The organism is Phocaeicola plebeius DSM 17135 (genome assembly GCF_000187895.1).
GTDB lineage: Bacteria > Bacteroidota > Bacteroidia > Bacteroidales > Bacteroidaceae > Phocaeicola > Phocaeicola plebeius.
This window is the reverse complement of sequence record NZ_DS990122.1, coordinates 288,358-336,215: the sequence shown is the minus strand read 5'-3', so window position 1 is coordinate 336,215 and position 47,858 is coordinate 288,358. Positions and strand designations below refer to the sequence as shown.

The 47,858-nt window shown below is 42.6% G+C and carries 41 protein-coding genes, 2 tRNA genes and 1 pseudogene (1 of these 44 running past the window's edge); 10 read left to right on the top strand and 34 right to left on the bottom strand.

Going from position 1 to position 47,858, the window contains the following annotated elements:
* Nucleotides 1-1,304 precede the first annotated feature (1,304 nt).
* Nucleotides 1,305-2,585, bottom strand: a complete 1,281-nt coding sequence (eno, locus tag BACPLE_RS05455; protein WP_007559646.1) for a phosphopyruvate hydratase — start codon at nt 2,583-2,585, stop codon at nt 1,305-1,307.
* 164 nt (nt 2,586-2,749) lie between these two features.
* The gene (gene rbr, locus BACPLE_RS05450) at nt 2,750-3,328 is read right to left on the bottom strand and encodes a rubrerythrin (RefSeq protein ID WP_007559642.1); all 579 of its coding nucleotides are present in this window, start codon (nt 3,326-3,328) and stop codon (nt 2,750-2,752) included.
* A gap of 347 nt (nt 3,329-3,675) precedes the next feature.
* Here rbr and BACPLE_RS05445 point away from each other — a divergent pair, with 347 nt between their 5' ends.
* Nucleotides 3,676-5,370 carry a SulP family inorganic anion transporter gene (locus BACPLE_RS05445; protein WP_007559640.1) on the top strand — a complete coding sequence of 565 codons (1,695 nt, stop codon included), beginning with the start codon at nt 3,676-3,678 and terminating at the stop codon, nt 5,368-5,370.
* Nucleotides 5,371-5,593: 223 nt separating this feature from the next.
* On the opposite strand, the gene BACPLE_RS05440 is transcribed toward BACPLE_RS05445, so the two are convergent.
* Complete coding sequence (locus BACPLE_RS05440) at nt 5,594-7,636, bottom strand: helix-hairpin-helix domain-containing protein (protein ID WP_040312436.1); 2,043 nt, start codon at nt 7,634-7,636, stop codon at nt 5,594-5,596.
* Nucleotides 7,637-7,716: 80 nt separating this feature from the next.
* Here BACPLE_RS05440 and BACPLE_RS05435 point away from each other — a divergent pair, with 80 nt between their 5' ends.
* Nucleotides 7,717-8,322, top strand: coding sequence for a DUF4294 domain-containing protein (locus tag BACPLE_RS05435; protein ID WP_007559636.1), 606 nt, complete (start codon nt 7,717-7,719; stop codon nt 8,320-8,322).
* 53 nt (nt 8,323-8,375) lie between these two features.
* Here the strand turns inward: BACPLE_RS05435 and BACPLE_RS05430 are convergent, their stop codons facing one another.
* The gene (locus tag BACPLE_RS05430; protein WP_040312435.1) at nt 8,376-8,921 is read right to left on the bottom strand and encodes an RNA methyltransferase; all 546 of its coding nucleotides are present in this window, start codon (nt 8,919-8,921) and stop codon (nt 8,376-8,378) included.
* A 451-nt stretch (nt 8,922-9,372) separates the two neighbouring features.
* Here BACPLE_RS05430 and nadA point away from each other — a divergent pair, with 451 nt between their 5' ends.
* Entirely contained in the window at nt 9,373-10,365 is a 993-nt protein-coding gene (nadA, locus tag BACPLE_RS05425) for a quinolinate synthase NadA (RefSeq protein WP_007559633.1), read from the top strand.
* Nucleotides 10,366-10,981: 616 nt separating this feature from the next.
* Nucleotides 10,982-11,055, top strand: a tRNA-Asp gene (locus tag BACPLE_RS05420).
* A 113-nt stretch (nt 11,056-11,168) separates the two neighbouring features.
* Here the strand turns inward: BACPLE_RS05420 and BACPLE_RS05415 are convergent.
* Nucleotides 11,169-11,471 carry a hypothetical protein gene (locus tag BACPLE_RS05415; protein ID WP_007559631.1) on the bottom strand — a complete coding sequence of 101 codons (303 nt, stop codon included), beginning with the start codon at nt 11,469-11,471 and terminating at the stop codon, nt 11,169-11,171.
* 367 nt (nt 11,472-11,838) lie between these two features.
* On the opposite strand from BACPLE_RS05415, the gene BACPLE_RS05410 reads away from it, so the two are divergent.
* A complete protein-coding gene (locus tag BACPLE_RS05410) occupies nt 11,839-13,236 on the top strand; it encodes a leucine-rich repeat domain-containing protein (protein ID WP_007559629.1) in 1,398 nt (465 codons plus the stop codon).
* 69 nt (nt 13,237-13,305) lie between these two features.
* Here the strand turns inward: BACPLE_RS05410 and BACPLE_RS05405 are convergent, their stop codons facing one another.
* Both BACPLE_RS05405 and mutS read right to left on the bottom strand, forming a co-directional pair.
* Nucleotides 13,306-14,085 (bottom strand): radical SAM protein, encoded by a 780-nt coding sequence (locus tag BACPLE_RS05405; protein WP_007559624.1) that lies wholly within the window; start codon nt 14,083-14,085, stop codon nt 13,306-13,308.
* Nucleotides 14,086-14,097: 12 nt separating this feature from the next.
* A complete protein-coding gene (mutS, locus tag BACPLE_RS05400) occupies nt 14,098-16,686 on the bottom strand; it encodes a DNA mismatch repair protein MutS (protein WP_040312475.1) in 2,589 nt (862 codons plus the stop codon).
* A gap of 209 nt (nt 16,687-16,895) precedes the next feature.
* On the opposite strand from mutS, the gene BACPLE_RS05395 reads away from it, so the two are divergent.
* Nucleotides 16,896-17,402 carry a flavin reductase family protein gene (locus BACPLE_RS05395; RefSeq protein WP_040312474.1) on the top strand — a complete coding sequence of 169 codons (507 nt, stop codon included), beginning with the start codon at nt 16,896-16,898 and terminating at the stop codon, nt 17,400-17,402.
* 87 nt (nt 17,403-17,489) lie between these two features.
* Here BACPLE_RS05395 and BACPLE_RS05390 read toward each other — a convergent pair whose 3' ends face one another.
* The 8 genes from BACPLE_RS05390 to BACPLE_RS05355 form a co-directional block, all read right to left on the bottom strand.
* A complete protein-coding gene (locus tag BACPLE_RS05390) occupies nt 17,490-18,476 on the bottom strand; it encodes a Ppx/GppA phosphatase family protein (protein WP_007559617.1) in 987 nt (328 codons plus the stop codon).
* A 15-nt stretch (nt 18,477-18,491) separates the two neighbouring features.
* Nucleotides 18,492-20,561 (bottom strand): RNA degradosome polyphosphate kinase, encoded by a 2,070-nt coding sequence (locus BACPLE_RS05385; protein ID WP_007559615.1) that lies wholly within the window; start codon nt 20,559-20,561, stop codon nt 18,492-18,494.
* Between the two features lie 71 nt (nt 20,562-20,632).
* Nucleotides 20,633-21,751: a glycosyltransferase family protein gene (locus BACPLE_RS05380; protein WP_007559614.1), complete on the bottom strand. Its 1,119-nt coding sequence runs from the start codon at nt 21,749-21,751 to the stop codon at nt 20,633-20,635.
* Nucleotides 21,748-22,557 (bottom strand): UDP-2,3-diacylglucosamine diphosphatase, encoded by an 810-nt coding sequence (locus BACPLE_RS05375; RefSeq protein WP_007559612.1) that lies wholly within the window; start codon nt 22,555-22,557, stop codon nt 21,748-21,750. The genes BACPLE_RS05380 and BACPLE_RS05375 overlap by 4 nt, the downstream gene beginning before the upstream one ends.
* Before the next feature lie 197 nt (nt 22,558-22,754).
* On the bottom strand, nt 22,755-22,946 hold the full coding sequence (locus tag BACPLE_RS05370; RefSeq protein ID WP_007559609.1) for a type II toxin-antitoxin system HicB family antitoxin: 192 nt from the start codon (nt 22,944-22,946) through the stop codon (nt 22,755-22,757).
* A gap of 96 nt (nt 22,947-23,042) precedes the next feature.
* A complete protein-coding gene (locus BACPLE_RS05365; protein WP_007559607.1) occupies nt 23,043-23,663 on the bottom strand; it encodes a LysO family transporter in 621 nt (206 codons plus the stop codon).
* Nucleotides 23,653-23,937, bottom strand: a complete 285-nt coding sequence (locus BACPLE_RS05360; protein WP_007559604.1) for a LysO family transporter — start codon at nt 23,935-23,937, stop codon at nt 23,653-23,655. Before BACPLE_RS05360 ends, BACPLE_RS05365 begins: the two co-directional genes overlap by 11 nt.
* A gap of 503 nt (nt 23,938-24,440) precedes the next feature.
* Nucleotides 24,441-24,511, bottom strand: a tRNA-Gln gene (locus BACPLE_RS05355).
* Between the two features lie 130 nt (nt 24,512-24,641).
* Here BACPLE_RS05355 and BACPLE_RS05350 point away from each other — a divergent pair.
* Nucleotides 24,642-27,896, top strand: a complete 3,255-nt coding sequence (locus BACPLE_RS05350; protein WP_007559602.1) for a S41 family peptidase — start codon at nt 24,642-24,644, stop codon at nt 27,894-27,896.
* A gap of 320 nt (nt 27,897-28,216) precedes the next feature.
* Here BACPLE_RS05350 and tyrS read toward each other — a convergent pair whose 3' ends face one another.
* From tyrS to BACPLE_RS05280, 15 genes are all read right to left on the bottom strand, one after another.
* The gene (gene tyrS, locus BACPLE_RS05345) at nt 28,217-29,509 is read right to left on the bottom strand and encodes a tyrosine--tRNA ligase (RefSeq protein WP_007559600.1); all 1,293 of its coding nucleotides are present in this window, start codon (nt 29,507-29,509) and stop codon (nt 28,217-28,219) included.
* A gap of 79 nt (nt 29,510-29,588) precedes the next feature.
* Nucleotides 29,589-30,245, bottom strand: a complete 657-nt coding sequence (locus BACPLE_RS05340; protein ID WP_007559598.1) for a TatD family hydrolase — start codon at nt 30,243-30,245, stop codon at nt 29,589-29,591.
* Nucleotides 30,246-30,260: 15 nt separating this feature from the next.
* Nucleotides 30,261-30,482 (bottom strand): membrane protein insertion efficiency factor YidD, encoded by a 222-nt coding sequence (gene yidD / locus BACPLE_RS18800; RefSeq protein WP_007559596.1) that lies wholly within the window; start codon nt 30,480-30,482, stop codon nt 30,261-30,263.
* Nucleotides 30,479-30,874, bottom strand: coding sequence for a ribonuclease P protein component (gene rnpA / locus BACPLE_RS05335; RefSeq protein WP_007559594.1), 396 nt, complete (start codon nt 30,872-30,874; stop codon nt 30,479-30,481). Before rnpA ends, yidD begins: the two co-directional genes overlap by 4 nt.
* Nucleotides 30,875-30,947: 73 nt before the next feature.
* Entirely contained in the window at nt 30,948-31,694 is a 747-nt protein-coding gene (locus BACPLE_RS05330) for a uroporphyrinogen-III synthase (protein WP_007559592.1), read from the bottom strand.
* A 5-nt stretch (nt 31,695-31,699) separates the two neighbouring features.
* Nucleotides 31,700-32,509, bottom strand: a complete 810-nt coding sequence (locus BACPLE_RS05325) for a DUF4271 domain-containing protein (protein ID WP_007559591.1) — start codon at nt 32,507-32,509, stop codon at nt 31,700-31,702.
* Complete coding sequence (locus BACPLE_RS05320; RefSeq protein ID WP_040312433.1) at nt 32,506-33,093, bottom strand: LOG family protein; 588 nt, start codon at nt 33,091-33,093, stop codon at nt 32,506-32,508. The genes BACPLE_RS05325 and BACPLE_RS05320 overlap by 4 nt, the downstream gene beginning before the upstream one ends.
* 125 nt (nt 33,094-33,218) lie before the next feature.
* Nucleotides 33,219-34,514 (bottom strand): methionine adenosyltransferase, encoded by a 1,296-nt coding sequence (metK, locus tag BACPLE_RS05315; protein ID WP_007559587.1) that lies wholly within the window; start codon nt 34,512-34,514, stop codon nt 33,219-33,221.
* A gap of 228 nt (nt 34,515-34,742) precedes the next feature.
* Nucleotides 34,743-35,201: a 2-amino-4-hydroxy-6-hydroxymethyldihydropteridine diphosphokinase gene (gene folK / locus BACPLE_RS05310; protein ID WP_007559585.1), complete on the bottom strand. Its 459-nt coding sequence runs from the start codon at nt 35,199-35,201 to the stop codon at nt 34,743-34,745.
* 11 nt (nt 35,202-35,212) lie between these two features.
* A complete protein-coding gene (gene queA, locus BACPLE_RS05305) occupies nt 35,213-36,268 on the bottom strand; it encodes a tRNA preQ1(34) S-adenosylmethionine ribosyltransferase-isomerase QueA (RefSeq protein ID WP_007559583.1) in 1,056 nt (351 codons plus the stop codon).
* A 17-nt stretch (nt 36,269-36,285) separates the two neighbouring features.
* Nucleotides 36,286-36,990: a tRNA pseudouridine(55) synthase TruB gene (gene truB, locus BACPLE_RS05300; RefSeq protein ID WP_007559581.1), complete on the bottom strand. Its 705-nt coding sequence runs from the start codon at nt 36,988-36,990 to the stop codon at nt 36,286-36,288.
* Nucleotides 36,991-37,020: 30 nt separating this feature from the next.
* Complete coding sequence (locus BACPLE_RS05295; RefSeq protein WP_007559579.1) at nt 37,021-37,824, bottom strand: undecaprenyl-diphosphate phosphatase; 804 nt, start codon at nt 37,822-37,824, stop codon at nt 37,021-37,023.
* Between the two features lie 5 nt (nt 37,825-37,829).
* Nucleotides 37,830-38,078 carry a DUF3098 domain-containing protein gene (locus BACPLE_RS05290; RefSeq protein WP_007559577.1) on the bottom strand — a complete coding sequence of 83 codons (249 nt, stop codon included), beginning with the start codon at nt 38,076-38,078 and terminating at the stop codon, nt 37,830-37,832.
* 28 nt (nt 38,079-38,106) lie between these two features.
* Nucleotides 38,107-38,976, bottom strand: coding sequence for a cell division protein FtsX (locus BACPLE_RS05285; RefSeq protein ID WP_007559575.1), 870 nt, complete (start codon nt 38,974-38,976; stop codon nt 38,107-38,109).
* Between the two features lie 6 nt (nt 38,977-38,982).
* Nucleotides 38,983-39,879, bottom strand: a complete 897-nt coding sequence (locus tag BACPLE_RS05280; protein WP_040312431.1) for a class I SAM-dependent methyltransferase — start codon at nt 39,877-39,879, stop codon at nt 38,983-38,985.
* A 138-nt stretch (nt 39,880-40,017) separates the two neighbouring features.
* Here BACPLE_RS05280 and BACPLE_RS05275 point away from each other — a divergent pair, with 138 nt between their 5' ends.
* A complete protein-coding gene (locus tag BACPLE_RS05275) occupies nt 40,018-40,218 on the top strand; it encodes a PspC domain-containing protein (RefSeq protein WP_007559572.1) in 201 nt (66 codons plus the stop codon).
* 207 nt (nt 40,219-40,425) lie between these two features.
* On the opposite strand, the gene miaB is transcribed toward BACPLE_RS05275, so the two are convergent.
* A complete protein-coding gene (gene miaB / locus BACPLE_RS05270) occupies nt 40,426-41,799 on the bottom strand; it encodes a tRNA (N6-isopentenyl adenosine(37)-C2)-methylthiotransferase MiaB (protein ID WP_007559570.1) in 1,374 nt (457 codons plus the stop codon).
* A gap of 122 nt (nt 41,800-41,921) precedes the next feature.
* Here miaB and BACPLE_RS05265 point away from each other — a divergent pair, with 122 nt between their 5' ends.
* Together BACPLE_RS05265 and BACPLE_RS05260 are read left to right on the top strand one after the other, a co-directional pair.
* Nucleotides 41,922-42,269 (top strand): hypothetical protein, encoded by a 348-nt coding sequence (locus BACPLE_RS05265; RefSeq protein ID WP_007559568.1) that lies wholly within the window; start codon nt 41,922-41,924, stop codon nt 42,267-42,269.
* A 43-nt stretch (nt 42,270-42,312) separates the two neighbouring features.
* On the top strand, nt 42,313-43,809 hold the full coding sequence (locus tag BACPLE_RS05260) for an acetyl-CoA hydrolase/transferase family protein (protein ID WP_007559566.1): 1,497 nt from the start codon (nt 42,313-42,315) through the stop codon (nt 43,807-43,809).
* A 75-nt stretch (nt 43,810-43,884) separates the two neighbouring features.
* Here the strand turns inward: BACPLE_RS05260 and BACPLE_RS19675 are convergent, their stop codons facing one another.
* The 3 genes and pseudogenes from BACPLE_RS19675 to BACPLE_RS05250 form a co-directional block, all read right to left on the bottom strand.
* The gene (locus BACPLE_RS19675) at nt 43,885-44,565 is read right to left on the bottom strand and encodes a rhamnogalacturonan acetylesterase (protein ID WP_235777907.1); all 681 of its coding nucleotides are present in this window, start codon (nt 44,563-44,565) and stop codon (nt 43,885-43,887) included.
* Nucleotides 44,566-44,646: 81 nt separating this feature from the next.
* A pseudogene (locus BACPLE_RS19670) lies at nt 44,647-46,035 on the bottom strand (glycoside hydrolase family 88/105 protein); the annotation flags it as partial.
* Between the two features lie 30 nt (nt 46,036-46,065).
* Nucleotides 46,066-47,858 carry the 3' portion of a rhamnogalacturonan lyase gene (locus tag BACPLE_RS05250; RefSeq protein ID WP_007559562.1) on the bottom strand. Its footprint extends 145 nt past the window's final position, so only the last 1,793 of its 1,938 coding nucleotides appear in the window; its start codon lies off the right edge, out of view — the gene reads right to left on this strand; the stop codon is at nt 46,066-46,068.

Genomic DNA, 47,858 nt, shown 5'->3' with positions numbered 1-47,858 from the left:
CGTTCGCCGGCAATTGGAAGCAGCTTCATCCCGCTGCCCATCGGACTAGCATGTATGCATCTGTAGCTAGCGCCCCGCGTGAGCGAGGATCAAACTCTTCAAATAAAATATTTTTCCCTCCCTTTCGGTATGTTTTTCTTTCTGTTCAGAAACCCGATTTTTTTCTTTTCCTTGTCAGGGGGGGATTGTGACGGTTGTCTTCCGTTCATCCATATATACATTATATAAAGGACTACTTCTTGTACTACATCCTAGTCTGTTTATCTAAAGTCTTTCAAAGAACTATCTTTTCTCAAGCTCCCGTTTCAGCGGGAAAGCGTTTGCAAAGGTAAGGCGTTTTTTCGTAACCTCCAAATTTTTTCGAAAGTTTTTTTGAAAAAATTTTTCAGAAGGTTTCAAGAAGGCGTGCGGCTTACCCTTTCTCGCTCCCTTGCTCATCTGCAAGGTAAGATACTCGGTGCAGCATCGGCACTCTCTTCCGTAGCCTCAGCTTTACTCAGTCTGTCATCTTCAGCGGCTCTCCCTCTCGAAAGCGGTTGCAAAGGTACAGACTTTTTCCTTTTCTGCAACTCTTATGGCACACTTTTTTGAAATATTTTTTCAGGGGTTTATCTAACTCACTGATTTACTTTATGCTATAAAGCATATTTTTTATCATCATGCGAAAACGGATGTGAAATGACCTACATTATATAACTCGTGCGTACGCGTACGTGTGCGCGAATGGATGCAGGGAAAGTTTCACGAAAGACTGAAAAAAATAGCTGCAAAGCCTGAAACTGCGCACAAAGTCCGGCAGACGGAACGGAATTTTTACACGGACAAAAAGGAACTTTTTACGTTTCCGCTACGAAAAACCTACGGCTCCGCAACGCAAAACGTACGGTTCGCACGGCGGAAACATACGTTTCGCCGAAGGAAAACATAAAAATAATGGAAACGTTACGAGATTTTCTACCCGAGGTTTGCAAAAAAATTGGCTCCAAATGAAAAAGAAAAAGACGGCTGATACGGATTCTCCGGCAGGAGCAGGAAAACAGCCCTTCACATAAGGGCATAAAAAAAGGAGTTCCGCTGAACTCCAACCTTTGTTAACCTTAAATCTAATACTATGAAAAACACAGTACAAAAGTATTTATTTTATCTGAAATAGCAAAACCCAAGACTAAAAAACAATGTTTTACAACATACATTAACTACCAAGACGAAATATTCAATGTGGTTAACAAATTACATATTAAATACAAAAAATGCAGAAACGATTCCGTTTCTGCATTTCACATTCACCTAATATTACACCAGATTCACTTTATACGCTTATATCCATATACGGCTAATTCACCCAATTCCTCTTCGATACGAAGCAACTGATTATATTTCGCCATACGATCGGAACGGCTTAATGACCCAGTCTTTATCTGGCCACTATTGGTAGCTACTGCAATATCCGCAATGGTGGCATCTTCTGTTTCGCCGGAACGATGAGAAGTAACCGTAGTATACCCATGGCGATGGGCCATTTCAATAGCATCGAGTGTCTCACTCAAAGAACCAATCTGATTTACTTTGATAAGAATGGAATTGGCACATCCCAGTTCTATACCTTTCGATAAGAATTCCACATTGGTCACAAACAAGTCATCTCCTACAAGCTGACAACGATCTCCAATCCGCTCCGTCAGTTTCTTCCATCCCTGCCAGTCGTTTTCACTCATACCGTCTTCGATAGAGTCAATCGGATACTTATTAATCAGTTCTTCCAGATAAGCCACCTGTTCATCTGAAGTACGTTTCTGACCACTGGCTCCTTCAAAAATCGTATAATCGTACACTCCATCCTTATAAAACTCAGAAGAAGCACAGTCCATTCCAATCATCACATCCTTTCCTGGTACATATCCTGCCAGTTGAATAGCTGATAAAATAGATTCCAGCGCATCTTCCGTTCCGTTCAATGCCGGAGCAAAACCACCTTCATCTCCTACAGCCGTACTTAATCCACGGTTGTGCAACACTTTCTTCAAAGCATGGAAAACTTCCGCTCCCATACGCAAACCTTTACGGAAAGAAGGAGCACCTACCGGACGAATCATGAATTCCTGGAAAGCAATGGGCGCATCACTATGTGAACCTCCATTGATAATATTCATCATCGGCACCGGCATCACAAAAGTATTTACTCCTCCAATGTAACGATATAAAGGAATGTTCAGATAAGCTGCTGCCGCTTTTGCCACTGCCAAAGAAACTCCCAAAATGGCATTAGCTCCGAGATTGGATTTAGTAGGCGTACCATCAAGTTCGCACATTTTCTTGTCAATTCCACGCTGATTCAGCACAGACCATCCCTCCAGGGCAGGAGCAATTACATTATTTACATTATATACAGCTTTCAACACACCTTTACCTCCGTAACGTTTGGCGTCCTTATCACGAAGCTCGAGTGCTTCATGTTCACCTGTAGAAGCTCCTGAGGGTACAGACGCACGCCCCATGATTCCAGACTCCAGTCTCACTTCTACTTCTACAGTAGGATTGCCTCTCGAATCGAGTATTTCACGACCTGTAATTGATTTAATTTTCATATTCCTATCATTTTAAAATTCTGATATACAAAAATGAGAAGTTCCTGCAAGGCATACAATACCTTGAAATAGGTATTTTGTAAACCTGACTCTCTGAAACAAAAAAGGACTGTAACTGAAAAACAGCCACAGCCCTCTTCTGTCATTTATGCAATCAAAATGGATTAGTAATTATTTTTCTTTACTTCGAAATAAGCTTGTGGATGCAAGCAAGCCGGACATGTTTCAGGTGCTTCTGTACCTACATAAATATATCCACAGTTACGGCACTGCCATACCACTTCTACATCTTTCTTGAATACTTTATCATCTTCTATATTCTTCACGAAAGCCAGGTATCTTTCTTCATGTCCTTTTTCAGCAACAGCAATTTCACGATACATCTTAGCGATAGCCGGGAAACCTTCTTCATCTGCAATGTCAGCAAATTTCGGATAATCCAAGCTCCATTCTTCATTTTCACCTGCTGCTGCAGCTTTCAGGTTTTCCAATGTAGTACCGATTACGCCGGCAGGATAGCTGGCAGTAATTTCTACCATTCCACCTTCCAACCACTTGAACATTCTCTTGGCATGTTCCTTTTCCTGATCTGCAGTTTCCATAAAAATAGCAGAAATCTGCTCGAAGCCTTCCTTCTTTGCTACACTGGCAAAATAAGTGTAACGCATTCTTGCCTGTGATTCACCAGCAAAAGAGATTGCCAAATTTTTCTCAGTTCTTGTTCCTTTAATGCTTTTTCCCATATCTATTAGTTATTAAGTTGATGAATAAATTACGTTTTTAAGTTCACATTGCAAAGGTAGCAATTTTATTCAAATTTGAAATCATTACAATTTTATTTTCTATTTTATTAACGCTTTAATAAAACCTGGATTTATTCATAAAACAAATTTGAAGGAGAAAAAGTTCTTGAAAACAAGTCGTAAAATATCCCTTATCCTATCTCATATACACTGAATAAGAAACAAATAATAATTCAAGTTTCTATTTCAGAAAATATTTTAAAATATAATTAATAGAAAAATCGTCTGAATTCGAGAAAATATATACTTTTGTGCTTCTTTTTAAATTAGTAACATTTTTAAGATAGATGAAAGGATTAGAATTTAGACCAAAACTTTTCACAATGATGAAAACTTACACCAAGGCCGATTTTATGACCGACCTGATGGCAGGTATTATTGTGGGAATTGTAGCTTTGCCTCTGGCCATTGCCTTTGGTATAGCCTCTGGAGTAAGTCCGGAAAAAGGTATCATTACCGCCATTGTAGCCGGCTTTATCATTTCTTTTTTAGGTGGAAGTAAAGTACAGATAGGCGGACCGACCGGAGCGTTTATCGTAATTATCTACGGTATTATTCAGGAATATGGTATCGACGGACTGATGGTTGCTACCATGATGGCCGGTGTACTCCTTATATTATTAGGCATATTCAAACTGGGAACCGTTATCAAATTTATTCCTTATCCTATTATTATTGGTTTTACCAGCGGTATTGCCGTTACCATCTTTACTACCCAGATTGCCGATATTTTCGGACTTGATTTTAAAGGTGAAAAAGTACCGGGCGATTTTATCGGAAAATGGATTCTTTATTTCCATCACTTCGATACGGTAAACTGGTGGAATGTCATTGTTAGTGTAGTCAGTGTATTCATCATTGCCATCACTCCCAAGTTCTCTAAAAAAGTTCCAGGCTCTCTGGTAGCCATCATTCTGGTAACTGTAGGAGTTTACTGCCTGAAATTGTATGGAGGAATTACTTGTATCGATACCATAGGCGATCGTTTCAGCATCAAAGCACAGCTTCCGGAAGCAGCCGTTCCGGCACTTGACTGGGAAGCCATCAAAAATCTGTTTCCTGTAGCCATTACCATTGCTGTATTGGGAGCCATTGAATCTTTACTCTCTGCTGCAGTAGCCGACGGTGTTATCGGTGACCGCCATGACTCAAATACGGAACTTATCGCACAAGGTATTGCCAACTTCGTATCACCTATATTCGGAGGTATTCCTGCTACCGGAGCTATCGCCCGTACCATGACAAATATTAACAACGGTGGAAAATCGCCCGTAGCCGGTATTGTACATGCAGTGGTATTATTGCTTATCTTACTTTTCCTGATGCCGTTGGCACAATATATTCCGATGGCTTGTCTGGCTGGTGTATTAGTTATCGTTTCCTATAACATGAGTGGATGGAGAGTGTTCAAAGGATTGTTGAAAAACCCCAAATCGGATGTGGCAGTCCTGCTTATCACTTTCTTCCTGACCGTTATCTTCGACTTGACCGTAGCCATTGAAGTAGGATTAGTAATTGCCTGCGTATTGTTCATGAAACGTGTAATGGAAACCACCAAGATTTCTGTAATTACCGACGAAATCGATCCGAACAACGAATCTGATTTGGAAGTACACGAAGAACACCTAATAATTCCACAAGGTGTAGAAGTATATGAAATCAACGGTCCGTATTTCTTCGGTATTGCTACCAAATTTGAAGAAATCATGTCTCGTTTGGGCGACCGTCCGAAAATCCGTATCATCCGTATGCGAAAAGTTCCTTTTATTGACTCTACAGGTATACACAACCTTACCACCCTGTGTGAGATGTCACAAAAGGAAAACATCCACATCATTTTGTCGGGAGTCAACGAAAAAGTACATAAGGTACTGGAAAAATCAGGATTCTACGAATTGCTGGGAGAAGAAAATATCTGTAGCAATATCAACGAAGCCCTGGAAGTAGCCACTCGAGAGATCGCAGAAATAAACGCAAAATAAAAGGTTAAAAGAATAGCTCCTATTCTGTTAAAATCCAAATAGGGTTTAACAAAATAGGAGTTTTCTTTAAATCATGTTATAAAACAGTATATTTTAGGTCGATTACTTGGATTATTCCCAGAATTCCGTACCTTTGTATTGTGTTTTTCATAGTATTAGATTTAAGGTTAACAAAGGTTGGAGTTCAGCGGAACTCCTTTTTTTATGTTCTTACTTCAGAAAATCACCACTTCAACCGAATTTGAAACTGTAAATCATACTTATTGTTTCCCTGTATTTCTTCTGCTCCCGAACTGATGGCTGACCGATCTCTATAGTGCGTCCATCCCCATTTAACTTGAAAAGTCAAACGCTTTTTCCAGTTATAATCCATAGTCCAAGCCCATCGCTCTCCTCTTCCATACAAAGACATCATAGAAAACGCATACAACAGCCCTTGCTCGTACATATACACTCGCAATGTATAATCCTGCGTATGAAACCAAATACCGCTTAGAGAAGTCCGCAACGAAAGACGAGGAATATCCACCTTCATACTACTACCCAGTACCCAGCCGTTAGAAGCCTCCCGTTTCAACACTTCCGAACGCACATATTCCACAACTGTTTTCCACCGCAAAAAACTCAATGGTGAATAAGTCAGCTGATAATGTAATCTTTGCCGGATATTTGGTAATACCAGCTTACTTTCTTCCGTATCCTGATAGTTCTTAGCCTTGTTTTTATAACTATACTTTATCAACATATCCAGTGAATTTAACGGTGAATAAGATGCTTGAAACACGCCTTCCATTCCTATGGTCCTTTTCTTATCTACCAAGTAACGATACCATGGAAAATAAAAGAAGTCACCGTAACATAACAACTTAATTCTGCTTAACAAGCTTGTTTCCAAACCAATAAAAAGTCCCGTTTCATTTTGTATCCTGGAATTCTCTCCAAATCCGTTTGCGTATAAACTCTGGTATTTTTTGTCATAGTATCTGTTGATAACTATCAAAGAAGTATTCACAACCGGTGAATAAGTCAGCTGATTCAAGGTGGCAATCTTTCCCTGCTTATCTACCGCCGTTTCACCAGAGAATACAAATTTCCCTTTATACCATTTATAATTCACTCCTACGTTATAGAAATATCTTCCACGAGGATAATAACGATTGTACAACCGTTCCACCGGATTTAACACCTTGTTGAAAACATTATAAACAGCCGTAAATCCACCTTCAAAATATTTACCATCATAAGTTAAATTACTACCAACTAAGGTGTTAAATACGGCATTCTTCTTTTCCATATCTTTCTTCAAACGATGATAGCCATCAGTTTTCAACGTAGTTATACACTTATTATCCACCGTAGCATCCTGATTACGGAAAGAAACAAAACCTGTTAATAACCAGCGATTCTTCCATTTCCAGGAAGCACCTGCTCCCTGCAGATAATTCGCTTCATTCATGGAAGTATATTTGCTCAACCCTTTCCCTGCACGATTTAATGTGGAAAAGGAAGTGTATTTTCCCATACTAAACCCCATGTTCATCACCAGTCCATATCCAAAACTGGCTTTGTAGTTTCCTAATACCAGCGTATGCAACTTGCCGAAATCATTTAACTGAACAGAGGCATTGTAAAAATCGAATCCTTTCCGGTTATAAAGATTGAAGAACGGTTCTCCCGCATCCTTTTCTACGACCAAACTTACATAAACTTTCTGCTGAAACTGAAATTTGTATCTCAGGTTCAAATAATACGGATCTCCATAATACCGTTTCGAAGCAAATTTTTCCTCTTCCCCCAAGGGAATATCCGCATACCCCGCCTTTTCATTTAAAGGAATATCTGTCCGCATCCAAACCTCCTGCTTATTGTATTTCCACAAGTTTTTCCAAGAAAATGCCTGTTTTTCCACCGAATTACCCACATATACAAAATCCTTCAAGAAAGTTTGAGTCTGCTTATCCATTCCTTCCACTCCCCATAATTCATTCAAACTGACCAACGGTCCGTATTTATACACATAGTAAAGAATATTTTCCACCATTTTATCAGATAAAAAAGGCAACTGTTCCAACTCTTCCTTCGTTACCGTATTAATATTAAACGGATGTTCAGCCAATTCACTCAAGTTTTCATATAGTTCTTCCCAGGAAGACAAATTTGCCTCTTCTCCAATCTGTTCCTCCCATTCCATCCAGGCAGACTGGGCACATACATTTAAACAGGTAAAAAACGCTGATACACAAAGAGAAACATACTTTTTCCACATGTTATTCACCAAGTTATACACATACTATAAATACGTTAATTATATCACGTAATCTGAATATTATTTCTATTTTTGCGGGCATGAAGACATGTTTTTACATACTCATCTTCTTTGGGCTAAGCTTCCTTTCAGAAATTCATGCCCAACAAGTATCTCCTGTTACATCCGGTAAAGGATACAGAGTTCCCGTATGCGTTTATGAAGGAGACACTATACCTTGTATAACGCTGAGAAACATTTACGTTTACCCAAAGCTCAAGTTTAAAAACAAAAGACAGGAAAGATATTACTATAAACTGGTGAGGGATGTAAAAAAGACGCTTCCTTTGGCCAAAGAAATCAAGCGGGCAGTCATCGAGACATACGAATACATGGAAACGCTCCCCAACCAGAAAGCCAAGGAGCAACACATGAAGATGGTAGAAAAAGGATTGAAGGAACAATACACCGCCCGCATGAAGAAACTGACTTTTTCACAAGGAAAGCTGCTTATCAAACTGGTGAACCGTGAATGCAACCAATCATCTTATCAGCTGGTGAAAGCTTTCATGGGACCTTTTAAAGCGGGATTTTATCAGGCATTTGCAGCCCTATTCGGGGCTAGCCTAAAAAAAGAATACCATCCTGAAGATGACGACAAGATGGTAGAAAGAGTAGTTACACTTGTTGAGAATGGACAACTATAACTATGTAAATCAATAAATTAACAACATATTAATAAGATATTCACAGGTAGTGTTCAACGCAGTTTAAACAGTTTATGTGCAAATTCCCATATCATAATGCCTGCCGTTACAGACACATTCAGGGAATGCTTTGTACCGAACTGAGGTATCTCAATACAACCGTCGCACATGTCTACCACTTCCTGCTGCACACCTTTCACTTCATTTCCCAATACAATGGCATATTTCCGGCCTTTCTCCAGTACCAGTTCATCCAGTAATGTACTTCCGGCACACTGTTCGATGGCCAGCACTGTATATCCGTCATTATGAAGTTCATTTACAGCATCTTGCGTATGCTTAAAATACTTCCAGTCCACTGTATATTCCGCTCCCAAGGCCGTTTTGTGCATTTCCGGATGAGGAGGCGTAGCCGTAATGCCACAAAGATAAATGCAGTTCACCAGAAACGCATCAGAGGTACGAAACACCGCACCTATATTGTGTAAGCTGCGAACTTCATCCAGTACCACTACCAACGGTAACTTATCTACTTCCTTAAACTCCTCCACCGTCAGGCGGTTCATCTCCGTAATCTTCAGTTTTCTTAATTCAGACATTTTTCGTATATTTGGTATGCGTTTGCCTGCAAAGATAAAAACTATATTCATAACCTTGTTGAAAACGGTGGAAAAGGTGTAAAAAACGCGCGCATAGAAAATGAAAATTATTTCTTGCATTATTCCACAAATAGATTATAGCACGCTCAAAACCAACAATCCAAAAAAGTTAGAGATAATTTTCACTGACAGTTTAAACACATTCTTCCCGAATTTTCAGGAATGAATACACGAAAAGTTTTTAACTTTGCAACGTATCAACAAATTGTTAATAGAATAGATAAAATCAAAATTATCAATATGTAAGCATGTTTATCAGTTATTCATATCCTCCACCCGAATGCTGATAACGGAAAAACAAAAAAAAGGGTGTTATTTTTACTAACATTATTAACGGGATATTATCAGTATCATTGTTTCTTTTAAAAAGAAGAAAAAATATAATCTAATAATGAAGAAAGAAGAATGGTTGAAAAAGGGTTATGTGGATGAACCCGTAGAAAAAGCGCTTGATCTGAAAACGGAGATCAAAAGACTGTGTCGTGAAAAAGATGCCGTAATCCTAGGCCACTATTACCAGGCAGACGAAATACAGGAAATAGCAGACTTCATTGGAGACAGTCTGGCACTGGCTCAGTGGGCTGCCAAAACGGATGCAAAGATTATTGTGATGTGTGGGGTACACTTTATGGGTGAAACCGCCAAGATACTTTGTCCGGACAAAAAAGTGTTGATTCCCGACTTGAATGCCGGATGCTCTTTGGCCGACAGCTGTCCGGCTGATAAGTTTGCTGCTTTCGTAAAAGACCATCCCGGTTACAAGGTAATCTCGTATGTCAATACAAGCGCTGCCGTCAAGGCGGTGACTGACGTGGTAGTGACATCGACCAATGCCCGCCAGATTGTGGAAAGTTTCCCGGAAGATGAAAAACTGATTTTCGGTCCTGATAAGAACTTGGGAAATTACATCAACTCTATCACCGGACGTCAGATGCTGTTATGGGACGGTGCTTGCCATGTACATGAGAAATTCTCTGTGGAAAAGATTATCGAATTGAAAAAGCAGTATCCCGATGCACAGGTATTGGTTCATCCGGAATGCAAGGGGGCTGTGGCCAAATTAGCAGACAAAATCGGTTCTACAGCCGGATTGCTGAAATACGCTATGGCCAGCGACAAGAAAGACTTTATCGTAGCCACAGAAAGCGGTATTCTGTATGAGATGCGGAAAAAATGTCCGGAAAAGAACTTTATTCCTGCGCCTCCTGAAGACAGCACCTGCGCTTGCAACGAGTGCAACTTCATGCGCCTGAATACACTTGAAAAGTTGTACAATACCCTGAAATACGAATGGCCGGAAGTCAATGTGGACGAAGCCATCGCTCAGGAAGCCATTAAGCCTATTCAGAAAATGTTGGAAATATCTGCCAAGCTGGGACTTTAAAAAGTCTCAGCTTGCTTGTTAATGGCTTTTAAAGCAAGAATACAGCTTCTTAATGTATGTTATAAAACACATGTAAACGCACACAAAACTTGCATAATTCCAGAAAGTCCGTACCTTTGCATCGTGTTTTTCATAGTATTAGATTTAAGGTTAACAAAGGTTGGAGTTCAGCGGAACTCCTTTTTTTATGTCCATACGTTTCTTCTTTTCCTCAATATCGTGTGATAAATGTGCTGATGCAAATGCGATAAATCAAAAATGAATCATCGTTTTTTATGTTTTCCGGAGCTGAACCTTACGTTTCCGGTAAGAAAAATGTATGTTTCTGCTTCCGAAAACATAGGTTTCTCATAAGTGAAACTTAAAGAAAGCAGGTTTATTTTTTCATTTTCGTAAGTACGTTCTGCAAATATTTTTGGGAAAACAGTCTGATGTAGCTTTATGACTCTTCTTTTAAGCGAAAAAAAATGATTTTAATCTATATTGAAAATCAGCATGTTATGATTTTTATTGAAAAAAGTTAGAAAAAAAACATCCAAAAAGTTTGTAGGTTTGAAAAAAACGCCTACCTTTGCAACCGCAATCGAGAGAGAAAGCAACGAAAGAAAAACTTAATGGTGCGTTAGTTCAGTTGGTTAGAATACATGCCTGTCACGCATGGGGTCACGGGTTCGAGTCCCGTACGCACCGCGAAAAAAAATCCTGGTTCATTTTGAATCAGGATTTTTTATTTCATATAAGTGGAAAAATAAAAAAACGGGAACATGCCGTACTTGGCACATTCCCGTCAATCGTGTGAGTGCTTATTCCAATACTTCACCCTTTTCAGTGTATAACACGGCGGCTGTGTTGTCTTCTGCGTCCGTCAGAACTACTTTGTAGGTTTTTGTTCCTTCCACTTCTTCTACGTATGCTTCTTTGATGGTAAATTCAGCATAGTCTTTTGCAACTGCATCCAGAACAGCTTGTGGAAGATCTTTTACTTCGATGGGTTTGAACTCATTTACAATGGTTACACTGTCTACACTTGCGTGGAAGTTTTCTGCAAACGCAACTGAAGTTCCTAATCCCATTACCAATGCTACTGCTACAAATAACTTTTTCATATTGCTTCAATTTTAATAGTTAGTTAAGTAAGTTTCTACGCTAACAGTAAATCAAATAGAATGCCAAAATGCAGTGTAAAGCTTAATGGTTTGATAATCAGACGAAAATAAAAAATAGCTGAGATTCCGTAATCTGCTAAATGGGTAATTTATCCTCATCGTAATGTGGAGATTTTGTACAATTCTACAAAGTTAAAACAAATGTAAATAGTTGATAAATAAATGTTTATGATTTCTATATAAAAAGAGGTATATATAAAATCAATCAGATTATTTTAGTTAAATAAGAAATTGCCTGAAAACCTTTTTCTCTTTTCTTTGTTATAAATATACAGAAAAAAATCACTATCTTTTTAATTAATAATCTATGAACATAATCAAATTTGTGTCCGTAGCTTTGTGGAGCATGTGTATGCTTTTTCTAAGCTGCAAGAAGGAGAATCCATCTTTGAATGAAACTCCTGCAACTGTAGAAATTTTCGTATGCAATTCAAAAGGGGAGCCTTTGGAAAATAAAACAGTTGGTTTATACGATGAGAATCGTTATAAAGATTTTCAGAAAGATCATACCGTAAAGCCATTGGCCGAGGTCATTACCAATCAAAAAGGAATAGCTCATTTTGTGTTGGAAAGTCGTCCATGGTTTGTGAAAGGAACATCTGCTGAGCTGATGTTTGTGGTGCAGGAATTGCAGGATGCCTCAAATTATAAATGGTGGAGTAGAGGAGGAACAGTTACGCTTGGGAAAGTGCATTCCTTTAAAATAGAAGTCGTTCATCAAGATGGTGCAGAGGGAGATGAAACAACGGAAGAAAAACCCGGTGAAGATGCCGGTGAGAATGTAGAATCTCCTTTTGTGATAGAAAATGGAATATTAACCGGTATAAAAGATCCTTCTTTAACTCAGGTTGTACTTCCGGCAGAAGTGAAAAGTATAGCTTCTGGGGCTTTCAGAGACTCTCATATCGAATCTTTAGTGCTTAATGAGGGATTGGAGGTTATAGAGCTTCAAGCTTTCTCAGGAAGCCAGAAATTGGCTTCTGTCGCGTTTCCCGCTTCTTTAAAGGAGATAGGTGGACATGCGTTTGAAGATTGTGTGGCTTTGACAGAAGTTGACCTGTCTAAAACGGCTCTGCAGGAAATCAGTTCCGATGCTTTTCGTGAAACAGGATTGAAAAAGGTTGCTTTTCCTGCTTCATTGAAAAAAATAGGTTCGCAGGCTTTTTTAGGTACACATTTGGAAGAGGTTGTATTTTCAGCAGAATTGCAGGAGATAGATGACGAAGCTTTCAGAGGAGTAGTGGAATTAACGTCTGTAACTCTTTCGAATAATATACAGCGAATAGGTTATCAGGCCTTCAGTGACTGTGAACAATTAACTAAAGTTGCCTATGTGGGGGAAATGAAAACGGCTGATTGTATGGTAGAAATAGGAGCGTTTCAGAATTGTACGTCTTTGACTTCTTTTGCATTTCCTCGGAGTCTTTCTGAAGTTCAAGGATGGACTTTTGTAGGTTGCAGAAAGTTGAAAGAAATAATCCTTCCTAAATCGGTGAAGAAAGTGGGAGACCAGGCGTTAAGAACAAATTCTACTGTAGAAACAATTACTTTTGAGGGAGAGGAAGCACCGGAACTTGTAGGTAATCCATTCCCATTTAAGGAGAATATTCTGAAAATAATGGTTCCTTCAGGTAAATCGGAGGTCTATAAAGCGAAATGGGGCTCTTATGAGAGCTATCATTCCAAGATAGAAGAAAAGTCCTGAATAAGTCATATTAAAAAAGCAACAGCGTGTACGAATTTCCTGGTGAAGTTCGTACACGCTGTTGTTTTTTTAATACGAAGCACTGGCTTTGATACCTGCTTCTTCTACGAGTCTTGCTATGCGGTCTAATTCTTCCTTAGTCGCTTTTTTAAGCTTTTGGTCGGGAGTTTCCCTATCGATGGTATAAATCATTACCTGGCGGGGATTTATTTGCTTGACCACTTCCAGCCAGGGAAGTACGTATTTATCGGAGGTGTTATCCACATCTTTTCCGTCTTCCGTGGTACCTTTCATGAAAATAGTCTGAATAATCAGGTTCCCTTTAAATGCTTTCAGGCCTTCAATGATATTTTCCACCTCATAGTGTCCGGTAGGACGGTCCACTGTCCGGATATAATCCATGTCCACAGTATCCAGTTTCAGAATGTTGTTGTCTACTTTGTTAAGTGCGGCAAACACTTTCGGGTTGTGGATAAGGGTAGCATTGCTCAGTACGCTGACCTTAGCATTGGGGAAATATTTGTCGCGCAGGGCCAGTGTATCTTCAATAATCTCTGGAAAATAAGGATTGGCAGTCGGCTCTCCGTTGCCGGCAAAAGTCAGTACATCTGGAAAAGGACCGTTTTCTTTCATCTCGGCCAGACGCTTTTCGAGTGCTTCACGTACGGCTTCACGTGTCTGTACCTTTTGTTTGGGACGGAAATCCTTGTTGTATCCACATTCGCAATAGATGCAGTCGAATGTACAGAATTTACCGTCTCCCGGAAGCAGGTTGATTCCGAGGGATACGCCGAGTCGGCGGCTATGGACGGGGCCGAATATAGGGGCCGGATAAATAATGGTTGACATAAGCGTTACAAATTATCTTCCTCTTACAATTTTTTTGATGTCATTCAGTTTGTTCAGGGCTTCCAGCGGTGTCAGGTTGTTTACATCCAGGTTCAGAATCTCATCCCTGATCTGGCAGAGTACGGGGTCATCCAACTGGAAGAAACTGAGCTGTATTCCGTCGGATGCAGTCTGTTTGCTGGGCTGTCCTTTGGCTGAAATACCTTCCTGTCGGTTTTCCGCTTCCAACTGATGTAATATTTCGTCGGCACGTTTGACAATGGATTTCGGCATACCGGCCATCTTGGCTACGTGGATACCAAAGGAGTGTGCACTTCCGCCTCTTTCCAGCTTGCGAAGGAAAATGACTTTGTTGTCCACTTCTTTGACCGATACGTTGTAATTCTTTATGCGTTTGAACTGAGCTTCCATGTCGTTCAGTTCATGGTAGTGCGTTGCAAAAAGGGTACGTGCGCGGGCTTTCTTGTGTTCATGAATATGCTCCACGATAGCCCATGCAATGGAAATACCGTCGTAGGTGGAAGTTCCTCTTCCCAATTCATCAAAAAGCACCAGGCTTCTCGGAGAAATGTTGTTGAGGATATTGGCTGCCTCGTTCATTTCGACCATGAACGTAGATTCTCCTACAGAAATGTTGTCGCTGGCACCTACACGGGTAAAAATTTTATCTACAAGGCCGATGTGCGCACTTTCGGCAGGGACAAAGCATCCGATCTGCGCCATCAGGGTGATGAGGGCAGTCTGTCGGAGCAAAGCCGACTTACCGGCCATGTTCGGTCCGGTGATAATGATGATTTGCTGCTCTTCCGTGTCGAGATACACATCGTTGGCAATGTACTTTTCTCCCGGTGGTAATTGTTTCTCAATAACCGGATGACGGCCCTGACGAATGTCAAGCACATCATCGTCCACCACATTCGGACGGATGTATTTATTGGCACGAGCCACGTTGGCAAATGACAGCAGGCAGTCCAGGCGTGCTATCTGTGTGGCATTGATCTGGATGGCAGGAATAAATTCGGCCAGTTCACAAACCAGTTCGTTATATAACTTGGTTTCTAAAATCAGAATCTTGTCTTCTGCTCCTAAAATCTTTTCCTCGTATTCTTTCAGTTCCTGAGTAATGTAACGTTCTGCATTGACCAGTGTCTGCTTGCGAATCCATTCTGCAGGGACTTTATCCTTGTGTGTGTTACGTACCTCGATGTAATATCCGAATACGTTGTTATAGGCAATCTTCAGACTGGGAATGCCTGTCAGTTCGCTTTCTCTCTGTTGTATCTGCAACAGATAATCTTTTCCGGAATACGCAATTTTACGAAGCTCATCCAGTTCGGCATTTACTCCGTCGGCAATCACGCCTCCTTTGTTGACCAGCAGGGGAGGGTCGTTCTGAATTTCTTTAGCTATTTTATCGCGGATAGATGCGCACAGGTTGAGTTGCTCACCGATACGGCGCAAGCTCTCGTTATCTGCATTCAGGCAGGCATTTTTGATGGGCTCGATAGCTTGTAAGGCCGTTTTCAGTTGTACGACTTCTCGAGGAGAAATACGTCCTACGGCAGCTTTGGAACAAATACGCTCCAAATCGCCAATCAGATGAAGTTTCTCTTCGACGAATTCCTTGAATTCCGGCTCCCGGAAAAAGAATTCCACCACATCCAGACGTTCGTTGATAGGTTTGATTTCTTTCAACGGGAATACAATCCAGCGTTTCAGCATTCTGGCTCCCATCGGGCTGATGGTGTGGTCGATAATATCCAGCAGGCAGGTACCGCCTTCATTCATGCTGCCCACAAGTTCCAGACTGCGTACCGTAAATTTATCCAGGCGTACGAAACGGTCTTCTTCAATGCGTGACAAAGAAGTGATGTGTCCAATCTGGTAGTGCTGGGTCATGTCAAGATACTGCAGGATGGCTCCGGAAGCAATGATGCCGTTATGAAGATTTTCCACTCCGAAACCTTTGAGGTTTTTGGTTTCGAAATGCTTCAGTAACTTTTCCTTTGCAGACGTTTCATTGAATACCCAGTCTTCCAGTTCGAACGTAAAGAATTTGCTGCCGAAGTTTCCTTCGAACATGGGTTTCTTTCCGCGTTCAAAAAGCACTTCTTTGGGCGCAAAATTATTCAATAGTTTGTCGATATAGTCAGTAGGTCCTTCGGCGGTAAGAAATTCACCGGTAGAAATATCCAGGAAAGATATACCACAAGCTGTTTTTCCGAAATACACGGCAGCCAGGAAGTTGTTTTCCTTGTAAGAAAGTACGTTGTCGTTGATGGCTACTCCCGGTGTGACCAGTTCCGTAATTCCGCGTTTGACAAGCTTTTTAGTTGTCTTCGGATCTTCCAGCTGGTCGCAGATAGCGACTCTTCGTCCCGCACGAATCAGTTTAGGCAGGTAGGTATCGAGTGCATGATGGGGGAACCCCGCCATCTCCACCGTTTTGCTTTGACCGTTGGCACGTTTTGTCAAGGTGATTCCTAAAATCTCAGCAGCTGCTACAGCATCTTCCGAGTAAGTTTCATAAAAGTCGCCACACCTGAATAGCATGATGGCATCCGGATGTTTTGCTTTCAAGTCGAAATATTGCTTCATCATCGGGGTCAGTACAACCTCATTGTCTTTTGCCACGGTTCAATCCTTTCTTTTTTAGTTAATGATATTCCTTGCAAAGATACTTTAAAAGGCCGAGATAGGAAAAGATATTTTGAGGGGATAGGATTTTAATTCGGCTTAAAAAATAAAAAAAGGGGAAAGGCGGAAAGAGGAAAAATATTTAGTTTTGCAAAAACTAAATATGAATGGATATGAAGGAAATTAGTGTGTCTGAATTGCAGGACAATATGTTTGATGCCATTGGCAAAGAGTGGATGCTGGTGACGGCCGGTACGCAGGAAAAGTTTAACATGATGACCGCCAGTTGGGGAGGAACCGGTATTTTATGGGGAAAGCCAGTTGCTTTCATCTTTATTCGTCCGGAACGTTATACATACGAGTTTATCGAAGAAGGAGATAAGCTGACCTTGTCTTTTTTAGGAGAAGAGCATAAAGAGGTACATAAAATCTGTGGTTCCAAATCAGGCCGGGATATGGATAAAGTAGCTGCTTCAGGCTTGAAACCTTATGTAATGGAAGATGGAACCATTTCGTACGAACAGGCACGTCTGGTTTTGGTGTGCAAGAAATTATATACAGACATGATTCAGGAGGATAAGTTTGTGGATAAGCTGTTAATAAACCGTTGGTATGGTGAGGGACATGGTAATTTACATAAGATGTATATTCTTGAAATACAACATATTTATGTGAAATAACAGTTTATAAACAGGTTGTGAATAATAAAAAACCGCTTTATGAGAAATTTACTCATAAAGCGGTTTTTATTATCAGAAAAATAAGAATTATTCTTCCGTATCTTCAGGTGTGTCCGAAGCATCTTTTTTACTTGGAAGAATGCCTAAAATCTTCTGTTTCTCTTCCAGGTGACTGGCGTACAGTCCGTCGATGATACCGTCGGCAAGTCCGATTACAGGTACATAAATATGCGTAGCATGAATAATGTCTGCAATGGTCAGGAATATATTGCCAGCCGGAACGATTACGTCAGCCCGGTCGGGTTTGAGTTGGTATTTTTCCATTCGTTCTTCTACAGATAGCTTGTTCAGGCTTTCATGCAGTTTGTGCAGCACTTCCACTGTAATTCGTTGCTTTTTCTTGTCTTTCTTTTCGGCCAGACGATAAAGTTTGTTGATGTTTCCACCCGAACCGATGATGTTCGTACCGGGGTAAGAAATAGCCAGTTCCTGCATATCCTTTTTCAACCGTTCCCATTCAGTTTCCTTTACGGCATTGTTCAGAATACGTACTGTACCGATGTTGTACGAACGGCTGCATACGAGTTCTCCTTGTGAAAGCAAGTTGATTTCGGTACTACCTCCACCCACATCCACATACATATAGTTTCCGTTACGGTCTTCCATGCATTCAATGTGGTTGTTGTATATCATTTTGGCTTCTTCCTGTCCGTCAATGATTTCAATGCGGATTCCCGTTTTCTTTTTGATGCGTTTGATAATATCTTTTCCGTTCTTTGCATCACGCATGGCAGAGGTGGCACATGCACGGTAGTCTTCCACATCGTAGATTTTCATCAGGTGATGGAACACTTTCATCAGACGGAGCATGTTCTTTTCCTTGGTTTCGGAAATTTTCCCCATCGCAAATACGTCAAATCCCAGACGCAGAGGGACACGCAATAGAAGCACTTTTGAAAAGAAAACCTTTCCTTGTTCGTCTTCTTCTACACATTTGATGAGCAATCTTACTGCATTCGAACCAATATCAATGGCTCCATAGTACGTCTTGCAGTCTTTTAGCATATTGTCCATAATATCACATTTAAGTTATTGTTCATTTTCGGCCAGGTAATAATTGTAGAGCGCTTCCTGTGAGCGGAAAGGAGCTTCTTCCGTTTCTTCACTCCAGAACAGATTGTCGCCTGCACCGTCTACTATACGTCCTTGCAGGGTATCCTTCAGACCGTATTCTACAATGCGTTTCATTTCTCCCTTGATGGCCGGATCGTAGACCGGAGTAATCACTTCGATACGGTGATCCAAGTTGCGAGGCATCCAGTCGGCAGAGCCTAAGTATATCTTTTCTTCTCCTCCGTTGGCAAAGATGAAAATGCGTGAATGTTCCAGATAGCGGTCGATGATGCCATGAATCTGGATGTGTGTGCTGACATCGGGTACATTGGTAATCAGTGAACAGTTGCCACGTACTACCAGGTCAATATCTACGCCTGCTTCCGAAGCTTCATATAGTTTTTCCACCATAATCGGGTCGGTGATGTGATTGATCTTTATCTTGATGTAAGCAGGTTTTCCGGCTTTCTTGTTCTTTATTTCGTTGTTGATTAATGTCACAAACTTGTTCTTCATTTCATTTGGCGAAACAAGCAGTTCCTTGAACCGTATCTGAGTGTAAGGACGTTCAATGAATTCGAATACCTGATTTACATCCTTCACGATTTTGGGATAAGCTGTCATCAACATGCAGTCTGTGTACATCTTGGCGTTTCCTTCGTGGAAGTTTCCGGTACTGATACAAGCAATATCCGGTCCGCTTTTCATTTCAATGTGCGTAATCTTGGAGTGAACCTTCAAGCCTTCTACACCGAAAATCACCTTGATGCCGGCATCCTGCATTTTCTTTGACCAGTTGATGTTGGACGCTTCGTCGAAACGAGCCAGCAATTCAATGACTACGGTTACCTTCTTTCCGTTGCGGGCAGCTCCGATAAGAGCTTTTACTACCTTTGATTCTTTAGCCAGACGGTAGAGTGTAATTTTAATGCTTGTAACCTGCTTGCTGACAGCTGCTTCCTGAAGCACACGGATGAAGGAGTCGAAATTATGATAAGGCACGTGGATAAAGCGGTCTTTCTCCTGAATTTTTTTCAACAGACTCTCTGGCCCGTCGAGTTCTTTTTTCAGGATAGGAGGCCATTTCGGGTATTTCAAGTTGCTGTGTCCACAATCCGGGAATTTCATTAAGTCCTTGTGATTCTGGTAACGTCCGCTTTCGATTACTGTGTCCAGGCTGTCGAGTTCAAGTTTTTTCAACACCCTTTTCAACAGGTCTTTCGGCATGTTGTTATCATAGATTACGCGAAGAGGTTCTCCTTTTTTACGGCTCTTTACCCCTTTTGAAATCTTTTGAAGTGTACCGGTGCGCAGGTCGTTGTCAATTTCCATTTCCGCGTCGCGGGTAAACTTAAAGGCATAGGCTTCGTATTTGTCGTATCCCAGTCCTTCGAACACCAGCGGAAGACAGCAGCGGATGACGTCGTCCAGATACATCAGATAACTTTTATTTTCATGATCCGGTAGTTGCACAAAACGTCCGCAAATATTTACCGGGAGTTCCAGAAAAGCATAGTCCGCCATTGGCTTGTTGCCGTTCTTGCTTACCTTTACGGCCAGGTAGATATTTTCATCGTTTTCGTAATCCAATAACTTAACGGCTGAGAACCATACGGGCACAATAAGTCCATTCAGCTTTTCTTTATAGAAAGACTGGATGAACTGTAGTTGTTCGGGAGTAACCTCCGAATTGGATACCAGATAAATATTTTCTTTTTTCAGATCCTCTGTCACACTGCTTACAGCTTCTTCGTAATCCTTTACGTAACGTGCGTTCAGTTTTCCGATTTGCTTAAGCAGTTTTTTTGCTTTTTCTCTTTCCTTGGCAGCCGATTTATCCATGCACTCAGCAATGCGGCTTTGAGAAGCTACTCTGACACGGAAAAATTCATCCAGGTTGTTGGAATAGATGCCAAGAAAGGCCATTCGTTCCAGCAATGGCACATGACTTCGGGTTGCTTCCTGCAGGATTCTGCGGTTAAAGTACATCCAACTGATGTCTCTTTCCAAATAAGGCTTTTCTTTTTTTCTATTTCTTGTTACCATAAAATCACTTTTTTTGCAAAGAAAAGGATTTTATGTTACAATATGATTTCAGAACGATTATTTAGATTTTTTTACACAAACTCTTCTACTAGATACATTCCTTGCAGGGTATTTTGCGGAGCAAATCGCTCTATTTCATTCAATATGATGTATTCTGCTGATTTCACCCATTCCACAAACAGGCGGTTTGGTTTGTAGTTTTGAGAAAAACGCAGTAAGTTACTCAAGTTAAAATTGTGGTCGATGATACCTGCTCCGTTCTGCATGGCATCGAAAGCATTACACTCTTGTTCAATATGTGCCGGTACCATCAGGATGGGTTTTCCTAAATACATGGCTTCGCACACCGATTCGAATCCTGCCGTGCTGGCGTATGCCTTGCAGCCTGCCATCTGGCGAAGAAACTCTATATCGTCAAGTTGATAGAAAGAAAGTGTGGAGTCTATTTTTTTCACAGGTTCTTCTTCCCAATGGTCCCAGAAAAAGCGGAGAGGGGTATCCGGATGTTTTTTATGCCAGTTCAGAATATTTTCAGAGAATCCCGCATTCAGCATATACCCATGGATGTAGTTGCCTGGTTTACTTTCCTGCTGCAATACATCTTGTCGCAACAAAGGAGGAACCACGCTGATGTGCTGATGATTGTCTTCTGGCATGGAACGGAAGGAGAGGGCCAGTTTTTGTGAGGAACCCAATGCAGTCAGTCGTGTAAAGAAATTCAGGAAAAACAGACTGCATTTGTTCTTTTTGGGTAATTTGAATTGGTTGTGAAGGAACAGGTACTGATGACCGATACAGATTTGAGGTACTGCCGGACGGAAAAAGAAATAAGTCAGTCCGGTCAATAATTCATAGAAGTTGATGACCAGTTCGGCACCGGTTTCTTTGATATGCCGGTTAATATAGCATATACTTTCTGCATATTCCGGTACTTTCAACAAGTTATATAAGATGCTTCGTGTCAGGTTTACCCGTTTGTTGGTGTGGGTAGGCAGGAAATTGGGGCTGATAAACTGTTTGACAGGAGCCTGGATGTTCCGGATAAAAAATCCCGGAAGCCGTCTGGATTCACTTTTTCCGACGAGCACTTCTACCACCTCGTGTCCGTTGCTTCTAAGCAGTCTCTCCATCGAAATGGCTTGCGTGAGGTGTCCTCTTCCTTCTCCCTGAACGATAAATAAGATTTTCATGATGCGATAGGTATTAGCGGTATGACATTGTTTTCTTCAGGTTTCGTAGCCTGCTGTTCCAATTCGGTGTAATAGATTACTTTCCATTCCCCGTTTTCGTCTTCAGTAAGTGCCGACATGGTTTCTACCCAGTCGCCTGAGTTCAGGTAGTGTATCTGGTCGATCATGCGGTTTTCCGGATGGTGGATATGACCGCAGATAACCCCTTCGCACTGACGGTTCTTCGCGAAGTCTACCAGTACGTTCTCAAAATCAGAAATATAGGATACGGCAGATTTTACTTTCTGCTTAATGGCCTGTGAAAGTGAATAATAAGGTTTTCCTTTTCTTACGCGATAGCGGTTGTACTGGCTGTTGAGCCACAGCAGGAGCGTATAGCCTATATCTCCCAATTTAGCCAGCCATTTCATGCTGGTAGTTACCTTATCGAACACATCGCCGTGTGTTACGAAATAATGCTTTCCATTGCTTTCCAGTATATAATCTTTTGTAATGGTCAGGTTGGTGAATTGTAGTGGAGCAAGATTGTCAAGAAAATCGTCATGATTGCCGCGGATATAAATGATTTCCGTACCGTGTTTTTCCATCATTTTCATGATGATTTTAAAAAAGTGCGTATGTTCCGCTTTCCATTTGCTGATGCCGGATTTCTGCAGATGCCATCCGTCGATGATGTCACCGTTCAGAATCAGTCGTCCGCAGTCTACTCTACTAAGAAAATCGCTAATTTGGTTTACTTTCGAATGGGTAGTTCCCAAATGAATGTCCGACACCACAATGGTCCGGTAATAAGGTCTTTCTTTCATGCTTCATGTTTTTCTTAACGCTGTACAAAAGAAGGGAATGTATATTACAAGGGTATGACTGTCAAATGAATAACTTGTTTCAACAAGCGAGAAGACGGAGCAAGAAGAAAGCCATTCCTGCGTCCCACAGAAATGGCTTTTGAGAAATGACTAAATATCGGCAATTTACTTACAATGTGCGTTTTTTCAATATAGTATCAGGCTATATCTTCCATGTAGAAAATAGAATTGAATTCATTGTAGAATTCTTCTGCCGCGGTTTCCAGATTTTCCAGTGCTTCTTCTTCAGTTTCACCGTATGCAAAGCATTGTTCATGATTGCACAGGTAAGCGTAATATTCACCGTCGGGCGTACATTCTACTACATATTTGTCTGCAACTGTTTCCATAATAATCTCCTTTTTTAAAGTCTGCCCAAAGGTCAGTGTTTTTTATTACAGAAAAGTTGCTATGTAGTTACGTTTACATGAAGTTACGTATCTGTATTACAGGTTACAAAATAATGAAACGAAGAAAGGCACGCTGAGGTTAATCAGAATACCATGCAGGATGGCCAGCGGAATAGCATCTTTTCCGGAGTATTTGGTGATGGCGGCCAGCAGAATGTCGGAAGAGCCAATGCCTGCTGCTGAAATGGGAGCCAGACGTCCAAAATATTTCCGGATGAAAGGTGCACCGACCAGTGCGGTCATTTCACGGAAGATATTGGCCAGCAAGGCAATTGTTCCCAATTCCGTGGCTACTTGCAGTCCCATGCTCGGTGTCTTGAGCTGTGTGATGAGGACCGATGAAATGGAATAATACGCAAATCCGCTGCCTACTGCCATGCAGTCGAACACACTCCACTGGCTCAAAATAAAGCCGGCGATGGCAGAAAAAAGAAACGTACCTGATACTGTGGCAATGGGGACGAGCAGCATCTTGAAATTAAATTGCGCGACAAATCCTTTTAAATCTTGATTACCTCCCAGGTTCATTCCTAGCAGGAGCATCAATACATAAAGTACTTTTACTGACATTTCATGAATGTCGAATCCGATGGTATAAAAATAGCCGATGAGGCATCCCATCAGGAAAAATATCAGAATCAAAAGACTACCCTTCACGGTTTGCTCCTTTCTTAAAGAAAAAGTGAGACACAAGGAGAGCGGCTACAGAGCTTCCCAACAGACTCAGCATGGAGATGATGGCTGCCTGCTGGCAGAAATAACTCAGGTTGCCAATGATAAGTTTGTTTGTTCCGATAGACAGTCCCAAAATAAAAAGTAACAGACAAACTACGATTTGTATCAGTACGGGTATCTTATGAATGCTTTGTTTACGGCGCAAAGGATAGCCTATAAGGACTCCTACAGCCATTATAGAAATAAAAGTGAACATGAAAATTGTTGATTATAAAATGAAACATAGAAAGTTTTTCTCTCGCCAGGAATCCTTTCTATGGCACGTTTGTAAAGTTAAATGACCGGATAGACCAGATAATTTTCATACTATACTTTCAAATTATAAGTTTTTGTGTGGTTCAAATCGGGCGCGAAGGTATAACTTTTCTCTGAAAGTCAGAAATTTTATGCAATAAAAAACTTTATGTATGAAAAATCGTGTTTTATATGAGATTTTATGTGATAATTTTATCTTTTTGTATGGTTTTAAATTGATAGAAAATAGTCTGTTCTTATATTTATGAGGTTGGTATAGATGAGTATTATCAGAATACTTTTGTATTTGTTTTCAAACGTAAAGGCGTTTAGTTTAAAATGCACTTGCGTTTAAAGTAAAACTCTTTGGCGTTTTATTCAAAACGTATTTGCGTTTTTTTGAGGGGGATATAATGGAATTTGATAGAAAAAAAGCCCCAAAAGATATCTTTTAGGGCCTAATAGTTGGACTACCAGGATTCGAACCTGGACAAACAGAACCAAAACCTGTTGTGCTACCATTACACCATAGTCCAAACTTTTTGGTGTTTTCCTCAGAAAACGCTGCAAAGATAAGCGTTTTTATGAATACCTTCCAAATAATTTCTGACTTTTTTTCTGTTTCTGATGGGAATCCTTACCTTTGTTTGCAAAACAACTTAGCTTATGAGGAAAAAAATATTGTGCACATTGTTGCTGGGGACTACTTTTGCACACGCCATGGCGGTTACTCCGCTATGGATGCGTGACGTGCGTATTTCTCCAGATGGAAAAGAAATTTTGTTCTGTTATAAGGGGGACATTTATAAAGTGTCTGCCAAGGGTGGAGAAGCAGTACAGTTGACTACACAAGAGTCGTATGAGTCATCGCCTGTGTGGTCGCCTGATGGTAAACAGATTGCTTTTGCCAGCGATCGTTTTGGAAATACAGATGTGTTTGTTATGCCGGCTAACGGCGGTTCTGCCCGCAGACTGACAACGAATTCTGCTTCGGAAATTCCTTCTGCGTTTACGCCGGACGGAAAGTTTATTGTATTTTCTGCAAGTATTCAAGACCCTGCTAGTAGTGCATTGTTTCCGACTTCTGCCATGACAGAACTGTATAAGGTTTCTGCAGAAGGTGGAAAAACGGAACAAATTCTGGGTACTCCTGCCGAAATGGTTTGTTTCAATGTAGCAGGCGACAAGTTCTTGTATCAGGACCGGAAAGGATTTGAAGATGAATGGCGTAAACATCATACTTCTTCTATCACACGGGATGTATGGATGTACGACATGGCATCGGGCAAGCATACCAATCTGACCAAGCGGGCAGGAGAGGACCGTAATCCGGTGCTTTCGTCGGATGGTAAGGAGGTTTTCTTCTTGAGTGAACGCAACAAAGGCTCGTTTAACGTCTATTCTTTCCCGCTGGATAATCCGGAACAGGTGAAACCGCTGACTTCATTCTCTACACATCCGGTACGTTTCCTTTCTTTGGGAGGCGACGGTACGCTGTGCTATACCTATAATGGAGAAATTTATACGCAGAAACAAGGCGGAAAGCCAAGTAAGGTGAATGTGTCATTGACGCGGGATGATCAGGAAATTTCGGTTACATTGAGCTATACTCGGGGAGCATCGGAAGCGGTAGCTTCGCCCGACGGCAAGCAGGTGGCTTTCATTGTACGTGGAGAAGTGTTCGTGACTTCTGTGGAATATGGTACTACCAAGCAGATTACGCACACACCTGAAGCAGAAGAAGGACTTTCTTTCGGGGCAGACAACCGTACATTGGTATATGCCAGCGAACGCGATGGAAACTGGCAGCTTTATAAGGCGGAAATTGAACGGAAAGAGGATTTGAATTTCCCGAATGCGACATTGATAAAAGAAGAAGTGCTGTTGCCTTCCAAGACTGTGGAACGGATGTATCCTAAGTTCTCACCCGATGGCAAGGAAGTGGCTTTCATTGAAGACCGTATCCGTCTGAAAGTATTGAATCTGGAGACGAACAAGGTACGTCAGATTACTGATGGAAGTACCTGGTACAGCTTGAGTGGAGGGTTTAATTATGCCTGGTCGCCCGACGGTAAATGGTTTACGTTGGAGTTTATCGGAAACAAGCATGATCCTTATACGGACATTGCCTTGGTCAGTGCAGACGGAAAGGGAGAGTTAGTTAACCTGACGAATAGTGGTTATACAAGCAGCTCTCCGAAGTGGACAATGGACGGTAATGCCATTTTGTTTACTACAGAGCGTTACGGTATGCGAAATCACGCTTCATGGGGTTCGTTGGACGATGTGATGATGGTATTTGTCAATCAGGATGCCTACGACAAATTCCGCATGAGCAAGGAGGATTATGAACTCCAGAAGGAACTGGAAAAAGAACAGGAAAAAGCTGCGGACAAGAAAGACGGAAAGAAAAAAGAAGATAAAAAAGAGGATAAGGACAAGAAAGAAGAAGCCGACAAGGTGAAAGATATTGTGGTGGAACTGGAGGGTATTCAGGACCGTATTGTACGTCTGACTCCGAATTCATCGAGCATCGCTTCGGCCATTCTTTCAAAAGATGGAGAAAGTTTGTATTACCTGTCGGCTTTTGAGCGTGGATTCGACATGTGGAAGATGGATTTGCGCAAACGGGAAACCAAGTTGTTGCACAAGATGGGTTCCGGATGGGCCGATATGGAAATGGATAAGGAAGGAAAAAATCTTTTCGTATTAGGTTCAGGCTCCATGCAGAAAATGGATTTGGGCGGTGAGAAGTTGAAGCCTATTTCTTATCGTGCAGAAATGAAGATGGATTTGGCTGCCGAACGTGCTTATATGTATGATAATATGTGCCGTGAGGAACAGAAACGTTTTTATGAGGTAAATATGCATGGGGTAGACTGGAAGGCTATGACCGCTAATTATCGTCGTTTCTTGCCGCATATCAATAATAAGTATGACTACGCGGAAATGTTGAGTGAGCTGCTGGGCGAACTGAACGTATCGCATACAGGTGGCCGTTATCGTCCGGGAGTAAAAGAGGCAACTGCCAGCTTGGGATTGCTTTATGACTGGAATTATACAGGAAAAGGCATGAAAGTGGACGAAGTAGTGGAAAAAGGTCCGTTTGACCGGAAAACTACACGGGTAAAACCGGGTGTGGTGATTGAAAAGATTGACGGCCAGCCGGTAGATGCCGATTTCTCTGCGTTGCTGAACGGGAAAGCAGGCAAGAAGATATTGGTTTCATGCTACGATGCACAATCAAAAGAACGCTGGGATGAGGTGGTGAAGCCTATCAGCGGTGGAACGCTGAGCAGTCTGCTGTATGAACGTTGGGTAAAGCAGCGTGCGGCAGATGTGGATAAATGGTCAAACGGCCGTTTAGGCTATGTACATATCGAATCAATGGACGACGGCAGCTTCCGTACGGTATATTCCGATATTTTGGGTAAATACAACAACCGCGAAGGTATTGTGATTGATACCCGTTTCAACGGAGGAGGACGTTTGCATGAAGATATTGAAGTGCTGTTCAGTGGGCAGAAGTATCTGACACAGGTGATTCGTGGTCGTGAAGCATGCGACATGCCGAGCCGTCGTTGGAACAAGCCTTCTATCATGGTACAGTGCGAAGCCAACTATTCTAATGCACACGGTACGCCGTGGGTGTACAAACATCGCCAGATGGGTAAGCTGGTAGGTGCTCCGGTACCTGGAACCATGACCAGTGTAAACTGGGTACAGATGCAGGATCCGGATTTGATTTATGGTATTCCTGTTGTGGGTTATCGTCTGCCAGATGGAAGCTATCTGGAAAACAAAGAGCTGGAGCCGGATGTATATGTATTGAATGCGCCTGAAACAGTGGTGAAAGGAGAGGATACACAGTTGAAGGCTGCGGTAGATGAACTGCTTAAAGAGCTGGATGCAAAGAAATAAGTACTGAAATATCCGGAAGGATTGCCTTCCAGACATACTCTAAAGTACCGGTTGATTCACAAGGAGTCAGCCGGTATTTTTTTATCCCATGGCTTTATTTCCCGAGGTGATTTTCATCTCCTGCCAGTACTTCTTTGGCAGTACTCCAGTACTTCCTTGAAAGTACTAAAGTACTGCTTAGGGAGTACTGCAGTACTGGCCTGAAAGTACTGGCAATTTGTTCCTTGCTGTTTGATAAAGAATTATGGAGGAACTGTAAGATAAGAAAGGCTGCCCCAAATTGAATTGAGACAGCCTTCCGGTATTTTTTCTAAAAGAATTTATTTGGCAATTACCAGATAATAGTTTTTCTTTCCGCGCTGTACGAGCAGGTATTTTTCATCCAGCAAGTCGGCGGTGGTAATTTCCTGATCAAATGCAGCCAGTTTTTCTTTGTTCAAAGAAACGCCGCCGCCCTGAACCAGCTTACGCATCTCACCTTTTGACGGGAAGATAGCAGCCTTTTCAGTAAATAAGTCTACAGCCTTGATACCGGCTTCAATATCTGATTTGGCTACTTCAAACTGAGGAACGCCTTCGAATACAGACAGCAGGGTATCTTCATCCAGTTTCTTCAATGCTTCAGAAGTTGCATTTCCAAACAGGATGCCAGAAGCTTCTACAGCAGCGTTGTAGTCAGCTTCAGAGTGAACCATGATAGTTACTTCCTTAGCCAGACGTTTCTGGAGTACACGCAAGTGAGGAGCCTGTTCGTGTTCTGCAATCAGGCCTTCTATTTCTTCTTTGCTTAGTGAAGTGAATATCTTGATATAACGCTTAGCGTCTTCGTCGCTTACATTCAGCCAGAATTGATAGAACTTGTAAGGAGAGGTATATCGTGCGTCCAGCCAGATATTTCCTGATTCTGTCTTACCAAATTTACCACCGTCAGCTTTTGTAATCAGCGGACAAGTCAGGGCAAATACTTCACCTCCGTTAGTACGGCGGATTAATTCTGCTCCCGTAGTGATGTTTCCCCACTGGTCAGAACCACCCAGCTGAAGCTTGCAGTTTTTGGTTTCATACAGATGCAGGAAATCGTATCCTTGTAACAGCTGATAAGTAAATTCAGTGAATGAAAGACCGTCGCGTGCTTCTCCGTTCAGACGTTTCTGAACCGATTCCTTTGCCATCATGTAGTTTACGGTGATGTGTTTTCCTACGGTGCGGGCAAAATCCAGGAAAGAGAAGTCTTTCATCCAGTCGTAGTTGTTTACCAGTTCTGCACGGTTAGGGGCATCCGATTCGAAATCGAGGAATTTGCCCAACTGCTTCTTGATACACTCCTGATTGTGGCGCAGTGTTTCCTCATCCAGCAAGTTACGTTCCTGTGACTTACCTGAAGGGTCTCCAATCATACCGGTTGCACCTCCTACCAGAGCCAGCGGTTTGTGGCCGCAACGCTGGAAATGACGCAACATCATCACGCCACACAAGTGGCCGATATGCAACGAGTCAGCTGTAGGGTCAATACCCAAATAAGCTGTCACCATTTCCTTCTCCAGCAATTCTTCTGTGCCCGGCATCATGGTATGTACCATTCCACGCCATCTTAGTTCATCTACAAAATTCATCGAATGAAATTCTTAGTTTAACATATTTATTTAATAATACAGAAGCAAAAGTACGACACTTTATCTGAATAACCAATTTTTAGCGATTAAAAAAGAGACGGTTAGCATTTTCTTTGATATTTTCAATCAAGCTGTCAAAAGAGGTTCCACGTAGTGAAGCTACTTGCCGGTAGAAGTCTGGAAAGTCTGTGTCTGCTTCATCGCTTTCCAATAATAATCTGTCTGCAGGGACGATGGACAATGCTTTTTCCTGGTATTTTTTTCCGAAAGAGAGATAAAATCCGTGTCGTATCAGGTCGGTGGCAAGTTCTTTTTTACCCCGGAAACCATGGATAATCCAGGCTTGTGCGGGGTGATATTCCTTGTGCAAGGCAAGCAGCTCCTCAGTGGCTTTTACGGAATGTATCACTAAGGGGAGATGATAGATTTCTGATATCTCTATTACTTTCCTGAAGGCCTGTATTTGTAAGTCGAAAGGGGTATCGCATACTTTGTCCAGTCCGGTTTCTCCCAGTGCGACTACTCGCGAATCACTTTGGATAGTCTGTACCAGCCAATCTATTTGTGGCTGAATGTTTTCTTCCGTGAGATACCACGGGTGCAGGCTGGCGGAGATAAATGTAGCTTGCAGGTAAGAGGAAGCCGTTTTCTCGTCCATGCGGCAGCTTACGATGGCAGTGATCTGTGGCTGAGGCAAATGATGTGTGTGTGCATCGAAAAAGGGAGTGTCAATCATGTGAAAACAGGCTTTTTAAGGAACTGGGTCATATCCCGAACCTCCCCACGGGTGGCAACGAAGAATGCGTCGTATGGCTAAGTAAAGTCCTTTGAAAGGTCCGTGCTTTTGTATCGCTTCTATGGCATATTGAGAACAAGTCGGAGTAAAGCGACAGGAGGGAGGCGTAAAAGGTGAAATGCAGTTCCGGTAAAAATAAATGGGGAGCAGGAGCAGGAAAGATATGAACTTTTTCATGCCAGACGTTCAGCGGTAAGTTGCAACAATTTAACCACCTTAGCTTCCACATCGGCCGATTCATGCAGTTCATTGTCGAGCCAGATAAAGGCGACGGCAATTTTCTGTCCTGAACTTTTTAATGCATCGAGCAGGATGTGTTTGTTTTTACGGTAGGCCTCACGTACTTGACGTTTTACACGATTGCGTTTGACTGCCCGCTTGAATCTTTTTTTCGGTACGCTAATCAGAATAGTGGCTGCAGGTAGATTCTCTCCCTCTACCGGCATGTATACGATACGCAACGGAAAAGCAGGCAATGATTTGCTGCCTCCTGTAAACAGTCTTTCAATCAGAATTCGGCTGTTCAGTCGTTCTACTTTCGATAGTGTTAATTTGGGAGAATCGCTCATAGAGGGTATATAATAAAACAAAGCGAAGTAATGGGAAAATGGATTGCTTCGCTTTGTTTGTCAGAATTATTTTTTATTTGTTATGTTCGCGGATAAACATATCCAACGCTGCCGGCATGGAAGGAGCTACACTTGAAGGAGCTTCCAAATCAAGACGCAGACCTGCATCTTTTACGGCCTTAGCTGTAGTCGGTCCGAAGCTTCCGATCGCAATGTCTTTCTGTTCAAAATTCGGGAAGTTCTTCATCAATGACTGAATACCTGCCGGGCTGAAGAATATCAGCATGTCATAGTTGAATTCTTCTTCTGGAGTGAAATCGTTGCTGACAGTACGATACATTACAGCTTCCGTGTGCTGAATGTGGTTTTTGTCGAGCAAGTCTTTTACTTCGTCATTGTGTACATCCGACATCGGGATAAAGTATTTCTCCGTATTATGCTTGATAATTTGCGGAAGCAAGTCAGCAAACTTTCCGGTAGCTCCGAAGGATACTTTACGTTTGCGGTATTGAACGTATTTCTGAATATACAGAGCGATGGTTTCCGAAGTACAGAAATATTTCATTGTTTCCGGAATTGTTACGCGCAACTCTGCACACAGGCTAAAGAAGTGATCGATAGCATGGCGTGAAGTAAACACAACGGCTGTATGATCTAAGATAGAAACCTTTTGCTGTCTGAATTCTTTAGCTGACAAACTTTCTACTTTAATAAACGGGCGAAAATCTATCTTCACTCCGTACTTCTCAGCAATGTCAAAATAGGGAGACTTTTCTGTTGTCGGTTTTGGCTGAGAAACGAGGACTTTCTTTATTTTCAACGTTACTAAAATTTTAAAATCAAAATGTTATTTATATATATCAATCCTTTCCAGAGGAAAAGTAAGGGTATGATTTCGAGGGTGCAAAAGTACAGAATTAAATGTAAAATGCCATGGAAATGATTAAAAAAGTTCCTAATACACTTATAAAATAACAATATTTTGAAACTGACTACTGCAATGAATACGAAGGTTTTAGAAAAATTAAAGTCTAAGTTGAAATAGACAATAAGCAAGGATAGAGGAAATAAAACAAATGCGGCTCCAGAAAGCAAATCAAAATAGGCCGAAATCCAGGTGCTGTTTTTTTCTTTATCAAAAAAAATCCAGTTAACAAATTGATATAAAGCAGTTTTCCCTACAACGGTGAGTAAGATGCAGAAAATGTAGACAAACAGAATGGCATAGTGTGAAACTGTCTGAAATAGAAAAGGTTCGGTCTTAGAGAAGAAATCATAGACAAATAACCCGGCAGATATGCAACTTATACCGCCTAAAGTGAGGGTGTAGCGAATGTTAAATCCGGAACTCTCATCAAAGAGTCCAGCTCGTTCTTTATGCCGGAAAAAGCTTTTGATGTGTTGATACAGGTATTTTTGTCCGTTTTTTAAGGAATAAGTGACCAAAAAGAAGCAAAGAAACACAATACCTGTAATTGCAAAGTCATTGCGTAACTGATAAGGGACAGGTTCTCCTGCCATACCGTTTGTACACGGTGTTTCCTTACAATGCTGCAGTGCACTGTCTATTTGCTCTACGTGCTGGTTGTAGAGTTCTTGAATCTGTGAGAAACCGGTATGGCAGAACTTGTTCATATTGCGGCAAATTTACGAATTTCTTTGCTCCAGTGAGGGATGGTATATAATAAATTTACAGCTTCTTCGGGAGTTTGTGCCACGTGCCAGATGTTTCCATGTTCCTTTCGCATGAAGTTTTGGGAAATAGCTTGTTGAAGCATCTCCAGCAGTGGGTTATAAAATCCGTTGGTATTCAGTATGACGATGGGTTTCAGGTATAGTCCAAGTTGTTTCCAGGTAATGATTTCCAGTAATTCCTCCAATGTGCCGCATCCTCCGGGCAGGGCAATGACTCCGTCGGACAAATCGGCCATCAGTTGTTTGCGTTCGTGCATGCTTTCCGTTTCTATCAGCCGGGTCAGTCCTTTATGGTGCCAGCCTTGTTCCACCATGAACCGGGGAATGACACCGGTTACGGTTCCTCCGGCAGCAAGAGCCGCGTCACTGATGCGGCACATCAGTCCCAGGCATCCGGCTCCGTTGATAAGGTTGATGTGCTTTTGTGCAAGAATTTTTCCAAGTTCTTCGGCTGCTTCGAAATAGATAGAATCAATTTTAGTGCTGGAAGCACTGTATACGCATATATTCTTGATATCGTTCATGGTCTTTTTAGTTTTTGCAAAGATAGGTAAAGGTGAGTGCATAGCCAAACCGTTGTGCCAGCAAAAAGGGCTTGACCATCTTCTGATGTATCAAGCCCTCTGTATGGTTAGTGGAAGATCTCAGCTTATTTCAGTCCGAAAGCTTCTTTCACTTTGTCTACATAATCCAGTTTCTCCCAAGTGAAGAGTTCCACTTCTACGTCTTTGTTGCCTTCGTAAACCGATTCGAAATGTTTGGTAACGATTTGCGGTTCGCGGCCCATGTGTCCGTAAGCAGCAGTTTCGCTATAAATCGGGTTGCGCAGTTTCAAGCGTTCTTCGATGGCACGTGGACGCATATCGAAGATTTCATCCACTTTCTTAGCAATTTCTCCGTCGGTCAGAGCTACATTGCTACGTCCGTAAGTATTTACGTAGATATTGATCGGACGTGCTACTCCGATGGCGTATGAAACCTGTACCAATACTTCGTCTGCTACTCCGGCAGCTACCAGGTTCTTGGCAATGTGGCGTGCAGCGTATGCAGCACTACGGTCTACCTTGCTGGGGTCTTTTCCTGAGAAAGCACCTCCTCCGTGAGCTCCGGCACCACCGTAAGTGTCTACAATAATCTTACGGCCAGTCAGTCCGGTATCACCGTGAGGACCACCAATCACGAACTTACCTGTCGGGTTTACGTGGTATTTAATCTGGTCGTTGAATAAAGCCAGTACCTGCGGGTTGTGGATTTCGGCAATGACACGCGGCATCAGGATTTCAATTACGTCCTTGCGAATCTGTGCCAGCATTTCCTCGTCAGCCTTCAATTGAGCTTCTTTTGAGTCATTTTCCGGCTGGATAAATTCATCGTGCTGGGTAGATACTACGATGGTATCAATACGTACCGGACGACGGTTGTCATCGTATTCGATAGTTACCTGGCTCTTAGAGTCCGGACGAAGGTAAGTCATCACCTTTCCTTCACGACGGATGTCGGCCAATACCATTAGCAGCTTGTGTGCCAGGTCGAGCGACAACGGCATGTAGTTTTCAGTTTCGTTGGTAGCATAACCGAACATCATACCTTGGTCGCCTGCTCCCTGATTCATCGGGTCTTCGCGTTCTACTCCACGGTTGATGTCAGGACTCTGTTCGTGAATGGCAGAGAATACACCGCATGAATTACCTTCGAACATGTATTCGCTCTTGGTATAGCCTATTTTATTAATCACTTCGCGTGCTACGCGCTGCAAATCAATATACGCTTTGGTTTTCACTTCTCCTGCCAGTACCACCTGTCCGGTAGTTACCAGAGTTTCGCAAGCTACTTTTGAACTGGGGTCGTAAGCCAACAGTTTGTCAAGCACAGCGTCCGAAATTTGATCGGCCACTTTGTCGGGGTGTCCTTCAGACACCGATTCGGATGTGAATAAGTATCCCATTGTTGTGGTAAATTAAAATTGTTAATGGTTTGTTTTTATCCGTGTACGGACAGAGTAGAGAAGTAATCTTCGGGGAAATAACAATGTGTTTTAGCATTTTTTTCCGTGGTTGCAAGCTACTCAAATCTTTCCACTTTTATTTTCGCTGCAAAGATAGTGATATAAATTGGAATAATTACAATTTCAGTTTCTTTTTAACATAGCTTTATGCTCCTGCCTGTCGGTAAATCATTCCTGATATAGTTCTGACAATGTTTTTTGAAGGGTGGGGTGGATTGCATTTCCCGCAATTTCGATTAACGGTTTCATTACAAAATCTCTTTCCGTCATCAATGGATGAGGAACCGTAAGTTCAGGTGTCTGAAGTACGAGATTGTCGTATAAAAGAATATCAATATCAATGAGCCGGTCGCTGTAGCTGCCGTTGACTGATTTCTTTGTCCTGCCGAGTTCTTTCTCTATTTCCTGCGTGATATGAAGCACTTCGATAGGGGAGAGATTGGTTTCCAGGCCGATTGCTGCATTCAGAAAGCTGTGGTCTGATTCAAATCCCCAAGGGGCTGTTTCATAAAAAGAGGATAGGGAAACTTGCTTCCCTATCCTTTCCTGTAGTTTATAGATGGCGGTACGTAAATTAGCTTCTTTATTGCCAAGGTTTGTACCTAATCCCAGATAAACTGTTGCCATAGAATGATGGTTTATTTATCCAGAATCAGCATGGCATCACCGTATGTTCCAAAACGGTAGTCTTCTTTCAGTGCGATGTTGTAAGCATCCATGATTAGTTCATATCCTCCGTAAGCACATACAAGCATCAGCATGGTAGAAAGCGGCATGTGGAAATTGCTTACCATGGCATTGGCTACTGAGAAGTCGTAAGGAGGGAAAATAAACTTGTTGGTCCATCCTTCGAACTCTTTCAAATGGCCGTCTGTACCCACAGCTGTTTCAATGGCACGCATCACAGTAGTACCGATGGCGCATACTTTGTTGCCTCTGTCTTTGGCTTCGTTGACGATGCGGCAGGCTTCCGCGTTGACGAACATCTGCTCTGAATCCATTTTATGCTTGGTTAAATCTTCCACATCGATGTCGCGGAAGTTGCCCAATCCGGCGTGCATGGTAATGAAAGAGAAGTCAATGCCTTTGATTTCCATACGTTTCATAAGTTCACGGCTGAAGTGAAGACCGGCTGCCGGTACGGTAACGGCTCCTTCATTTTTGGCGTAGATAGTCTGGAAACGTTCTTCGTCTTCCGGTTCTGCCGGACGATGGATGAAAGGAGGCAATGGAGGTTCTCCCAAGGCATACAAAGCCTTCTTGAATTCATCATGAGGACCGTCGTACAAAAAGCGGAGTGTACGTCCGCGAGAAGTCGTATTGTCAATTACTTCGGCCACCATAGAATCATCGTCGCCGAAATACAGCTTGTTACCGATACGGATTTTACGGGCCGGATCTACCAGTACATCCCACAAGCGCAGCTCTTCGTTCAACTCACGGAGCAGGAATACTTCAATGCGGGCACCTGTTTTTTCCTTGTTACCATACAAACGAGCAGGAAAGACCTTGGTATCGTTAAAGATAAACACGTCTTTGTCGTCGAAATAGTTCAGTATATCCTTGAAATTGACATGTTCAATTTCTCCGGTTGACTTGTGAATTACCATCAGGCGGGATTCATCTCTGTATTTAGCCGGATAAAGAGCGATTTTTTCTTCCGGCAACTTGAATTTGAATTGTGACAGTTTCATCTTCTTCCTTTCTTTCCTTAATCGTTTATAACTTCTATTTCTTGCTGGTCGAGCCAGGCTTCAAAATCTTCCACTTTCATGCAGTCTTCCAACTTTACTTCTCCTACCCGTGTACGTATCAGACCAGTCAGGTGGGCACCACTTTGCAGTGCTTGACCAATGTCTCTGGCCAAAGCTCGTATGTAGGTACCTTTACTGCAGACTACCCGTATCTTAATTTCCGGCAGGTTACATTCCAGCAATTCGATTTCATCAATGACCAGAATCTTGGGTTTCAGTTCTACTTCATCTCCTTTTCTAGCCAGGTCGTATGCACGCTTCCCGTCTACCTTGCATGCGGAAAATGCCGGTGGTACCTGTTCAATGGTGCCGACAAACTTTTTCAATGTCTCTTCGACCATTTCTTTGGTGATATGGTCGGTAGGGTAAGTCGCGTCAATCTCCTTTTCCAGGTCGAATGAGGGAGTGGTTGCTCCCAGCTGGAGAGTAGCAATGTACTCTTTTGTATGATACTGGAACTCCTCAATACGCTTTGTGGCCTTTCCGGTACAGATAATCATCACTCCGGTGGCCAGCGGATCGAGCGTTCCGGCATGTCCTACTTTTATTTTCTTTACTCCTAATTTGCGACTGATGTGGTATCTTATCTTATTGACCACGGCAAAAGAGGTCCATCGCAGTGGCTTGTCAAAATATAATACTTCTCCTTCTTTGAAATTCATTCTTTGGTTGTAAATTGTTGTTGAGGCTGCTTATCCCAGCAGACTGCACGCAATTGTAATTACTCCGGCAATGGCGCAATATACGCCGAACCATATCAATTTTCCTTTCTTTACAATGTTAATCATCCATTTGCAAGCTACGCAACCTGAAATAAAAGCAGCTAAGAAACCAATAATAAGTGCACCCATACTGATTTCTGCATTAGCGGCTGAAGCATTTTTTACAATTTCCATTCCAGAAAGCAGTGCTTCTCCTAAAATCGGGGGGATAACCATGAGGAAAGAGAATTGTGCCAGTGTTTCCTTCTTGTTTCCCAAAATCAGTCCGGTAGCGATGGTGCTTCCTGAGCGTGATAATCCCGGCATGACCGCACAAGCTTGCGCCAGGCCGATGATGAATGCATCACACAGGCTGATTTTTTCTTTCTGCCGAGGTTTGGCGTAATAAGAAAAAGCCAGTAAAACGGCAGTCAGTAACAACATGCATCCTACAATCAGCAAACCGGAGCCGAAAATTTCTTCTACGTAATCTTTAAAGAATACTCCAACAATGCCGATAGGAATCATTGACACAAGAATGTTGATGACATATTTGGTCTCGTCATTCATTTTCCATTTAAACAATCCCCGGAAAATCCAGTCAATTTCTTTCCACAAGATAACCAGTGTACTCAGTACGGTAGCAATGTGAACCACTACAGTGAAAGTCAGATTTTCTTCACCTTGAATGCCGAACAAGGCCGATCCGATGGCAAGGTGTCCACTACTACTTACGGGGAGGTATTCTGTCAGTCCCTGCAGAATTCCTAAAATTAAGGCTTCAAACCAACTCATTGCATTTATTCTTTAGTAATTGTTTCTTCTTTGTCTTTAGGTTTTCTCAGAATGCCATAAATCATGAAAATAAATCCCAAAAAGCAAACAACGGGAGCTACTTTGATGCGGCGTACACTGAAAATATCCGGTTCAAAAGCTGTTTCAGTGGAGCCTGGTCCGCTCATTAACAGGAATCCGATGATAATGACTATCATACCTATGGCAAGCAGTATGAAGTTTGTTTTATCAAAAGCAAAACTTTTTTTGTCCATAATGAATTTTGTCTATTTAGTTTGAACATTAAAGGCGATATAAATCTCCGGCTTTCATCTTCAAATATTTGTTGATGGAGATGTAGGCACATAAGGTGGCGATGAGGATACCCGAGATAAAAACAGTACCCATTACGCAAAGCATAACTTCCGGAGTAATAAGTTCCAGCAGTCCCGGCTCATAGTTGACGAGCATGTAGGACATACTGATAAGCAGGGCATTGGCCATAGCCGCCGCAAGAATGCCTATCCATACATTTCTGACAATGAACGGTCGCCGGATGAATGACCAGCTTGCACCTACCAGTTTCATGGTGTGAATCAGAAAACGTTTGGAGTAAATGGTCAGCCGTATGGTATTGTTGATCAATGCAAATGAAATAAGGGTGAGCAAAGCAGCCAGCCCTAACAGGAACATGCTGATTTTGCGTATGTTCTGGTTGATGGTGTCAATCAGGTCCTGCGGATAATTTACTTCAATGACTTTTTTATTGTCCAGCAGTTTTTCCTGAATCCAGCTCAGACTGTCAGAATTGGCATATGCTGCATTGAGCTTGATTTCGATGGAAGCCGTAAACGGATTATAGCCTAAGAATTCAGCCGGATCTGTTCCCATGGCTTCTGTCTGTTCCTTCAGGGCCTGTGCTTTTGATATGTAGGTGGCCTGCTTTACAAAAGGCTCTTCTTCCAGCTGTTTTTGGAAGCGGATGGCTTCTGCTTCTTTCATGTCGTCGTTGAGGAGAACGGAAAAGTTGATATTCTCACGTACGTATACAGAAAGATTATTGGCGGTCATAACAAAAAAGACCACCATACCCAACAACAGCAGTACCAGCATCGTACTGATGCAGGAGGTAATGAATTGCATATCGAAAAGACTGCCCGACTTCTGACTCATAATTTCTTATTTTTTTCTGAATACATAAATCATGGAACTGCTTCGGTCTTTCTTAGCCAGTGAAACAATCCATGCTTCCGTTCCGGCAATCAGGCCTTTTAGGAACGGGAAAGCACTTTTCCGGTACTTCTCGCTCAGCATAGATACGTAAAACGCATCAAAAGGCATCGGATGTCGCTCGCAGAGAATAAAGTCGTGTTTGGCTCCAAACTGCTGCATAACGGAAGGGCTGAAATGCCACAAATGTCGGGGAACATCGTAGGCACCCCACATTTCTTTGTATTTCTCTGCATCGAATGAAGTGGGGTTGGGCACGGCTATAATGAGTATACCCTGATCTTTCAGAATACGCTTCAGTGTTTCCCAGGTCTCATTTAAATGTTCCAGATGCTCCATGACATGCCACAATGTAATTACATCGAACGATTTGTCGGCGAATTCATTGAGGGCTTCCGGAGCTGCCACGTCCAGTTCAAAGTGCTCTTTGGCAAACTGGCGGGCTTGAGGGCTTTTTTCGATGGCAGAAACGTGCCATCCTCTTTCCTGCATGAAATGCGGAAAATAGCCTGTGCCTGTACCGATGTCCAGCAGGCTGCCCTGGTTTAATCTGGAATTATGCTTGACAAGGCGTGCTTTACGGGCAAGCATAACACGGCGCACCCAGTGATATACACGGTTCATTAACCCTTTGTGTGTATCGCTGTGTGAAATATAATCTGGAGTTTCGTAGTAGCGTCCTATTTCTGCTTCAACCGGAACAGGATGAGTGAACTGGAAACCGCAGTCTTTGCAACGACAAATCTGAAAAGACTCACCGGAAGCATAGTGGTCTGTGCATGTCATTACCTCTTCAAAGTGGTTCCCTCCACAAAGTGGACATTTATCTATTTTCAGTATATTCACTTTATTCCCTAATTTGCTGCAAAATAACAAATAAAAAGCCTATGCCATGATTTTCTTTAAAAGTTTTTAAGAGTATAGGATGCTTTATGTATGTTTTTTGTAACTTAGCCCCGAATAATGAATATTTGCCAATAGATTATGGAGAAAAAGAGATTGACACGGTCAAACAATCGTATGATAGGTGGGGTCTGTGCTGGAATAGCCGATTATTTTGGATGGGATATTACTTTAGTACGTATTATTTATGTGCTGGCCACATTTTTTACGGCTTTTTCCGGTGGATTGGTTTATCTGATTCTCTGGCTGGTAATGCCGGAGGCCGGAAGAGAAAGTAATTAAAAAAAACAGACTTGTATAAAGCAGTATACGTGCTGTAATTGTTTAGGTTTTCCTCGCGCGAACCGTATGTTTTGCGGAGCGGAAACCTATGTTTTTCATGCCGGAAACGTAAGTTTCCGCCTTGTGAAACGTAAAAAACCTGCAAGCATCTTGAAAAAAATGCTTGCAGGTTTTTATTGAGATTTCTCCAAACTATTTCAGTAAGAATTATTCAGTTACTTCTATGCCTTTCAGAGTAGCAGAACTGGACTCTGTAATTTTTACCTTTACAAAGTCGCCGATGCGATGGCTGCCACGGTCAAAGACTACTACTTTATTTTGTTCCGTACGACCGAACAGTTGTTCTTTAGAGCGCTTGGATACACCTTCTACCAATACTTCGAAAGTTTTTCCTACATCTTTGGCATTGCTTTCGGCAGAAAGCTGGTTCTGCAGTTCAATCATTTCATTCAGTCGGCGGATTTTGATTTCTTCGGGTACGTCATCCGGAAGGTGTTTGGAAGCGTATGTTCCCGGGCGTTCAGAATATTTGAACATGAAAGCCGAGTCGTAAGCACATTCGCGCATCAGCGACAAAGACATCTGGTGGTCTTCTTCTGTTTCAGAATGGAAGCCCGAGAAAATATCGGTACTGAGTCCGCAGTCGGGGATAATTCTCCGGATAGCAGCCACTCTTTCCAGGTACCATTCACGGGTATATTTACGGTTCATCAGTTTCAGGATGCGTGAACTTCCGCTCTGTACGGGCAAGTGGATGTGCTTGCATACATTGGGCACTTCTGCGATGACATGAAGCGTTTCGTCACTCATGTCTTTGGGGTGTGAAGTGGTAAAACGTACGCGCATGTCGGGCACCGCTTCGGCCACGATACGGAGCAGCATAGGGAAGGTTACTGTCTGGCCGTCTTTTTCAAAACGGTATGAGTTGACGTTCTGTCCCAACAAGGTTACTTCCTTATAGCCTTTTCGTTGCAGGTCGCGTACTTCGTTCAGGATACTTTCTACGTCACGGCTACGTTCACGTCCGCGTGTATAAGGTACAATACAGTAATGGCAGAAATTGTTGCATCCTCGCATGATGGAAACAAAGCCTGAAATATGGTTTCCGCAAATGCGTGAAGGAATCACGTCACGGTAAGTTTCCGTAGTAGAGAGTTCTACATTAATGGCTTTTTCGCCTGCTTCTACGGCTGCAATCAGGTCGGGCAAGGTCAGGTAGGCATCCGGACCAGCTACCAGGTCTACATGATGCTTTTCTATCAGCTCATTTTTCACTCTCTCGGCCATGCATCCCAGTACGCCCACAATCAGGTTTTTTCGCTTTTTGCGCAAAGAATGGAAAAACTCCAGTCGGTTCAGGATTTTCTGTTCCGCATTGTCGCGGATAGAGCAGGTGTTCATGAATACGGCATCGGCTTCCTCCAGTGTGTCGCAAGGAGAATATCCAGCCATTTGCATGATAGATGCAATTACTTCACTGTCTGCCACATTCATCTGGCATCCGTAGGTCTCGATAAACAATTTCTTGTTTTCGTGTTCAGTTGCAGATTTAAAGTCTGCTCCTGTAGCTTCTTTTGTCATAAGGTTTTCTATATTAAAAATTTGCTTGCAAAGATATCTGTTTCTTGGTTAACTTCCATAAAAAGGGTGGGAGATATAGATTTTATTCGTATCTTTGAAGAAAACCTTAACACTTAATATTTATGGATATAATTCAAGTTCTTGTTTTTTTAGGTATAATTGGCTGGGGACTTTTTCAGGCCAGGACTCAAAAACAGAAGAAGCCGAAGCGTGCAAAGACCGTAAGACAGGCACCTCCGACAGCATCTTTTTCTGTAGAAGAGGAGATTCCTGAAGAAGTGATACCAGCTCCTGTACCCGAAGCAAGGAAGAAACGGAGATACACTTCTGTCAAACCTTCCACTCCGAAAGAACAAGCATTGAATGTACCGAAAAAAGAGGAGCAGAAGCCTGAAATAGCTTTTCGTAATGCAGCAGATGCACGGAGGGCTTTTATCTATTCTGAAATTTTTCGTCGTAAATATGACTGATTGACTAACTTTTTTAATACTAACATAAAAAACACTTGATACTATGAGCTTTAACTTTATTACGGCAGCCGAAGCTGCCAGCTATATTAAGGATGGAGACATTGTTGGACTGAGTGGCTTCACCCCTGCCGGAAGTCCGAAAGCTGTGACTGCAGAGTTAGCGAAAATAGCAGAAGAAAAGCATGCAAGGGGAGAAGCTTTTCAGATAGGTGTGATAACGGGAGCTTCTACGGGAGATTCTTGTGACGGGATGTTGACACGTGCGCATGCCATTAAGTTCCGTGCTCCTTATACCACTAATACAGATTTCCGCAAGGCTGTGAATAACGGCGAAATCAATTATACAGACATTCACCTCTCACAAGTGGCTCAACGTTTGCGTTCTGGCTTTTTGGGGCATGTGAATGTAGCCATCATAGAAGCTTGTGAAATTACGGAAGACGGACGTATTTACCTGACTGCAGGAGTAGGTATTACACCTACTATCGCTCGATTGGCTGATAAAATTATTGTGGAATTGAATGCGGCGCATAGTAAAAGCCTGATAGGCATGCACGATTTGTATGAAATGGAGCGTCCTCCTTATCGCCGTCCGATTCCTATCGTACGTCCTAGCGACCGTATTGGTCTTCCTTATGTTCAGGTCGATCCTTCCAAGATTGTGGGGGTGGTAGAAACGAATATACCGGATGAGGCACGTGGTTTCCATGAATCTGACCCAGTAACGGATAAAATTGGTCAGAATGTGGCTGAGTTTTTAGCTTCAGATATGCGTAAGGGAATTATTCCTTCTACCTTCCTTCCTTTACAATCGGGAGTAGGAAATATTGCCAATGCCGTGTTGAGCGCATTGGGTAAGGATCCCAGCATTCCTCCTTTTGAGATGTACACTGAAGTGATTCAGAATTCCGTTATTAAACTGGTGAAAGAGGGTAGAATCAAGTTTGGTAGCACTTGCTCTTTGAGTGTGACGAATGATTGTTTGCAAGATATTTACGATAATATGGACTTTTTCCGTCATAAACTGGTGTTGCGTCCTTCTGAAATTTCCAACTGTCCGGAAGTGGTTCGTCGTATTGGTGTGATATCTATGAATACTGCCATTGAAGCAGATATTTATGGAAATGTCAATTCCACTCATATTTGTGGAACCAAGATGATGAATGGTATCGGAGGTTCCGGCGACTTTACCCGCAGTGCCTACATTTCTATTTTCTCTTGTCCGTCGACGGCCAAGGGAGGTTGTATCAGTTCTATTGTACCGATGGTTTCTCATCTGGACCACAGCGAGCATTCGGTAAATGTTATTATTACTGAACAGGGTATAGCCGATTTACGCGGAAAGAGTCCGATGGAACGTGCGGAAGCGGTGATTGAAAACTGTGCACATCCTGATTACAAGCAGCTGCTTTGGGATTACTTGAAGATTTCTACGAAAGGACAAACCTGTCACAGCCTGTCTGCTGCGTTGGGTATGCATCAGGTGTTTATCAATAAAGGTGATATGCGTTTGACAGACTGGGCTGAATTCCAGAAATAAAAAAGAAATAGCATCTCATAAAAAATGCCCCGCACTGAATTGGCAGTGCGGGGCATTGATTTTATCTGTAAATGCTTATTTCAGATAGTCTTTCAGGTCGCAGTTCTGGAGCGAACGGATACCTTCTACCACTGATTCTGCATTCAATACAGCACCTTCCTGAGTGTTGTGTACAGAGTCTGCATAGTAAGCGGCAGTCTTTTCTTTTCCCATGGCTTCAAATTTCTTGGCAGTCAGGTCGTTCAAGTCAATAAAGCTTACACCTTCCTGTTCTGCTACTTCTTTTGACCATTTGCCGTAAGTCTTATCGCAGCGGTTCATGTGATTGTCGGTCCAGCGGTTACCCGGAGTGTGTGACATCACGATGACTTTTGCTCCTTTAGCTTTTGCCTGGCGGATATACATACGGATGTAGTGGCCGAAGCTGTATACTTCTTCTGTGCTTCCGTCTTTTTCCATGACTACTTTTTTAGAGTCATCTCCAGTGCCTGGCAAAGAAGCGCGTGCACGTCCGGTATTCATCGGGCCACCGTCGTTGTGTCCGAAATCAATCAATACATAATCACCCGGTTTGATAGCAGGAAGTACACGGTTCCAAAGACCTTCCGTGAAATAAGTACGGCTGCTTCTTCCTCCCAATGCACAGTTTTCAATGCTGATGCGGGTCGTGTCAAAATAGTTTTGCACATAGCTTCCCCATCCCCATTTGTTATCTTCTCCGTTGCCTGCTCCACATTTTACGGTAGAGTCTCCAATCAGGAAAGCGACAGGACTCTTTTCGTTGATACGGCTTACTCCTGCTACAAATTCACGTGGATTTCCCGGCTCAGAATAGAAGAAGATAGGTTCTTTCGTCTGCTGTTCTGTAGGATAGAAATGTACGGCGCTGTCGTTCATACGCGGATGCTGGTGCTTCAGTAAATTGAGCATTTCGGCTCCGGCCCAGATGACAGGACCATATCCGTGGGCTGCATATACATTTACCGGGCGGTAGTAATAGAATGCCGGGTCATATCCCATACCGGTTCCTACACAGGTCATTTCTACCTGTCCCTGGGCGTTGATGGCAGAAGATACGGCATGCCATCCCAGTTGCACTACCGGACCGTATGCCATGGCGTCAATCCATCCTTTATTGATGGCATGTGCCATGCAGTATACGTAGAGGGCAGTGGCAGAAGATTCCAGGTAAGAATCATTGCGGTCGAGCAACTGGTGCCAGAAACCGTCTTTGCTTTGACAGGCAGCCAGTCCGCGAACGTGTGCCTGCAACAGGCTGATAATTTTATCGCGTCCGGGATAGTCGGCCGGAAGTACATCCAGCACTTCACACATAGTAAGAATAGCCCATCCGTTGGCACGTCCCCAGTGGAAAGCCGGATGATCTTTCATACCTTCTACCCATCCATGACGGAACAAGCCTTTTTCCGGAACAAACATGCGCTCTGCAAACTGCAGTATCTGGCGTACGGCTTCCTGATAATATTTGTCATTGTGGTCGGATGCATAGCGTCCCATCAGAGCAACAGAGGGGATGCCCATGAACATGTCGTCTAACCACAATGTGTTGTGGTAAGGACGGTTACGGGCAAATGTTCCGTCGGCCAGACGATGCTCTTTGTACATGATGAAATGGAAGTAATTGTCAATCATGTCCTGCAATTTCAGGCTTTTGTCTTTCATCTGTGCCTTCATCATTGCCGCACATACGGCTCCTGCATCATCCAAGGCGTGAGGAGTCAGAATCTGAAGCATCTGTGCATCGGTTGTACCGTATTTTTCATATACTTTCTTAAAGTAAGGAGCTACTTCTGATAAGAATTTGAAGCGGTCGTATACATATTTTTTGTAGGCTTCGTCACCCGTAGCTTCTGCAGCAGCCAGCATGGCGGAATAAGTAACTCCCCATTCATAACTGGCTAGACGGAAAGTACCTCTTTCCAATTGTGCATTGGTATCCATGTTCGCATAGTCGGTAATGACTTTTCCGTTGCGTTTGTCAACCACTCTGGTCGGTGTGTTACTTTCCAGGTATCTCAAGACACGGTCCATGTCTTTCTTGATGTCTTCTGCTGATACAATACCATATCCTACCTGATAATCAGGCTGCAAAAGATGAAGTGGAGTATTGGAGTCATTGATGACTTCCTTTTTCTTTTGTGCATGGGCACTAAGACCGGCAGAAAGAGCCGCCAGCAGTGCGAAGTTTAAGACGAGTTTATTCATATAACTAGTTTTAAATGTAAGCGTAATGGGTTATTTGAATGTATATCCTCTGAAAGTGCCTTTCAGTTCCGGTCCGATATAGAAACCAGGCTGGGTAGGCTGGTTGTAAGCCACGTTCTGTGTAGCAATGCTGATTCTATATACAGGGTCTTCCAGGAAAGTGTGGAAGCGGTACTCAGTAGGAATTGTGGTTACGTACAAGCGGAGGGACTTATTGTCTTCGGTACGAACCAGCACCTCTTCTCTCCAGTCACCGATAAGGTCGCCCTGAAGTGAGGGATTAGATTTGGTACCATTGTTAAATGCGCATCCTTCAAATGTGAAGATTGTGTCGCAGCGTTTGTTTTTCCAGTCGTATTTGCTTACTTTTCCTTTGTCAAGCAGTTCACGGAGCAAGTCGCCATCCCACCATACTGCCATGTTGTAAGACAGTCCGGGAACTTTTTCTGCCACTACTTCTCCTTTGATGTTACGAATTCCTCCTGAGGCTAGTGACCACATTTCTACACCGGGACTTGTCGGGTCAATTTCGGCAGCCATACAACGTCCTACATCGGTCTTGTCGGGATATTGAAGCAATACTTTTCCGGTTTTTGCATCTCGGAATGAAGAACCGTCTTTCCGGTTTTCATGGCAGGCCCATACTTGCAGACTGGCTGAAGCCGGATCAAATTGAGTGAGGTGCATGGCATCTCCGTGTCCCATTCCTGTGGAATAAAGTCCTTTTCCATCGTGGTCGAATGTACAAGAGCCATATACGATTTCATCGCATCCGTCCTGATCAATATCTCCTACACGGAGGTTATGGTTGCCTTGTCCGGCATATTTCTCACATCCCGGGTTGTTGCTGTCGAATACCCAGCGGTTTTTCAGTTCTTTTCCGTTCCAGTCGAATGCAGCCAGTACGGTACGTGTATAATATCCACGGCACATGACTACGCTAGGATGAACTCCGTCCAGGTAAGCAACGCATGCCAGAAAACGGTCACTACGGTTGGCACGCTCGTCTCCCCAGCCTTTCAAATCGCCACGTAATGGAATATAGTCAATGGTTTGCATAGCTTCGCCTGTCAGTCCGTTGAAGACAGTCAGGTATTCATTTCCGGTCAATATACGTCCCTGGTTACGAAGAGGGTCTGTAGGTTTTCCTTTACCTCGAGGGTCATTGGGAGGAAAATCTCCTCCTTTAGGCTGGTTGGGATTTCCTGGTTCACGATAGTCGGCCGTGGCATCTCCGATTGCTTTTCCTTTTCCATCTATGGTTCCGTCGGAAGTTTTCATCACGATTTCAGCTTTTCCGTCTCCATCCAGGTCATATACCATAAACTGGGTGTAGTGAGCACCGGCACGTATGTTCTTTCCCATATCAATGCGCCATAGTTTTTCTCCGGTCAAGCGGTAGCAGTCGAAATATACGTTTCCTGTGTAACCATCGTGTGCATTGTCGTGTGCGTTTGATGGGTCCCATTTCAGGATAATTTCATAGTTTCCATCTCCATCTACATCTCCGATGGAGGCATCGTTGGGACTGTAGCTGTATTTTTCTCCGGCAGGTGTGACACCGTCTGCGGGTTTGTCCAGTGGAATGTCAATGTATCCTGAAGGAGCATTTCCCGGAAGGGTATAGCTTCCTTCATTTGAAGTCTCTTTTCCATTGACTACAGGTTTTACTGTATAGACCGCCTTCTGGTTTCCTGCATAATTGTCTGTATAAAAAGTTCCTGTTCCAGCTGGAACTTGTGCAATCTTTTTTCCGTTCCGGTAAACATTGAATGCGGTTTCCATTGGGTCGGAAGAAAGGTATCTCCATGAAACTGCTACTT

What these genes read in the sequence shown, in the direction of transcription:
- tyrS (WP_007559600.1), bottom strand. Translation starts at nt 29,509, where the DNA reads ATGAATTTTGTAGATGAACTAAGATGGCGTGGAATGGTACATACCATG.
- BACPLE_RS05375 (WP_007559612.1), bottom strand. Translation starts at nt 22,557, where the DNA reads ATGAAAGAAAGACCTTATTACCGGACCATTGTGGTGTCGGACATTCAT.
- BACPLE_RS05390 (WP_007559617.1), bottom strand. Translation starts at nt 18,476, where the DNA reads ATGGACAATATGCTAAAAGACTGCAAGACGTACTATGGAGCCATTGAT.
- truB (WP_007559581.1), bottom strand. Translation starts at nt 36,990, where the DNA reads ATGAATTTCAAAGAAGGAGAAGTATTATATTTTGACAAGCCACTGCGA.
- rnpA (WP_007559594.1), bottom strand. Translation starts at nt 30,874, where the DNA reads ATGAGCGATTCTCCCAAATTAACACTATCGAAAGTAGAACGACTGAAC.
- BACPLE_RS05380 (WP_007559614.1), bottom strand. Translation starts at nt 21,751, where the DNA reads ATGAAAATCTTATTTATCGTTCAGGGAGAAGGAAGAGGACACCTCACG.
- BACPLE_RS05320 (WP_040312433.1), bottom strand. Translation starts at nt 33,093, where the DNA reads ATGAACGATATCAAGAATATATGCGTATACAGTGCTTCCAGCACTAAA.
- BACPLE_RS05260 (WP_007559566.1), top strand. Translation starts at nt 42,313, where the DNA reads ATGAGCTTTAACTTTATTACGGCAGCCGAAGCTGCCAGCTATATTAAG.
- folK (WP_007559585.1), bottom strand. Translation starts at nt 35,201, where the DNA reads ATGGCAACAGTTTATCTGGGATTAGGTACAAACCTTGGCAATAAAGAA.
- yidD (WP_007559596.1), bottom strand. Translation starts at nt 30,482, where the DNA reads ATGAAAAAGTTCATATCTTTCCTGCTCCTGCTCCCCATTTATTTTTAC.
- nadA (WP_007559633.1), top strand. Translation starts at nt 9,373, where the DNA reads ATGAAGAAAGAAGAATGGTTGAAAAAGGGTTATGTGGATGAACCCGTA.
- BACPLE_RS05385 (WP_007559615.1), bottom strand. Translation starts at nt 20,561, where the DNA reads ATGGTAACAAGAAATAGAAAAAAAGAAAAGCCTTATTTGGAAAGAGAC.
- mutS (WP_040312475.1), bottom strand. Translation starts at nt 16,686, where the DNA reads ATGATGAAGCAATATTTCGACTTGAAAGCAAAACATCCGGATGCCATC.
- BACPLE_RS05440 (WP_040312436.1), bottom strand. Translation starts at nt 7,636, where the DNA reads ATGTGGAAAAAGTATGTTTCTCTTTGTGTATCAGCGTTTTTTACCTGT.
- BACPLE_RS05295 (WP_007559579.1), bottom strand. Translation starts at nt 37,824, where the DNA reads ATGAGTTGGTTTGAAGCCTTAATTTTAGGAATTCTGCAGGGACTGACA.
- miaB (WP_007559570.1), bottom strand. Translation starts at nt 41,799, where the DNA reads ATGACAAAAGAAGCTACAGGAGCAGACTTTAAATCTGCAACTGAACAC.
- BACPLE_RS05430 (WP_040312435.1), bottom strand. Translation starts at nt 8,921, where the DNA reads ATGTCTGAATTAAGAAAACTGAAGATTACGGAGATGAACCGCCTGACG.
- BACPLE_RS05415 (WP_007559631.1), bottom strand. Translation starts at nt 11,471, where the DNA reads ATGAAAAAGTTATTTGTAGCAGTAGCATTGGTAATGGGATTAGGAACT.
- BACPLE_RS05360 (WP_007559604.1), bottom strand. Translation starts at nt 23,937, where the DNA reads ATGTTCACTTTTATTTCTATAATGGCTGTAGGAGTCCTTATAGGCTAT.
- BACPLE_RS05325 (WP_007559591.1), bottom strand. Translation starts at nt 32,509, where the DNA reads ATGAACAAGTTCTGCCATACCGGTTTCTCACAGATTCAAGAACTCTAC.
- BACPLE_RS05410 (WP_007559629.1), top strand. Translation starts at nt 11,839, where the DNA reads ATGAACATAATCAAATTTGTGTCCGTAGCTTTGTGGAGCATGTGTATG.
- BACPLE_RS05435 (WP_007559636.1), top strand. Translation starts at nt 7,717, where the DNA reads ATGAAGACATGTTTTTACATACTCATCTTCTTTGGGCTAAGCTTCCTT.
- metK (WP_007559587.1), bottom strand. Translation starts at nt 34,514, where the DNA reads ATGGGATACTTATTCACATCCGAATCGGTGTCTGAAGGACACCCCGAC.
- rbr (WP_007559642.1), bottom strand. Translation starts at nt 3,328, where the DNA reads ATGGGAAAAAGCATTAAAGGAACAAGAACTGAGAAAAATTTGGCAATC.
- queA (WP_007559583.1), bottom strand. Translation starts at nt 36,268, where the DNA reads ATGAAACTGTCACAATTCAAATTCAAGTTGCCGGAAGAAAAAATCGCT.
- BACPLE_RS05340 (WP_007559598.1), bottom strand. Translation starts at nt 30,245, where the DNA reads ATGATTGACACTCCCTTTTTCGATGCACACACACATCATTTGCCTCAG.
- BACPLE_RS05290 (WP_007559577.1), bottom strand. Translation starts at nt 38,078, where the DNA reads ATGGACAAAAAAAGTTTTGCTTTTGATAAAACAAACTTCATACTGCTT.
- BACPLE_RS05285 (WP_007559575.1), bottom strand. Translation starts at nt 38,976, where the DNA reads ATGAGTCAGAAGTCGGGCAGTCTTTTCGATATGCAATTCATTACCTCC.
- BACPLE_RS05350 (WP_007559602.1), top strand. Translation starts at nt 24,642, where the DNA reads ATGAGGAAAAAAATATTGTGCACATTGTTGCTGGGGACTACTTTTGCA.
- BACPLE_RS05445 (WP_007559640.1), top strand. Translation starts at nt 3,676, where the DNA reads ATGAAAGGATTAGAATTTAGACCAAAACTTTTCACAATGATGAAAACT.
- BACPLE_RS05405 (WP_007559624.1), bottom strand. Translation starts at nt 14,085, where the DNA reads ATGTCAACCATTATTTATCCGGCCCCTATATTCGGCCCCGTCCATAGC.
- eno (WP_007559646.1), bottom strand. Translation starts at nt 2,585, where the DNA reads ATGAAAATTAAATCAATTACAGGTCGTGAAATACTCGATTCGAGAGGC.
- BACPLE_RS05395 (WP_040312474.1), top strand. Translation starts at nt 16,896, where the DNA reads ATGAAGGAAATTAGTGTGTCTGAATTGCAGGACAATATGTTTGATGCC.
- BACPLE_RS05370 (WP_007559609.1), bottom strand. Translation starts at nt 22,946, where the DNA reads ATGGAAACAGTTGCAGACAAATATGTAGTAGAATGTACGCCCGACGGT.
- BACPLE_RS05275 (WP_007559572.1), top strand. Translation starts at nt 40,018, where the DNA reads ATGGAGAAAAAGAGATTGACACGGTCAAACAATCGTATGATAGGTGGG.
- BACPLE_RS05265 (WP_007559568.1), top strand. Translation starts at nt 41,922, where the DNA reads ATGGATATAATTCAAGTTCTTGTTTTTTTAGGTATAATTGGCTGGGGA.